The sequence below is a fragment of the Streptococcus mitis bv. 2 str. SK95 genome (assembly GCF_000222705.1).
Classification (GTDB): Bacteria; Bacillota; Bacilli; order Lactobacillales; family Streptococcaceae; genus Streptococcus; species Streptococcus mitis_AY.
In genome coordinates this window covers 57672-113096 of the sequence record NZ_AFUB01000023.1, presented here as the reverse complement: position 1 = coordinate 113096, position 55425 = coordinate 57672, and the positions used below count along the sequence as shown (strand labels likewise).

Below are 55425 nucleotides of genomic sequence, written 5' to 3'. Positions count from 1 at the left end.
CTTTCCTTGGACGATCTGGTAACAATCAGCTCCCTTACCAGCAATAATCACGGCATCGAGTTCTTGACTTGTAACAGCCATTGCCACCTGGATGGCTTGTTCGCGATCGGCAATCTTTTCAACAGGATGATTGATGTAGTTGCTGATTTCATCTGCAATGGCCATTGGATCTTCATAGTTTGGATCATCAGCGGTGAGAAAGACTTGAATCTCAGGGTGTTGATCGAGAAGGAGTCCAAAGTCTTTGCGACGACTTTCACCCTTGTTTCCAGTCGAACCGAGAACCAGGGCAATTTTTCCAGTTTGATGAGTTTCAACCACATTGATGAGTTTTTTCAGACTGTCTCCATTGTGAGCATAGTCGATGAAGACCTTGGCTCCATTTTTCTGCGTGAGGACTTCCATACGTCCAGGAACTCGGGTCGCAGCGATTCCTTTTTTGATGTCCTCTAGACTAGCACCTAGACGAAGGCAGGCAAGTCCAGCAGCAACGGCATTTTCTTGGTTAAAGTGGCCGATGAGTTGGATATCATAATCACCAGCGAGTTTACCTGTAGCTGAAAAGCTAAAGGCTTTGGAATTTTCAATTTGGTTGCTAGAATGAGTGCCATAGAAGTCATGTTCTTGATGTTCAACTTGTTCTTTTAGCACAGAAAAGTGGTCCATGTCGCTATTAATGACAACTGCTCGGCTATTTTTCATCAAGAGACGTTTGTGGTAGAAGTAATCTTCAAAACTAGGATGTTCAATTGGTCCGATATGATCAGGGCTGATATTGAGGAAAACTCCCACATCAAAAGTCAGACCATAGACTCGTTTGACAAGATAGGCTTGACTAGAGACTTCCATGATGAGATGAGTTCTACCATTCTTAACAGCCTGAGCCATCATATCAAAGAGATCAATGCTCTCAGGAGTTGTGAGGGCAGATTTAAAGAAGGTCTTACCATCTAAGGTTGTATTCATGGTAGACAGCATAGCTGGGCGATGGTGTTGAGCTAAGATGTTATAGGCAAAATAGGCCGCTGTTGTCTTACCCTTGGTTCCAGTGAAGGCGAGAATTTTGAGTTTTTCTTGTGGATTGCCATAAAATCCCATAGCAATCAAACTCATGGCTTTTTTGATATCGTTCACAATGATGACGGGGATACCGACTTCGTAGTCCTTTTCTGCGACATACCAAGCTAAGCCTTGGCTTATAGCAGAAATGAGGTATTCTTTTTTAAAGGCAGCGCCTTTTGCAAAAAAAAGAGTGCCTTCTTTTACTTTTCTGCTGTCGTAACTGATGCTATCAAAAACAACTTCGCTGTAGTTGTAGTGGTAATAACCTTGGTCAATAATCTCGCGAAAAAGGCCATCTTTCTTTAAAATATTTAATACGGTTTCAATCTTAATCATACTTTCTATTATAAACTTCAAGCCCGAATTTTACAAGTAACAAGGAAAAGTTTATAATGGAAGATGAGGAAAATTTCCTAGTTATCAAAATTGAATGAGGAAGCTATGTCTAACGAAAACAATCACCAGCAGGCCCAGATGTTGCGAGGGACTGCTTGGCTAACAGCTAGTAACTTTATTAGTCGCCTCCTTGGTGCTATCTACATTATTCCCTGGTATATCTGGATGGGGACTTATGCTGCCAAGGCAAATGGACTCTTTACCATGGGCTACAATATTTACGCCTGGTTCTTGCTGATTTCGACAGCGGGTATACCTGTTGCGGTCGCCAAACAAGTAGCTAAGTACAATACTATGCGAGAAGAAGAGCATAGCTTTGCCTTGATTCGGAGTTTTTTAGGTTTTATGACAGGATTGGGTCTAGTCTTTGCCTTGGTCTTGTATCTCTTTTCTCCCTGGTTAGCAGACTTATCAGGTGTGGGGAAAGACCTGATTCCCATCATGCAGAGCTTGGCTTGGGCGGTCTTGATTTTCCCGTCTATGAGTGTCATCCGGGGCTTCTTCCAAGGGATGAACAACCTGAAACCCTATGCCATGAGTCAAATCGCCGAGCAGGTGATCCGTGTTATCTGGATGTTGCTGGCTACTTTTATTATCATGAAGATGGGTTCTGGTGATTACTTATCAGCGGTTACTCAGTCTACCTTTGCTGCCTTTGTGGGGATGGTGGCAAGTTTTGCAGTCTTGATTTATTTTCTTTCCAAGGAGGGGCTGCTCCAAAAGGTATTTGAAACACGTGATAAGATCAATAGCAAGCGACTCTTGGTTGATACCATCAAGGAAGCCATTCCCTTTATCCTGACAGGATCAGCCATCCAGCTCTTCCAGATTTTAGACCAGATGACCTTCATCAATAGCATGACCTGGTTTACCAACTACAGCAATGAAGACTTGGTTGTCATGTTTTCTTATTTCTCTGCCAATCCTAATAAAATCACCATGATTTTGATTTCTGTCGGTGTCTCGATTGGAAGTGTCGGTTTGCCACTTTTGACGGAAAATTATGTCAAAGGTGATTTGAGAGCCGCTGCTCGCCTGGTTCAAGATAGTATGACCATGCTCTTTATGTTTCTCTTACCAGCAACAGTTGGGGTCGTCATGGTAGGGGAGCCTCTCTATACAGTCTTTTACGGGAAGCCAGATAGTCTGGCCATGGGCTTGTTTGTCTTTGCGGTTTTGCAGTCTACTATTTTAGGCTTGTATATGGTCTTGTCTCCTATGCTTCAGGCCATGTTCCGCAATCGCAAGGCAGTTCTTTACTTTGTCTATGGATCAATTGCTAAGCTAGTCTTGCAGTTACCAGCTATTGCCATTTTCCATAGTTACGGTCCCTTGATTTCAACGACCATCGGTCTCATCATTCCAAATGTTCTGATGTACCGAGATATTTGTCAGGTGACGGGTGCACGTCGTAAGATTATCTTAAAACGGACAATTTTAATTATGATTTTGACAATGGTCATGTTTATCTTAGTTGGTTTTCTACAGTGGATTTTAGGATTTTTCTTCCAACCAACGGGACGCTTCTGGAGTTTCCTTTATGTAGCCCTCATCGGAGGTCTCGGGGGAGGACTCTATGGTTTAATGAGTCTTGGCACTCACCTATTGGATAAGGTTATTGGGAAACCTCAAGCAGACCGTCTACGAGCAAGATTTAAACGATCTTAACAAACTAGATTTATAACTAAAAGGAATGCTGGCCCTTTGTTAAGTGTTTGGGTTAGCTGACACTTAAATTTTCATAAATTAAAATCCCTAGAATCAATTGTTCTAGGGATTTATTGGGATGTGAGCATCATCAACTCTATAATCATAGCGATATACATTACTAAAGTTAGGAGAAAACCGGCTCTCCAGAAGAATTTGATAAATTTAGGGTAATAAAAACTTCGTTTTTTGATGAGAAAAAAGACCACAAGGAGAATTGCTAGGAGTGAAAGTGCTACGCCGAGTCGCGGTAGAAAGTTGTGGGTAAAGGCTTTAGCAGTGATAAGATAATACTCAAATACCAAAAGTGGAAAAGCTAAATCCGCAAAGTTCAGTCCTAGTTTTTTCAGTTTAAAAAGTTTTGTTACAATGATGGAGACCACGAGGGTTAATACCAACAATAAAGTAGCTGCTATTTTCATTAAAGTCATACCCATATTGTATCATAAAAAAACGCTAAAGGAAATGGGAAACAAGGGAATTTATAGGAAAGTCAAGCTTTTGAGATTGTGGGTGTTTTTTGTTATAATGAAAGTTATGAAATCTTACAGTACCTTGAATGATTATTATCGAAAACTTTTTGGAGAAAAGACTTTTAAAGTTCCTATCGATGCGGGATTTGACTGTCCAAATCGCGATGGAACTGTGGCTCATGGGGGCTGTACCTTTTGTACAGTTTCTGGTTCTGGAGATGCCATCGTGGCACCGGATGCCCCTATCCGTGATCAATTTTATAAGGAAATTGACTTTATGCATCGCAAATGGCCAGATGTTAAAAAGTATCTAGTTTATTTCCAAAACTTTACCAACACCCATGAAAAAGTAGAGGTAATTCGGGAGCGATATGAGCAGGCTATCAACGAGCCAGGTGTAGTAGGGATCAATATCGGAACACGGCCAGACTGTTTACCCGATGAAACCATCGAATATTTGGCTGAGTTATCGGATCGCATGCATGTGACGGTAGAATTGGGCTTGCAGACCACCTTTGAAGCAACCTCTGACCTGATTAACCGTGCTCATTCTTATGAATTGTATGTGGAAACGGTCAAGCGTTTGAGGAAATATCCCAAGATTGAGATTGTTTCCCATTTGATCAATGGTTTGCCCGGTGAGACTCATGAGATGATGATTGAAAATGTCCGTCGCTGTGTTAGGGATAATGATATTCAAGGAATTAAACTGCACTTGCTTCACCTCATGACCAATACACGGATGCAGCGAGATTACCACGAAGGACGCTTGCAACTGATGAGTCAGGATGAGTATGTCCAGGTCGTTTGTGACCAACTGGAAATCATTCCAAAGCATATCGTCATCCATCGAATCACGGGAGATGCGCCTAGAGATATGTTGATTGGTCCCATGTGGAGCCTCAATAAATGGGAAGTGCTAAATGCTATTGAAACTGAGATGCGCCGTCGTGGAAGTGTGCAAGGATGCAAGGCTGTAAAACAGGAGTTTTAAAATGAAAAGACCACTTGAGATGGCACATGATTTTTTAGCTGAAGTTGTGACAAAAGAGGATATTGCAGTGGATGCGACCATGGGCAATGGCCATGATACCCTTTTTTTAGCCAAGTTAGCCAAGCAAGTCTATGCCTTTGATATCCAAGAGCAAGCATTGGAGAAAACCCAAGATCGTTTAAATGAGGCAGGTTTAGAAAATGTCCAGTTGATTTTGCAAGGGCATGAGACACTCGACCAGTTTGTGACAAAAGCTAAGGCAGGAATTTTTAATCTGGGTTATTTGCCTTCTGCTGACAAATCCGTCATCACTCAACCTCAGACTACTATTGAAGCTTTAGAGAAGCTGTGTCAGTTGCTTATCAAAGGAGGACGGATTGCCATTATGATTTACTATGGTCATGAGGGAGGCGACACCGAGAGGGATGCCGTGTTGGATTTTGTTAGCCAGTTGAACCAACAAGAGTATACAGCTGCCATTTATCGGACTCTCAACCAAGTCAACAATCCACCGTTTTTAGTTATGATTGAGAAATTAGAAAGGTATAGACATGGATAAGCAATACCTACGTGAGAAATTAGAGGCTATGCGCCAAAATTTTGTTGAGTCAACGCATCACGAGAGAGCAGTCGGGGTGCTTGACGAAGCACATATGAGCAAGAAAATGCTCAAAATCAAGAAAAAGTTAGTGGCTCTTGAAATGGAACGGTGCCAGAAAAAAATAGAGCACAAAGACTGTTCCAAGATTGATCAGAAAATCCAAGAGCAGAAGGAGATGTTTGAATTTTGCTGTAAAAAAGACTAAGGAGGGGCTAGATGACACTACTAATTTACCTGATTCTATTTTTATTAGTCTTAATCGTTTCAACTACGACCAATAAACTTCTGCCTTTTTTGCCCCTCCCCCTAGTACAAATCCTTTTTGGACTTGGCATTGGTCTCTTTTTGCCCAATACTGACTTTCATCTCAATACAGAGCTGTTTCTGGCCATGGTTATTGGCCCCTTACTTTTCCGAGAGGCAGAAGAAGCCGATATTACATCTGTTTTAAAACACTGGCGCATCATTGTCTACTTAATCTTTCCAGTAATTTTCATCTCGACCTTGAGTTTGGGAGCCTTGGCTCATTTCCTTTGGCTGAGCCTTCCTTTAGCTGCCTGTTTGGCTGTTGGGGCAGCGCTTGGTCCGACTGATTTGGTAGCCTTTGCTTCTCTTTCTGAGCGTTTTAGTTTTCCAAAGCGGGTATCCAATATTCTCAAAGGAGAAGGACTTTTAAATGATGCTTCTGGCTTGGTAGCCTTTCGAGTGGCTCTGGCTGCCTGGACAACAGGTGCTTTTTCTCTCAGCCAGGCTGGGACTTCCCTAGCACTTTCAATCCTTGGTGGTTTTGTAGTCGGTTTTGTGACGGCTATGATCAATCGTTTCTTGCATACATTTTTACTGAGTGTGCGAGCGACTGATATAGCGAGTGAACTCTTGCTTGAACTGAGTTTGCCTCTCATGACCTTCTTTATCGCTGAAGAAATCCATGTTTCAGGGATTATCGCAGTCGTAGTTGCAGGCATTTTGAAGGCCAGTCGTTTCAAGAAAATTACACTCCTCGAAGCTCAGGTAGATACTGTTACAGATACTGTTTGGCATACCGTGACCTTTATGCTCAATGGATCTGTCTTTGTCATCTTGGGGATGGAATTGGAAATGATAGCAGAACCTATCCTGACTAATCCCCTTTATAGCCCCTTACTACTATTAGTATCGGTTGTTTTGCTGACATTCTTACTTTTTGCCATTCGTTTTGTCATGATTTATGGCTTCTATGTTTGGAGAACACGCCGCCTCAAGAAAAGTCTCCGTAAATACACGAAGGATATGCTCCTTTTAACCTTCTCTGGTGTTAAAGGAACAGTCTCTATTGCAACCATTCTTCTTATACCTAGTAATCTAGAGCAGGAGTATCCCCTCTTACTTTTCCTTGTAGCGGGTGTCACTCTATTAAGCTTTCTAACAGGTCTCTTAGTTCTTCCCCACCTTTCCGAGGAGCAAGAAGAAACCAAGGATTACCTCATGCACATTGCAATTTTAAATGAGGTCACAGGAGAGTTAGAAAAAGAATTGGAAGGGCATAAGAACAAACTCCCCCTTTATGCGGCTATTGATAATTATCACGGTCGAATTGAAAACCTAATCCTTAGTCAAGAAAATAAAAGCGCCCAAGAGGACTGGGAGGCTTTAAAACTCCTCATCTTGAGCATCGAAAGCGATGGTTTAGAGCAGGCTTACGAGGAAGGGAAAATCGGTGAGCGTGGTTATCAAGTTTACCAACGCTATTTGAAAAATATGGAGCAAAGCATCAATCGAAAGGTGGCTTCCCGCCTAACATATTACTTCCTTGTATCGCTCCGTATCTTGCGTTTTGTCCTGCATGAATTACTGACCTTTGGCCAGACCTTTCGGAGTTGGAATGACAAGGAGCAACGTCGACTTCGAGCTATTGACTATGATCAAATATCTGAACTCTATCTGGAGAATACGGAGTTGATTATCGAAAGTTTGGAAAACCTAAAAGGAATCTACAAGAGTAGTCTGATTAGCTTTATGCAAGAGTCTCGTCTACGCGAGACGGCCATTATCGGAAGTGGTGCCTTTGTCGAACGTGTTATCACTCGTATCAAACCAAACAATATCGATGAAATGCTAAGAGGTTACTACCTAGAACGTAAGTTAATCTTTGAATACGAAGAGAAGAAATTGATTACAACCAAGTATGCCAAGAAATTACGACAAAATGTCAATAATCTTGAGAATTATTCTCTAAAAGAAGCCGCAAATACCCTGCCCTATGATATGATGGAATTAGTCAGAAGAAATTAGTTTAGAAAATCAACTTGTATTAGGAGGATCGCAACATGAAAAAGTGGTGGAAAGAGCTGATGGAACGGCCCTTGTTGAAAGCTTTTTTACATTTTTATCAAGCTTCCGATAGTGAACTGACCAGTGTTGCGGTTGCCTACTATTGGTTGATTTCAATCTTTCCCTTGCTGATGATAGTGGTCAATATCTTGCCCTATTTTCAAATTCCGATTTCAAATTTTTTGCTCACCATCAAGGAATTTGTACCAGATACAGTCTATGATGTGGTCGCAAAGATTGTCCGAGAAGTCCTGACTCAACCATCGACTGGTTTGCTGAGTTTTGCCGTATTGTCTGCACTTTGGACCTTTTCGAAATCAATGGATTTCCTCCAAAAAGCCTTTAATAAGGCCTATGGAGTGGCTAAGAGCCGAGGAATTATCTCCCATCAACTCATGAGTTTACTCGTCAGCTTTGGCTTGCAAATTCTTTTTGCTCTAGCCTTATTTTTGAGTATGTTTGGGCGTATGTTGCTCAACTTGCTCAAAACTTACTGGCAATCAGACAGTCCTTTCTTTGATTATCTACAGGACTTTACAGGCCCTTTGATTTATGCCTTGCTCTTTGCCATCTTGGTCATGCTCTACTATTTCCTTCCAAATGTTAGAGTCCCTCGTATTCGCTACGTTTTTCCTGGTAGTATCTTCGTTTTGCTGACGCTTGTCTTTCTGTTGAATATCTTTTCTGTCTATTTCAATAACTATGTCAACCATTTGGTCGATGTCCGATTTTTCAGTTCCATTATCGTTGTAGTCATGATGTTTTGGTTTATTCTCATCGCAAAGATTTTGATTATCGGAGCTGTTATCAATGCCAGTGTGCAGAGTTTGAAGGATCCAAAGTTTCGTGATAATACATTCATTTTAAAGAATGGAGAATAAAAAAAGACGCTTTGTTTTCAAAGCGTCTTTTTGTTGCATTTGCAACAAAAATGTGCTATTCTATCATCATAGATGTGAGAGGAGGAAATATGTCGTTATTACGCGAAATCGGAGTTATAGCCCGTGCCCTAGATTCTATTGCTAATATTGAGTTTCGTGATATTGAACTAGCTCGTGGGCAATATCTTTATTTAGTACGAATCAAGGAGAATCCAGGGATTATTCAAGAAACTTTATCAGATTTGCTAAAGGTTGATCGCTCAACAGTTGCCCGTTCCGTTAAAAAACTGGAAGAAAAGGGATTGATAGAGCAAAGAGAAGCTGTGGATAATCGGAAAAATAAGGAGTGGTTTGTCACTGAAAAAGGAGAGGCACTTTATCCTTTTATCCTTGCTGAACATCACTATTCAGAGAATTCTGCCCTAAAAGGATTTTCCAGGGAAGAGGCCAGGAAACTGGAGAGCCTACTAATTCGGGTTAGAAAAAATATTACAAGTGATTGGGATATGGTCAAAAAAGGCCAGAAAAGAAATTATTTATAATAAGAGGTGAAAGATGAAAGTTATCGTTGAAAATGAATTTTGGAGCTTGTTTCCAGAAGCACAGATTAGCGTTTTAGTAGTAAAGGGATTAGATAATACAGTTGATGAGGATCCCTATTTCAAAACCTTGCTAGATAAGGGAGCTAAACGAGCTGAGGATTTCATTTCGGATGAGAATTTTACTCAGAATGATGTCATTCAAGAATGGCGTCAGGCTTTCAGCAAGTTCAAAACGAAAAAGGGAGCACGCTCTTCTATAGAAGCTCTGCTTAAAAGGGTCAGTCAGGGAAGAGAGTTTAATCCCATCAATCCCTTAGTAGACATCTATAATAGTGTCTCTCTATCTTATGCTGTTCCCTGTGGTGGCGAAGATGTGAACAAGATTGTAGGCAATCTTCATCTTGGTCAGGCCAAGGGAGGAGAACCTTTCTTTCCACTAGGAGCTGAAAACGATGCTCCTGCACTTCCAGAAGAGCTGATCTATTATGATGATGAGGGAGCGGTTTGTCGCTGTCTCAACTGGAGAGAGGCGCAGAGAACCATGCTGACAGAAGCGACAAAAGATGCTGTCTTAGTGATTGAAGCGATTAATGCAGAACAGGCAAGACGTGCTCGGGCTGCCATGGAAGAATTACAGGACTTGGTAAAAGACTACTTTGGTGTTCAAGGCAAACTGATTCATTTAACTTCTGAGTCCCCAGAAATTACACTTTAAACAGAAATAGCCCCGTCATCTCTTAGGAATAAAATTTCCTAAAGAAATGACGGAGCTATTTTTAATAGATAAACATGGCATCACCGAAACTGAAGAAACGGTAGCGTTCTTGAATAGCATGGTGGTAAGCATCTAAGACTAATTCACGGCCTGCAAAGGCAGAAACCAACATGACGAGGGTTGATTTGGGCAGGTGGAAGTTGGTTGAAAAAGCATCCACGACCTTCCATTCGTAACCAGGTTTGATAAAGATATTGGTCCAACCAGAATCTGCTTGGATTTGCCCATTAAACTTGGAACCGATGGTTTCCAGTGTGCGGATAGAAGTGGTTCCTACAGCGATGACGCGACCTCCATTTTCCTTAACAGAGCGAAGGGTGGCAGCTGCTTCCTCAGAAAGTTGGTAGAATTCGGAGTGCATTTCGTGTTCGTCCAGATTGTCAACAGAAACGGGTCGGAAAGTTCCGAGTCCGACGTGCAGAGTGAGATAGACTAGATGGACACCCTTGGCTTGGATTTCTGCTAGCAGTTCTTTGGTGAAGTGCAGTCCAGCAGTCGGTGCAGCAGCAGAGCCACTTTCCTTAGCGTAGACCGTTTGATAGCGTTCACGGTCATCTAGTTTTTCATGGATATAAGGCGGTAATGGCATTTCACCTAGACTTTCCAAAACTTCTAGGAAAATTCCTTGGTATTCAAAGCGGACAATGCGGCCACCGTGTGTCAATTCCTCCGTAACGATAGCGCTGAGACGACCATCACCAAAGCTGACACGAGTACCGACCTTGAGGCGTTTGGCAGGTTTGGCTAGGACTTCCCACTCATCACCAGCAGTATTTTTGAGAAGGAGAAGTTCCACATGGCCTCCTGTCTCCTCTTTTTGACCATAGAGGCGGGCAGGGAGAACACGGGTGTCGTTCATGACAAGAGCATCTCCAGGTTCCAGCATATCGATAATGGAGTGGAAGTGCTTATCCTGAAATTCTCCCGTTTCTCGGTTTACGATGAGGAGTTTGGAGGCATCTCGTTTTTCAAGGGGCGTTTGGGCAATCAATTCCTCTGGCAAGTGGAAATCAAAATCAGCTGTATTCATTTTTTTCATCATTCTTTCTAACTTCTAATCTTATCCATTATAACACGTTTCAAGTTTGGACGCTCTTTTTTTGGAAATTAAATCGTTTTCACTTGACAAAAATTGGTCTATACCATATAATAAATATAGAAATATGGAGGATATAAAATGAAAGTTATAAAAGTTGAAAATCAAGTCGAAGGTGGAAAAGTAGCTTTTGAGATTTTGAAGGAAAAATTGGCCAATGGTGCTCAGACTCTAGGACTTGCGACAGGAAGTAGCCCGCTTGAATTTTACAAGGAAATCGTTGAGAGTGACCTTGATTTTTCAAATCTAACCAGTGTAAACCTCGATGAGTATGTAGGGCTTGATGGGGACAATCCACAGTCTTACCGTTACTTTATGCAAGAACACTTATTCAACCAAAAACCATTTAAAGAAAGCTTCTTACCCCGTGGGATTAAGGACAATGCTGAAGCTGAAGTGGAACGCTACAACCAAATTTTGGCTGATCATCCAGTTGATCTCCAAATTTTAGGAATCGGTCGCAATGGACATATCGGCTTTAACGAACCAGGCACTCCATTTGACAGTCAAACGCATCTAGTAGAACTTGATCAATCTACTATCGAAGCCAATGCTCGCTTCTTTGACAAGATTGAAGACGTTCCAACTCAAGCCATTTCAATGGGGATTAAAAATATCTTAGATGCCAAGTCAATTATTCTCTTTGCTTATGGTGAGTCAAAAGCAGAAGCCATCGCTGGAACAGTATCAGGCCCAGTAACTGAAAGTCTACCAGCAAGTAGCCTCCAAAACCACCCTGATGTGACTATTATCGCAGATGCAGCAGCGCTCAGCTTACTTGAAAAATAAAAATTACAAGAACCACTTGCTCTTTGGAGTGAGTGGTTTTTTACTTCAAATGTTCACTATCCTGCTAAAGTGGTATAATATAGCTATACAGGGGAGACTCGAACTTTGATTTATATAATCGGTTTTATTTGTTTTTTACTTTTAATGTTACTGTTTTCTCGTCTCATTCAGCAATCAAAGAACCCTTCGGGCTTTCTAGGAAAACGAATGATGAAATTGTGGAATAGAGCCTATCTCCCCATGTTTGTATGGGCAATTCGTCATATGGATAGAATATGTTACCCTGTAATCTTAGATGTAGGAGTTGGTAATGGTCGTTCAACCATCCTACTGAAAGAAACCTTTCCGCAAAGTACCATAACTGGAATCGATATTTCAGATACTGCAATAGCTCAAGCCAAACATATAGAGATGACTGATCTAAATTTTGAACGAAGAGACGTTAGGGAGACAGGATTTTCTGATGAAAGTTTCGATTTGATTACAGCTTTTCAAACTCATTTTCATTGGCGGGACCTAGAGGCCTCTTTTATGGAACTTCGAAGGATACTCAAATCAGACGGGATGCTCTTACTGGCTTGTGAGTATAACAAGTTGTCTTACTTTTTACCAGATGTCCAAAGCGAAGAAGCATTTAGACGATTCTTGTTATCAGTAGGGCTTGAGCTCGTAACTAGTCAAAGAAAGGGATCATGGATCCTTTATAAAATTGTTAAACATTAATGGAGGTACAATCATGAAACAATTATTTTTATGTTCATACTTTGCTGGAGTCAAAAAGCTTTTTAGCGATTATGCAAAGGAAAAGAATCTAGAAAATAAGGTTTTATTTATTCCTACCGCTGGGAACAAAGAGGACTATGCTGCCTATATCGATGAGGCTCAGCAAACATTCAGGGATTTAGGATTTGAGATAGAGGTTCTAGATATTGCTTCTTGTGATCGAGAAACTGCTCAGGCAAAGATTTTCCAAAGCAAGATTCTTTATATCTCAGGCGGGAATACCTTTTATTTATTACAAGAATTAAAGAAAAAACAACTCCTATCTCTTATCAAAGAGCAAATAAGAGATGGGCTGGTCTATGTGGGAGAATCAGCAGGAGCTATCATTACAGCCAAGGATATTGACTACAATAAACTCATGGATGACAAGACGGTAGCGAAAGAGTTATCTGATACAGCGGGATTGGATGAAGTGGATTTTTACATCCTTCCACATTATGGTGAGGAACCTTTTACTGATAGTAGCAAAAAGACCTTTGAAATGTATAAAAAGCAGCTTGAATTGCTACCGCTTCATAACCACCAAGCAATTATCGTTAACGATGAACAAATAGATATCTTAACAATAGAATAAAGATAATAAAGGTGTGGTTGGAAGAACATTAATATTTTGCCACTAAAATGATTAGAGGTTGATAACTCACTTAGCGAGAATTTGCTATGGATGAATTAATTTTACGAATTCAAGGAGAGAAAAGTTATGAAAATAAAAACGCTAGATAAAATAGGTGGGGTTATTTTCTTGTTTCTAACGATTGCTATCATTGTCGTTTTTTTATCAGATACGAGCTTTTTTGAGTGGGCATTTACTAGACACCAGAATACTCTGAGTTGGTATATTCGCCCTCTCTTTATTATTCCAATCGTAATGGGAGCTTATAAAAAATCCTATAGCCTGATTTTCTTTTCTATATTTTGCTTATTCACTAGTATGTTCTGGTTCCCAAAGCCGGAAATAGTTGATGTAAAAGTAATTGAATTTTTGAATTTTGAGAAGACTTATTTAACGAGTGGATGGAGTATTGAAAAAATTATCATTCTGGCGATGATTCTAGCATTTTTTACGGCGATTATATCCTTAACATGGAGTAGACGTTGGTATGGATTATTAGCAACGGTAGTAATTGGAGCGTTTCTGAAGGTTGCCCATAGTCTTTTATTTAGTGGAGGAAGTGGCATATCAATTGTGAAACCAGCGATTTTGGGCTTGATTCTCTGCATCTTAGTGATTTATTTCATCTTCAAAAGAAGAAAGTAAAAATAATAAAAGTTTATGGTCGCTTTCTCTTGACAATTATTCACTTTGTGTGTAAAATGGAATAGATCTTGAACTTGAAGGGAGTGAAAAAAATAGTCTAAAACAGTAGTACGTAAGAATGAATCTCTTGACGATGCACTTCGTCGTTTCAAACGTGCGGTTACTAAAGCTGGTACTCTTCAAGAAACACGCAAACGTGAATTCTATGAAAAACCTTCTGTAAAACGTAAACGTAAATCAGAAGCAGCTCGTAAACGTAAAAAATTCTAATTTGAAATGAAAGGCTAGAGAAATCTAGTCTTTTTATTTTTAAATAAATACTGTAAATCCTGCAAAAAAAGGAAATTTACTTCTACAATTTGATATAATAGTAGGGAGAACTCGATTGAAGGAGGAAATTATGTCGGTTTTAGTAAGAGATGTCATTGAAAAGCTCAGACTAGATATTGTCTATGGTGAAGGCGAGTTACTTGAAAAGGAAATCAACACTGCGGACATTATGAGACCAGGTCTTGAAATGACGGGCTATTTTGATTACTATACTCCAGAACGGATTCAACTGTTAGGGATGAAGGAGTGGTCCTATTTGGTCGCCATGCCTGCCCATAACCGTTATCAAGTTTTGAAGAAAATGTTTCTACCTGAAACACCTGCTGTCATCGTTGCTCGTGGCTTGGTAGTGCCAGAAGAAATGTTGAAAGCTGCTAGAGAATGTAAGATTGCGATTTTAACCAGTCGAACATCAACCAGTCGTTTATCTGGAGAGTTATCTAGCTACCTTGATTCCCGTTTAGCTGAACGTACGAGTGTGCATGGTGTCTTGATGGACATCTATGGCATGGGTGTCTTGATCCAAGGGGATAGTGGTATCGGTAAGAGTGAGACAGGTCTTGAGCTTGTGAAACGCGGACACCGTTTGGTAGCAGATGACCGTGTGGATATCTTTGCTAAGGATGAAATGACTCTTTGGGGAGAGCCCGCTGAAATATTGAAGCATTTACTTGAGATTCGTGGAGTGGGTATTATTGACGTGATGAGTCTCTACGGAGCAAGCGCTGTAAAAGATTCTTCACAAGTTCAGTTGGCTGTTTACTTGGAAAATTATGATACCCATAAGACCTTTGATCGTCTAGGAAACAATGCCGAAGAACTAGAAGTTTCTGGTGTAACGATTCCGCGTATCCGTATCCCAGTAAAAACAGGACGCAATATCTCTGTTGTTATTGAGGCGGCAGCTATGAACTATCGCGCTAAGGAAATGGGCTTTGATGCGACGCGTTTATTTGAAGAACGCTTGACTAATCTCATCTCCAAAAATGAGGTGAAAGATGATTAATCCAGTTGCATTTGAAATCGGTCCTTTTTCCATTCGTTGGTATGCTTTGTGTATTGTGGCTGGATTGGTCTTGGCTGTCTATCTTGCCATGAAAGAAGCTCCTAAAAAGAAAATCCTGTCAGATGATATTTTGGATTTTATCCTGATTGCTTTTCCAGTTGCGATTTTAGGTGCTAGACTATACTACGTACTCTTTCGCTTAGATTATTATCTTCAAAATCCAGGTGAAATCATCGCCATCTGGAATGGAGGTTTGGCCATTTATGGAGGTTTGATAGCGGGAGCTATTGTCCTTTATATCTTTGCGGATAGAAAACTCATCAATACTTGGGATTTCTTAGATATTGCAGCACCGAGCGTCATGGTTGCCCAAAGTTTAGGGCGCTGGGGGAATTTCTTTAACCAAGAAGCCTACGGTGCAGCTGTAGATAGTCTGGATTATTTGCCAGGCTTCATTCGTGATCAGATGTACATTGACGGTAGCTACCGTCAGCCGACCTTCCTATTCGAGTCGGTTTGGAATCTGGTTGGATTTGCTTTGATTCTGATTTTTAGAAGAAAATTAAAGGGAATCAGACGTGGTCATATCACTGCTTTCTACTTGATTTGGTATGGTTTTGGTCGTATGATCATAGAAGGAATGCGAACAGATAGTCTTATGTTCTTTGGACTGCGAGTGTCCCAATGGTTATCAGTTGTCCTCATTGGACTAGGTGTTTACATCATACTTTACCAAAATCGAAAGAAAGCCCCTTTCTATCATACTGAGGAGGAAAACTAAATGTTAGAAGTTGCCTATATTCTTGTTGCGATTGCTTTGATCGTTTGTTTAGTCTATCTGACGATCACCATTCAAAAAGCAGGTCGAATGATTGAGGAGACGGAGAAAACCATCAAAACCTTGTCTTCAGATGTAGATGTTACTTTACATCAGACCAATGAATTGTTGGCAAAAGTTAATGTCTTGGTAGACGATATCAATGTTAAGGTTGCGACGATCGACCCACTCTTTACAGCTGTAGCGGACTTGTCAGAGTCAGTATCTGATCTCAACCAACATGCCCGTGTTTTAGGTAAAAAAGCTTCATCAGCTGGTTCAAAGACCATTAAAACAGGTGCAAGCTTGTCCGCTCTTCGTTTCGCAAGTAAAATTTTCAAAAAATAAAAAAGGAGAAATCTTATGGGAAAACTATCCTCAATCCTTTTAGGAACGGTTTCTGGTGCTGCTCTTGCTTTGTTTTTGACGAGTGACAAGGGCAAGCAAGTTTGTAGTCAAGCTCAGGATTTTCTAGATGATTTGAGAGAAGATCCAGAATATGCTAGAGAGCAGGTTTGTGAGAAACTAACTGAAGTGAAGGAACAGGCAACGGATTTTGTGCTGAAAACAAAGGAACAAGTAGAATCTGGTGAAATCACTTTTGATAGTGTCCTTGACCAAGCCAAAACATGTGCTCGACAAGCGACAGAAGCGTCAAAGGAAACCTTTAACAATCTCAAGGAGCAGTGGCAAGAACAGTCAGCAACTTCAGACGTTGCTGAAGACCAAGAAGAAATCATCATCGATATTACTGAAGTATAAAGTATCACCATCTCTGGTTTTTGGAGATGGTGATTTTTATCTGCAAGTCTGTCTTTGTGGTATAATAAATACTATGCAGAAAAAACCAACGTCCGCCTATGTGCATATTCCCTTTTGCACACAGATTTGTTATTATTGCGACTTTTCAAAAGTTTTTATCAAGAATCAACCAGTAGATAGTTATCTGGAGCATCTGCTAGAAGAGTTTCGTTCTTATGATATCCAAAAGTTACGAACCCTCTACATTGGAGGTGGGACGCCAACGGCTTTGTCAGCTCCGCAATTAGAAGTGCTTCTGGATGGCTTGACTAAAAACCTAGATTTGTCTGTCTTGGAAGAGTTGACCATTGAGGCTAATCCAGGAGACTTAGATGCGGATAAAATTGCGGTTTTGAAACAGTCGCCAGTCAATCGTGTTTCCTTAGGTGTGCAGACTTTTGATGACAAAATGCTGAAAAAGATTGGGCGTAGTCACTTGGAGAAGGATATTTATGAAAATATCGACCGCCTCAAATTGGCTGGTTTTGACAATATCTCCATCGACCTAATCTATGCTCTTCCAGGTCAAACTATGGCTCAGGTCAAGGACAATGTAGCTAAGGCTATCTCGCTTGATATTCCTCATATGAGTCTTTATAGCTTGATTTTGGAAAATCATACGGTCTTTATGAACCGCATGAGACGTGGGAAATTGCCCCTACCCAAGGAAGAGTTAGAAGCGGAGATGTTTGAGTACATCATCGCAGAGCTTGAGCGAGCTGGTTTTGAGCATTATGAGATTTCGAATTTCTGCAAGCCTGGATTTGAAAGTCGCCACAATCTCATGTACTGGGACAATGCTGAGTATTATGGTATCGGTGCAGGTGCTTCAGGTTATGTGAACGGGGTACGTTATAAAAATCATGGTCCGATTCGCCACTATTTCAACGCAGTAGAGGCAGGAAATGCTCGGATTACAGAAGAACACCTGAGTCTAAGGGAGCAGATGGAAGAAGAAATGTTCCTAGGTCTACGGAAAAAATCTGGGGTTTCCATGGCACGATTTGAGGAAAAATTCGGACGGTCCTTTGATGGACTTTATGGAGAAATTGTCAAGGACTTGGTTCAACAAGGTCTTATGCAGATCGACGGTGATCGTGTCCGAATGACAAAGAGAGGTCTCTTTTTGGGAGACACTGTAGCAGAACGATTTATTTTGGAGTAGAACAATGGGCTTAACTTATCAAATGAAAATGAAAATTCCTTTTGATATGGCGGATATGAACGGTCATATCAAACTTCCAGATGTGATTTTGCTATCCTTGCAAGTATCAGGTATGCAGTCAATTGAGCTGGGAGTTAGCGACAAGGATATGTTAGAACGTTACAATTTAGTCTGGATTATTACAGACTATGCGATTGACGTGGTTCGCTTGCCTCGCTTTGCTGAAGAGATTACGATTGAAACAGAAGCGTTGACTTACAATCGTCTTTTTTGCTACCGCCGTTTCACTATTTATGATGAAGCAGGTCAAGAAATCATTCGCATGGTAGCAACCTTTGTTCTTATGGACAGAGACAGTCGTAAAGTTCATGCTGTCGAACCGGAGATTGTTGCTCCTTATCAGTCTGAGTTTGATAAAAAACTCATCCGTGGGCCAAAGTATGCAAATCTAGAAGATCCGATCAGTAAAGACTACCATGTTCGTTTTTACGACTTGGATATGAATGGTCATGTCAATAACAGCAAATATCTGGATTGGATTTTTGAAGTCATGGGACCAGATTTTTTGACCAAGTATATTCCAAAGAAAATCAATCTCAAATATGTCAAAGAAGTGCGACCAGGTGGCATGATTGCTTCAGCTTATGAACTCAAGGGACTAGAAAGTAAGCATGAGATTATCAGTGATGGCGAGATTAATGCCCAAGCTATGATTACGTGGCAAGAAATTGAAGCGAATTAGAAAGGACGATATGGCTTATAAAGGTTATTTAATTGATTTAGACGGGACTATTTACAAGGGGAAAGATCGAATTCCGGCAGGTGAGGCTTTTGTGCATGAATTGCAAAAGCGAGAGATTCCCTATCTCTTTGTGACTAATAACACAACTCGTACTCCTGAGAGTGTTCAAGAGATGCTGGCTGAGAATTTTAATATCGACACGCCTCTATCAACTGTTTATACAGCAACTCTGGCAACCATCGACTATATGAATGACTTGGGACTGGAAAAGACGGTCTATGTCATCGGAGAAGCTGGGCTCAAGAATGCCATTCAGGCAGCAGGTTATGTCGAAGACAAGCAAAATCCAGCCTATGTGGTCGTTGGACTGGACTGGCAAGTCGATTATGAAAAATTTGCGACGGCGACTCTAGCCATTCAAAAGGGGGCTCACTTTATCGGAACCAATCCAGACCTCAATATCCCGACGGAACGTGGTCTTTTGCCTGGTGCTGGTTCACTTGTAACTCTGCTTGAAGTGGCAACACGAGTGAAACCAGTTTATATTGGAAAACCAAATGCTATCATTATGGACAAGGCAGTTGAGCACTTAGGTTTGAAAAGAGAAGAATTGCTCATGGTTGGGGATAACTACCTGACAGATATCCGAGCAGGGATTGACAATGGCATTCCAACGCTTTTAGTGACAACAGGTTTCACCAAAGCAGAAGAAGTGGCTGATCTGCCTATCGCACCAACTCATGTCCTTTCTAGCCTTGCGGAGTGGAATTTTGATGAAAACTAAACTGACCTTTTGGGGAAGTATGCTCTTTCTCCTCTCCCTTTCTATCCTACTGACTATTTATCTGGCTTGGATTTTCTATCCTTTGGAGATTGAGTGGCTGAATTTAACGGATCGTGTCTTTCTAAAGCGAGAAACCATTCTGTATAACTTTCATATCTTGATGAATTACCTGACCAATCCTTTTAGTCAGGTCTTAGAGATGCCGGATTTTCGTTCTTCAGCGGCAGGCCTGCACCACTTTGCGGTGGTGAAGAACCTCTTTCACTTGGTTCAGCTAGTCACATTGGTGACACTGCCAAGTTTCTATTTCTTTGTTAAAAATATTGTAAAAAAAGGCTTTCTGCCCCTATATCGTAAAAGTATCCTGACCCTAGTGTTATTGCCTCTAGTCATTGGGCTTGTGGGAGTTTTGATTGGTTTTGAGCAATTCTTTACTCTTTTCCATCAGATTCTCTTTGTGGGAGATGATACCTGGCTTTTTGATCCCGCAAAGGATCCAGTTATTTTGATTTTACCAGAGACCTTCTTCCTCCATGCTTTCCTTCTCTTCTTTGGACTCTATGAAAGTTTCTTTGGTTTTCTTTATTTGAAAAGTCGTAGAATACTTTAATGTGTTGCATTGATAAAACAGAGATGAAGTTAAAAATTCTTACGAGGAGTGAATTAACTTCATTGGAATTGAGTAATTCGTTCGCATACAGTCTATTTTTCTAGAAAAAAAATAGGCTTTTTTCTAGAAATTGCTAGTCAAGCGCTTTATTTTTTTGTATAATAAGAATAGCAAAGTATAGATAAAGAAGAGAAAAGCATGATTACACTATTTTTATCACCGAGCTGTACATCATGTCGTAAGGCAAAGGCCTGGTTAGAGACGCATAAGGTGCCCTTTCAAGAGCATAATATTATGACCAGTCCTTTAACAAGAAAAGAATTGCAACACATTCTTTCCTTGACCGAAAATGGTACTGATGACATCATTTCAACTCGTTCAAAAATTTTCCAAAAATTGGATATTGATGTAGAGAGTATTTCGGTATCGGAGTTGCTTCAGTTGATTGAGCAATATCCTAGTCTTTTGCGTCGCCCAATTATTATAGATACCAAACGCATGCAGATCGGTTTTAATGAAGATGAGATTCGTGCTTTTCTCCCTCGTAGTTACCGTAAACAAGAATTGAAAGAAGCAACATTGAGAGCTGGTATTGGATAGATGAACAAACAGTATAGTTACCCACTAGATTTGTCGTGGAGCACTGAAGAACTTGCTTCAGTGCTTTCTTTTTTTAATGATGTTGAAGCTGCCTATGAAGACAAGGTAGAGGCTAAGAAACTGCTAGATTCCTATAAGGAATTTAAGTCTGTGGTCCCGAGCAAAAGTGAAGAAAAACGCCTAGGTCGCGAATTTGAGACGGCTAGCGGTTATTCCTTCTATCATGCAGTTCAATTAGCAAAAGAAAAAAGAGAAGGGAAGATTTCTCTTGGAAACTAAATTTGAATTTGCCAAGCAGATTGTGCAGGAAGCTGCTGCCTATATTTTGGCTCACATGCAAGAAGATTTGCAGGTTAAGCGCAAGTCTTCGCCTACAGACTTGGTGACGCGTTTGGATAAGGAGGTTCAGGATCTCTTGGTTGATCGGATCAAGTCCTCCTATCCTGAGGACTTGATTTGCGCGGAAGAGGGCTGTTTACGTGCTGCAGTCGGTCAAGGCTCCGTTTGGGTGATTGATCCCATTGACGGTACCAATAACTTTGTCGCCCAGCAGGAAGATTTTGCTGTTATGTTGGCCTATTTTGAGGATGGTGTGGGCAAATTTGGCGTCATTTATGATGTTATGAAAGGTGATTGTTACCATGGTGGTGGTGCCTTTCCTCCCTATCGTAATAATGAGCCCTTACCGACTTTTAAAAAGAAGCCTCTTCAAGAATTTTTAGTTGCCGGTAACTCAGGTATGTTTGAAACCAATGAGTGGGGCTTGGCGGATTTGGGGCGAGCAGCGTTGGGAGTCCGTGTTTACGGCAGTGCGGCCATTAGTTTTGCCAAGGTTTTATCGGGTCGCCTTCTGACTTATATTACCTACTTGCAGCCATGGGATTACGCTGCAGCCAGTATCTTAGGGGAAAGTCTGGGTTATCGTCTTCTTACAGTATCAGGTGAGCCCGCTGATTTTAAAACGCGCCAGCCTGTCATGATGGTGCCAATCGAGATGCAAGAAGAGATTCAGTCTTATATCTACGAAAGGAAAAAGAACTAAATGCAATTTCCAGAAGGATTTGTTGAAAAATATGAAGCGATACTAGAAGATGAGGCAAGAGACTTTCTTGCCTCTTTTAAACAAGAAGCAGTTTCGGCTTTTCGGGTCAATCCCTTAAAAGAAAGTCAGTTATCTTTTGCAGATACGATTCCCAATACACCTTGGGGGCATTATGGTAAGGTTTCTGGAAAGTTACCAGAGCACGCGACCGGTCTCGTTTATTCGCAAGAGCCTGCAGCCCAAATGGTGGCCCAGGTGGCTCAACCAAGTCCTGGTATGAAGGTCTTGGACTTGGCGGCAGCACCAGGTGGAAAATCCACGCAACTAGCAGCTTATCTGGCTAATCAGGGAGTCCTTGTTTCCAACGAAATTTCAAGCAAGCGTGCTAAAATTTTAGTGGAAAATATGGAGCGATTTGGAGCGACAAATGTTGTTGTAACCAACGAATCTGCTGACCGCTTGGCCAAGGTCTTTAAAAGTTATTTTGATGTGATTGTCCTTGATGCCCCTTGCTCGGGTGAGGGGATGTTCCGTAAACAACCAGATGCCATGGACTATTGGAACCTCGACTATCCGAGCCAATGTGCTAGTCTCCAAAAAGAAATCTTAGGAGACGCAGTGACTATGCTTGCAGAAGGTGGTCGTTTGATCTATTCGACCTGTACCTGGTCACCTGAGGAAAATGAAGAAATCGTCCACTGGTTGCTGGATACTTATGATTTTGAACTGCTTCCAGTCAAGCATGTGAATGGTATGGTAGCAGGAATTGACCTTCCTGAAACGGCTCGGATGTATCCTCATCATTTCAAGGGAGAAGGCCAGTTTGTTGCCCACCTGCAGTTTAAGGGACAAAACCCAGCACCTAAATTCAAGGCTAGCAAGAACAATCTCAGTCGTGAGCAACTGGCTTTGTGGCAAGAATTTGCCCAAAAACATCTCAAAACGTCCTTAACTGGTATCTTGCAGACCTTTGGAGACCAACTCTATCTCTTGCCAGAGATGTTACCTGATCTAGGGAAACTCAAAATTGCCCGAAATGGACTTCATCTGGGTACTTTTAAGAAGAAACGCTTCGAACCAAGCTTTGCTCTGGGATTAGCCTTAAAACCAAGTCAAGTACTACAAAGTGTCGAAATCAATGATGAGGACTTTGTGAAATATGTGGCTGGCGAGACTGTGCAGCTAGCTGAAAGTCTACCAAATGGATGGTATCAAGTTGTGGTTCAAGGTAACGGACTAGGCTTTGCCAAGGTAACGGGAAATGTTTTGAAAAATTATTATCCAAAAGGGCTTAGATTCAAGTGAAAAAGCTAGTCAAAGAATCTATTCTATGTTATATTGGAAGTATGAGTTTTTTCTGATAGCCTTTCATTTTTACTTATATTATGTGATGAACTGACTGGTCCCCGAGGGGGCTTCCAGCCTATAAATCGTAAACCAAATCTTATCATCACTGATTGAAATGATAGGAACTGAAAGATATCAGAACATTCATCATTATGTTCAAGGAGAAAAATAGTGAAAAAAAGAAAAAAGCTCGTCCTATCTCTTGCGACTCTTTTGCTGGCAGGTTCTCTAGTAGGATGTGCAAGCTGGATTGATCGTGGAGAAACCATGACAGCCGTCGGTTCAACTGCCCTTCAGCCTCTGGTCGAAGCCGCAGCAGACGAATTTGGTTCAAAAAATATCGGAAAAACAGTTAACGTTCAAGGTGGAGGTTCGGGAACAGGACTTTCTCAGGTGCAGTCTGGAGCTGTAGATATTGGCAACTCTGACGTTTTTGCTGAGGAAAAAGATGGAATTGATGCTTCAGCGCTTGTGGATCATAAGGTTGCAGTAGCAGGTCTCGCTGTAATTGTGAACAAAGAAGTGGCTGTTGAAGATCTGACAATTGAGCAACTTCGTAAAATCTTTACTGGTGAAGTGACTAACTGGAAAGAAGTTGGGGGCAAAGACTTAGCTATTTCAATCATCAACCGAGCAGCAAGTTCGGGTTCGCGAGCAACCTTTGACAATGTCGTAATGAATGGTCAGGCAGCTATGCAGAGCCAAGAACAGGATTCTAATGGGATGGTCAAGTCGATTGTCTCCCAAACTCCAGGAGCCATTTCTTACCTAGCCTTTGCCTATGTAGATGAGTCCGTGAAAAGCATGAAACTGAATGGCTATGAACCTACGTCTGAAAATGTAACGACCAACAACTGGCCTTTGTGGTCTTATGAACATATGTACACACTTGGTCAGCCAAATGAGTTGGCAGCTGAATTTTTAAAATTCATCCTCTCAGACGAAGCCCAAACTGGAATTGTTAAGGGCATGGGCTATATCTCTATCAATGAAATGAAAGTCCAAAAGGATGCTTCAGGTACCGTTACAGCAGTAGAAGGAGGTCAATAATGAATCAAGAAGAATTATCTAAAAAATTACTCTCTCCTTCAAAGAACTCTCGCCTTGAGAAGTTTGGTAAAGGTTTGACCTTCACCTGCCTTTCTTTGATTGTTATCATTGTGGCCATGATTTTGATTTTTGTAGCCCAAAAAGGCTTATCGACCTTCTTTGTCAATGGGGTCAACATCTTTGATTTCCTTTTTGGACAAACTTGGAATCCTTCAGGGAAACAATTTGGTGCCCTTCCAATGATTCTGGGTTCCTTTATTGTGACGATTTTATCAGCCCTCATCGCAACACCCTTTGCTATTGGTGCGGCAGTCTTTATGACCGAAGTCTCACCAAAGGGTGCAAAAATCTTGCAACCAGCCATTGAACTCCTCGTCGGTATTCCTTCAGTCGTCTATGGATTTATCGGTTTGCAAGTTGTGGTGCCTTTTGTTCGTAGCGTCTTTGGTGGAACTGGTTTTGGGATCTTGTCAGGGATTTTCGTTCTTTTTGTCATGATCCTACCAACTGTAACCTTTATGACAACAGATAGCTTGCGTGCTGTTCCTCGTCATTACCGTGAAGCCAGTTTGGCTATGGGAGCCACTCGTTGGCAAACCATCTGGCGTGTGACCTTGAAAGCAGCACGTTCAGGTATTTTCACTGTAGTGGTCTTTGGGATGGCGCGTGCCTTTGGTGAAGCTCTTGCTATTCAGATGGTGGTCGGAAACTCAGCAGTTATCCCAACCTCGCTAACAACACCAGCTGCGACATTGACATCTGTATTGACTATGGGGATCGGAAATACCGTCATGGGAACGGTTGATAATAACGTTCTCTGGTCACTGGCCTTAGTCTTACTCTTGATGAGTTTGGCCTTTAACAGTGTGATTAAATTGATTACGAAAGAAAGAGGAAAGAAAAACTATGCACGCTAAGAAATTAGATAAACTTGCAACAGCTGTCCTCTATACCATCGCGGGTATCATCGTGACCATTTTGGCATCTTTGATTCTCTATATCTTGGTGAGAGGGTTACCTCATATCTCTTGGTCCTTCTTGACTGGGAAATCCTCCTCTTATCAAGCAGGTGGGGGTATCGGGATTCAGCTCTACAATTCCTTCTTCCTTTTGGTCATTACCTTAATCATTTCTGTTCCCCTGTCTATGGGAGCTGGCGTTTTCCTAGCTGAGTATGCCAAAAAAGGACCTGTGACTAATTTTATTCGTACCTGTATTGAGATTTTGTCTTCTCTACCATCAGTCGTTGTGGGTCTCTTTGGTTACTTGATCTTTGTAGTCCAGTTTGAGTATGGATTTTCAATCATTTCAGGTGCCTTAGCCTTGACGGTCTTTAACCTCCCTCAGATGACTCGAAATGTTGAGGACAGTTTAAAACACGTTCACCATACGCAACGTGAGGCTGGTCTGGCCCTTGGAATTTCACGTTGGGAGACTGTGGTCCATGTCGTCATTCCAGAAGCTCTTCCAGGTATCGTAACGGGTGTTGTCTTAGCATCTGGCCGTATCTTTGGTGAGGCCGCCGCTCTTATCTATACGGCAGGACAATCCGCTCCAGCCCTTGACTGGTCTAACTGGAATATCCTTAGTGTTACCAGCCCTATCTCAATCTTCCGTCAAGCAGAAACCTTGGCTGTCCACATTTGGAAGGTCAACAGTGAAGGAACCATTCCTGATTCTACCATCGTATCAGCTGGTTCTGCCGCGGTGCTCCTCATCTTTATCTTAATCTTTAACTTTGGGGCTCGCAAACTCGGAAGCTATTTACACAAGAAATTAACCGCTGCCTAAAGGAGAAGCCATGTCAAAATATAACTGGGATGAAAAGCATATCATCACCTTCCCTGAAGAAAAAGTGGCCCTCTCAACCAAGGATTTACATGTTTACTATGGTAAAAATGAATCCATCAAGGGCATCGATATGCAATTTGAAAAAAATAAAATAACGGCCTTGATTGGTCCATCAGGATCTGGGAAATCTACCTATCTCCGTAGTCTCAATCGGATGAATGATACCATTGACATTGCCAAGGTCACAGGTCAAATTCTTTACCAAGGAATTGACGTCAATCGTCCTGAAATTAATGTCTATGAGATGCGTAAGCATATCGGAATGGTCTTTCAACGTCCAAATCCATTTGCCAAGTCTATTTACCGCAACATCACTTTTGCTCATGAACGTGCAGGTGTTAAGGACAAGAAAGTACTTGATGAAATTGTAGAAACCTCTCTCCGACAGGCTGCCCTTTGGGATCAGGTCAAAGACGACCTCCACAAATCAGCCTTGATGCTTTCTGGTGGACAACAACAACGTCTCTGTATCGCTCGCGCCATCTCTGTCAAGCCAGATATCCTCTTGATGGATGAACCGGCGTCAGCCTTGGATCCGATTGCAACAGCCCAACTGGAAGAAACCATGTTGGAATTGAAGAAGGACTTTACCATCATCATCGTTACCCACAGTATGCAACAGGCTGCGCGTGCAAGTGACTACACAGGATTTTTCTACTTGGGTGATTTGATTGAGTATGATAAGACATCCAATATTTTCCAAAATGCCAAGCTACAGTCTACCAATGACTATGTAACGGGACACTTTGGTTAGAAAGGAAGCAGTATGACAGAACCGATTTTGCAGGTTAAAGACCTGTCCGTTTATTACAATAAAAAGAAGGCTTTGAATAGTGTTTCCCTTTCTTTCCAACCTAAGGAAATAACGGCCTTGATTGGTCCTTCTGGATCAGGAAAGTCCACCCTACTCAAAGCCATCAACCGCATGGGCGATCTAAATCCTGAGGTGACAACAACTGGATCAGTGGTCTATAATGGCCACAATATCTACAGCCCCCGTACCGATACGGTTGAATTGCGTAAGGAAATCGGCATGGTTTTCCAACAGCCCAATCCCTTCCCTATGTCTATTTACGAAAATGTTATTTACGGACTACGTATCAATGGAGTCAAGGATAAACAAGTCCTTGATGAAGCAGTAGAAAAGGCCTTGCAACGTGCTTCTATCTGGGATGAAGTCAAGGATCGTTTGTATGATTCGGCCATTGGTCTCTCAGGGGGTCAACAGCAACGTGTCTGTGTTGCCCGTGTTTTGGCAACCAGCCCTAAAATCATCCTCTTGGACGAACCAACTTCAGCTTTGGATCCTATCTCGGCTGGTAAGATTGAAGAAACCTTGTATGGTCTAAAAGACAAATACACCATGCTCTTGGTAACGCGTTCCATGCAGCAGGCTTCTCGTATCTCTGATAAGACTGGCTTTTTCCTAGATGGAGATTTGATTGAGTTTAATGATACGAAGAAGATGTTCCTTTCCCCTCAAAACAAGGAAACAGAAGATTATATTACAGGAAAATTTGGATAAGGAGTTGAAAGATGTTACGATCACAATTTGAAGAAGATTTGGAGAAATTGCACAACCAGTTCTACGCCATGGGACAAGAAGTGCTCTCACAAATCAATCGTACAGTGCGTGCCTTTGTCACGCATGACCGTGATTTGGCAAAAGAAGTTATCGAGGAAGATGCAGAGATAAATGAATACGAAGTAAAACTAGAAAAGAAATCATTTGAAATGATTGCCCTCCAGCAACCTGTTTCGCAAGACCTTCGTACCGTCTTGACCGTTCTCAAGGCCGTATCAGACTTGGAACGTATGGGAGATCATGCGGTGTCAATTGCGAAAGCAACTATTCGCATGAAGGGAGAGCAACGTATCCCTTCCGTTGAAGAAGAAATCAAAAAGATGGGACGCGACGTGAAAAACTTCGTTGAAGCAGCTCTAGATCTCTATCTGAACGGTTCTGTGGATCAAGCCTACGAAGTAGCAGCTCTGGATGAAAAAATCAACCATTACTTTGATAGCATCCGTGATTTGGCTACAGAAGAAATTAAGAAACATCCTGAAGCTATTGTTACAGGACGTGATTACTTCCAGGTTATTTCCTTTTTGGAGCGTATCGGAGACTATGCAAAAAATATCTGTGAATGGGTTGTTTACTTTGAAACAGGTAAAATCGTCGAACTCTAAGAAATGGATTAAATATGCACTAAAAAGGCTAATCAACTCAGATTAGTCTTTATTTTTGAATAAAAAGGAATTTTTTTTGAAATGAAAATTCTGAAAATGTTGACAAGTATTTTCAAATGAGTTATAATTATACAGAAAAAACAGAAAGGTCGTTTATTTATGAAGTTTAAGAAGTGGATATTAGTTGTGTGTAGCATGCTTGCCAGCATGGTTTTAGTAGCTTGTCAATCCAGTACGGATAGTTCTCAGTCTGCTGTGGATGCTATTAAACAAAAAGGAAAGCTAGTTGTTGCGACCAGCCCGGACTATGCACCGTTTGAATTCCAAGCCTTGGTAGATGGTAAAAACCAAGTGGTTGGGGCAGATATTGATATGGCTCAAGCGATTGCAGATGAGCTTGGGGTTAAACTTGAAATCTCTAGCATGAGTTTTGACAATGTCTTGACCAGCCTTCAAACTGGAAAGGCTGACTTGGCTATTGCAGGAATTAGTGCCACTGATGAGAGAAAGGAAGTCTTTGACTTTTCAATTCCTTACTATGAAAATAAGATGAGTTTCTTGGTTAGAAAAACCGATTTAGACAAGTACAAAGATCTTTCAAGCCTCGCAAGTGCCAATATCGCAGCACAAAAGGGAACTGTGCCAGAAACCATGGTCAAGGAACAATTACCAAATGCCCAATTGACATCCTTGACCAATATGGGTGAAGCAGTCAATGAATTGCAGGCTGGAAAAGTGGATGCTGTTCATATGGATGAACCAGTTGCTCTTAGCTACGCAGGCAAAAACTCAGATCTTGTCGTTGCATCTGTTAACTTGACGATGAAAGATGGCGAAGCCAATGCCGTTGCCATCAAGAAGAATCAATCAGACTTGAAAGCAGTAGTAGATAAGGTTATCCAAAAACTGAAAGATGACGGAACCTATCAAACTTATCTTGAAAAGGCAGCGAAACTAACAGAAGTTGAACAATAAGAAAAAGCAGAGTTGGACTTTAATCCAATTCTGCTTTTATGTATTCTATTAGCTCTTCTAGATTTTCAAGAGTGACTTTGGCGAACTGATAAGGACAGGCTTCCAAATAAGCCTCTTCAAAGAAGTCTAATTTGAGTGAGCTATGCTTTAAACTGGCTATTTTAGGATAGGTTCTCAAATCAAGGAGAAGGCCATCATGTAGAGGATAGTAGGGCAAGGGACAGGTGTTTTTTTCAAGTACTTCCTTTATCCGAGTCTGATAGTTCTCTTGAAGGGTCAGTCGAGCCAGTCGATTTTTTTCAAATAACTGACTATTGATGTAAAGAGAGAGAGCCTTTTGCATGATGAGATTGCTGTCATAGTCTAGGATATTTTTGTAGGAAACAAAGGCCTCTTTTAGGGCATTTGGGAGAATGAGAGCCGTGATGCGGAGGGCTGGAAAGAGGCTAGTTGAGAAGGACTTGATATAAATGACGCGATCCTCTGTATCCAGATAGTGGAAGGTCTGGCTTTTTCTCGGGTCTAAATCTCCTAGATAGTCATCCTCGACGATATATACTCCATACTGGTTTGCTAGATCCAGAATAGCCCTTTTTTCCTGATCAGAATAGGAATGGCCAAGAGGATAGTGGAAGCGAGGTATGGTATAGAAAAACTTGATTTTTTCAGATTTGAACTGTTCTTCCAGTTCTTCAAGGTTAATGCCATCAATACGGCGTTCAATGCTCTGATAGGCCAATCCCTGAGCGATCAAGAGGCGATTCATTCGGTGGTAAGTCGGCTGTTCAACTAGAATCTCCTCTCCCTTACTTGGGAAGTTGATCTGAGAAAGGATAAAGAGAGCTTGCTGGGTGCCAGATGTTAGAACCAGTTGATCTGGTTTGCAGTAGAGAGCCTGGTCAAAGAGGAGTTGATGGACAGATTGTCTGAGTTCCTCAAGGCCTTCTTGGTTGTCATAGTAGTTGAAGAGGTAGTTTTCTCGGCCTATCAGGGTTTCATTGACGCAGAGTCTGAAGTCGTCATAAGCACTGGCATGTTCGTCAGGGACTTCGATTTCCAAGTCCTGATGTTGCCCCTGTTCCAGAACATAGTAACCACTCTGGGGCTTGGCATAGAGGTATTGTTCATGGCGCAATTCCAGTAGGGCTCGTTGGATAGTATCTTTGCTACAGTGGAAGTCTTGGCTCAGTTGGCGGATGGAGGGAAGTTTGCTACCTGTTGGGAATTTTCCTGATTCGATACCGTTTTTTAGATAGGAAACAACTGCTTGGTACTTGCTTCGCTTCGTCATTCCAGACCTCCTTTGATTTTGTTACATTGTACCTTTTTTTTGCCTCCTTTGCAATGGGAAAAGCAATTCTCCCTTTCACATCTAAGAGCAAATGTGGTATACTTAGAAAGTATAATGATTCATTGAATAGAAGATAAGAAAGAGAATGGATAGAAAAGTGCAGGAACCGGTAAAATTATTTCAATACAATACTCTAGGTGCCCTAATGGCAGGTCTCTATGGTGGAACCATGACAGTAGGAGAATTGCTGGAACATGGTGACCTTGGTTTGGGAACCCTTGATTCGATTGATGGGGAGTTGATTGTCCTTGATGGCAAGGCTTATCAAGCCAAAGGATCTGGTCAAACGCCTGAAATCGTTGAGGTGGCAGCGGATGCCCTTATTCCCTATGCAGCAGTGGTCCCTCATCAGGCTGAAGTGATTTTTCGTCAGCGCTTTGAGATGACAGATAAGGAATTGGAAAAACGAATTGAGTCCTACTATGATGGGGAAAATCTCTTTCGCTCCATCAAGATTCATGGTGAATTTTCACAAATGCATGTGCGGATGATTCCCAAATCCACACCTGATACCAAGTTTGCTGATGTCGCGACACACCAGCCTGAGTATAGCCGTGAAAATGTATCGGGGACCATTGTTGGATTTTGGACACCAGAGATTTTCCATGGGGTCAGTGTTGCAGGCTACCATCTGCATTTTATCTCAGACGATTTGACCTTTGGCGGGCATGTGATGGACTTTGTTATCAAAGAAGGAATGATCGAGGTTGGACCAGTCGACCAGTTGGACCAACGTTTTCCAGTCCAGGATCGCCAGTATTTATTTGCCAAATTTAATGTTGACGAGATGAAGAAAGACATTGACAAGTCAGAATAGGAGAAAAAGATGACAGTACATATTATCCTTACCATGATCGCTTTGGTTTTAGTCCTAGTAGGTGGGACTTGGTATGCCAAAAAACGGTTTCAGATCTCTCTTGCAGTGATGGGCTTGGGGGCAATCGCATTTTTTGTTTCTTCTCAAGTGTTAGAGAAGATGGTTCATTTTATAGTCCTTCAACCACAAAAAGACGGAACGATTTCGCTCATGAATGAGCAACCTTTCCTATATGTTCTTTACGCGATTACCATGGCTGCCCTTTTTGAGGAAACTGCCCGTCTTGTCTTTTTTAAATGGTTGGAGAAAAAGAGAAGTCTAGAAGAGAAAGACGCTTTGGCTTACGGCTTGGGACATGGAGGTTTAGAGTTGCTCTATCTTGGGATGGGAAGCTTAATCAGTTTGTTGATCCTCTTTTCACTCATCCAGTCTTCAAATACTGATGTAGCCAATCTCCTTCCAAAGGCTACCCTCGAAACGGTTCAGTCTCTTTCTGTATGGCAGGTTTATTTACTAGGAGTTGAGCGAGTGCTTGCTCTGGTTCTGCAAATTGGTCTTTCCATCTGGGTCTATCAAAGTGTCCGTCAAAAGAAATGGATCTACCTCTTTGCTGCCTATGGTTTGCATGCCTTGTTTGATTTGGCTCCAGCTTTATCTCAAGTGGGATGGATTGCAAATCCACTTCTAGTGGAGGTCATTCTTCTTTTAGAAGTACTAGCCTTTATCTGGCTAACAAAATCTACATTTTGGAAAAAATCATCATAAAAAGAGGGAAACCTCTTTTTTTACGCAATGCTTTGACACCAAGAATTTTCCTGTCGTCAAAAGCCCTTAAAAATGGTATAATGAAATAACTTTACAAAAGGATGAGAGATATGACATTCGTAACTAAAATACAAGAACAATTAGAAGGAATCGATATTCGTTTCAAGGAACCCTTGAAGACCTATACCTATACTAAGGTTGGAGGTCGAGCGGATTACCTAGTTTTGCCACGCAATCGCTATGAGATGGCGCGTGTCGTTCAATTTGCCAATCAAGAGAATATTCCTTGGATGGTGCTAGGAAATGCCAGCAATATCATCGTTCGTGAAGGTGGAGTCCGTGGTTTTGTCATCTTGTGTGATAAGCTCAATAACGTTTCAGTTGATGGTTATACCATTGAGGCAGAAGCTGGTGCTAATTTGATTGAAACGACACGTATTGCACTTCGTCATAGTTTGACTGGTTTTGAGTTTGCTTGCGGCATTCCAGGGAGCATCGGAGGTGCTGTCTTTATGAATGCGGGTGCCTACGGAGGAGAGATTGCTCACATTTTGCAGTCTTGTAAGATTCTGACCAAGGAAGGGGAAATTGAAACCTTGTCAGCCAAGGACTTGGCTTTTGGTTACCGCCATTCAGCTATTCAGGATTCTGGGGCCATTGTCTTGTCAGCTAAATTTGCCCTAGCTCCAGGAAATCATCAGGTTATCAAGCAGGAAATGGATCGCTTGACTCACCTTCGTGAACTCAAACAACCGCTAGAATACCCATCTTGTGGTTCAGTCTTTAAGCGTCCAGTCGGGCATTTTGCAGGTCAGTTGATTTCAGAAGCTGGTTTGAAAGGCTATCGTATCGGTGGTGTTGAAGTGTCTGAAAAGCACGCTGGTTTCATGATCAATGTTGCTGACGGAACGGCTAAAGACTACGAGGACTTGATCCAGTCTGTTATTGAAAAGGTAAAGGAACATTCAGGCGTCACCCTTGAGAGGGAAGTCCGAATCTTGGGTGATAAGGAGTAAGGTTTCACCAGAATAGCTGCTGCTATGTCAATGGAAAGGGGGTGAAAGCCTATCGGTAGCGAAGATATATGCAGGTGGTTTTACTCCCTGCAAGAGGTAGTGGCGGCCTGACAGAGCCCTGATCTGTTAATTTATGAAAAAGAAGGAATTTATGCCAATTGAAAAAACCAATTATCGAATTCAAAAACGTCTCTAAAGTTTTTGAAGACAGCAACACCAAGGTTCTCAAAGACATTAACTTTGAGTTGGAAGAAGGAAAGTTCTACACCCTTCTAGGTGCATCTGGTTCTGGGAAATCAACCATCCTAAACATCATTGCAGGTTTGCTGGATGCGACGACAGGAGATATTTTGTTGGATGGGGTACGGATCAACGACATCCCAACCAACAAGCGAGACGTCCATACCGTCTTCCAATCCTATGCCTTGTTTCCACATATGAATGTGTTTGAAAATGTTGCCTTTCCACTCCGCTTGCGCAAGATTGACAAGAAAGAAATCGAGCAGCGAGTTGCGGAAGTGCTCAAGATGGTTCAGTTGGAAGGTTATGAAAAACGTTCCATCCGTAAACTTTCTGGAGGACAACGTCAGCGTGTGGCCATTGCCCGTGCTATCATCAACCAACCCCGTGTGGTTTTGTTGGATGAGCCTTTGTCAGCTCTGGACTTGAAATTGCGAACAGACATGCAGTACGAACTGCGTGAACTGCAACAACGATTGGGGATTACCTTTGTTTTTGTTACTAACGATCAGGAAGAAGCCTTGGCTATGAGTGACTGGATTTTCGTTATGAATGATGGCGAGATTGTCCAATCAGGAACGCCGGTGGACATCTACGATGAGCCGATCAACCATTTTGTTGCCACCTTTATCGGTGAGTCCAACATCTTGCCAGGAACCATGATTGAGGACTACTTGGTCGAGTTTAATGGCAAACACTTCGAAGCAGTCGACGGGGGGATGAAACCAAATGAGCCTGTTGAGGTCGTCATTCGTCCAGAGGACTTGCGCATTACCCTTCCTGAAGAAGGCAAGCTCCAAGTTAAGGTTGATACCCAACTCTTCCGTGGAGTTCATTATGAGATTATTGCCTATGACGAGCTCGGAAATGAATGGATGATTCACTCGACCCGTAAGGCCATCGTTGGTGAGGAAATCGGTCTGGACTTTGAACCAGAAGACATCCACATCATGCGTCTCAACGAAACCGAAGAAGAATTCGATGCTCGTATCGAAGAATACGTAGAAATCGAAGAGCAAGAAGCAGGTCTGATTAACGCGATCGAGGAGGAAAGAGATGAAGAAAACAACCTCTAAACTCTTTGTAGTGCCCTATATGCTTTGGATTGTCCTCTTTGTCCTCGCACCCTTAGTCTTGATTTTTGGACAATCCTTTTTCAACATCGAAGGGCAGTTTAGTTTAGAAAACTACAAATCCTACTTTGCATCACAAAACTTGACCTATCTCAAAATGAGCTTTAACTCTGTGCTCTATGCGGGGATTGTGACTATGGTGACGCTACTCATCAGCTATCCAACAGCCCTCTTTTTGACTCGTCTCAAGCACCGTCAACTCTGGCTCATGCTGATTATCTTGCCGACATGGATCAACCTGCTCCTCAAGGCCTATGCCTTTATCGGGATTTTTGGTCAAGATGGCTCTATTAACCAATTCTTGGAATTTATCGGAATCGGTTCACAGCAGTTGCTCTTTACTGATTTCTCCTTTATCTTTGTCGCAAGCTACATCGAGCTTCCCTTTATGATTTTGCCGATTTTCAATGTCTTGGATGATATGGACAACAATCTCATCAATGCCAGCTACGACCTCGGTGCGACCAAGTGGGAAACTTTCCTCCATGTTATCTTCCCTCTTTCTATGAACGGGGTAAGAAGTGGGGTTCAGTCGGTCTTTATCCCCAGCTTGAGTCTCTTCATGCTGACACGTTTGATTGGTGGGAACCGCGTTATTACCTTGGGGACGGCCATTGAGCAGAACTTTCTGACCAATGACAACTACGGGATGGGTTCAACCATCGGTGTGATTCTCATCCTGACCATGTTCATCACCATGTGGGTGACCAAGGAAAGGAGAGAACGATGAAAAAATTTGCTAATCTCTACCTAGCCTTTGTCTTTATCATCCTTTATTTGCCGATTTTTTACTTGATTGGCTATGCCTTTAATGCTGGCGATGATATGAACAGCTTTACTGGTTTTAGCTTGAGCCATTTTAAAACCATGTTTGGTGATGGTCGTCTCATGTTGATCCTCACCCAGACCTTCTTCTTGGCCTTTTTATCAGCCTTGATAGCGTCTATTATCGGAACTTTCGGTGCCATCTACATCTACCAGTCTCGTAAAAAGTACCAAGAAGCCTTTTTATCACTCAATAATATCCTCATGGTTGCGCCTGACGTTATGATTGGTGCCAGCTTCTTGATTCTCTTTACCCAGCTTAAGTTTTCACTTGGATTTTTGACGGTTCTATCTAGTCACGTGGCCTTCTCCATCCCAATCGTGGTCTTGATGGTCTTGCCTCGACTCAAGGAGATGAATGGTGACATGATTCACGCGGCTTATGACTTAGGAGCCAGCCAGTTTCAGATGTTCAAGGAAATTATGTTGCCATATCTAACACCGTCTATCATCGCAGGTTATTTCATGGCCTTTACCTATTCGCTGGATGACTTTGCTGTGACCTTCTTTGTAACAGGAAATGGCTTTTCAACCCTATCAGTTGAGATCTACTCTCGTGCTCGGAAGGGGATTTCGCTAGAAATCAATGCCCTGTCTGCACTCGTCTTTCTCTTTAGTATTATCCTAGTTGTAGGTTATTACTTTATCTCACGTGAGAAGGAGGAGCAAGCATGAAAAAACTCTATTCATTTTTAGCAGGAATTGCAGCGATTATCCTTGTCTTATGGGGAATTGCCCACCATCTAGATAGTAAAATCAACAGTCGAGATAGTCAAAAATTGGTTATCTACAACTGGGGAGACTATATCGATCCAGAACTCTTGGAGCAATTCACAGAAGAAACGGGAATCCAAGTCCAGTACGAGACTTTTGATTCCAATGAAGCCATGTATACCAAGATCAAGCAGGGTGGAACAACCTATGATATTGCCATCCCAAGTGAGTACATGATTAACAAGATGAAGGACGAAGATCTCTTGGTTCCACTCGATTATTCAAAAATTGAAGGGATTGAAAATATTGGTCCAGAGTTCCTCAACCAGTCTTTTGACCCAAATAACCAGTACTCTATTCCATACTTCTGGGGGACTTTAGGAATTGTCTACAACGAAACCATGGTAGATGAGGCGCCTGAGCATTGGGATGACCTCTGGAAACCAGAATACAAGGATTCCATCATGCTCTTTGATGGGGCGCGTGAGGTGCTGGGACTCGGGCTTAATTCGCTCGGTTATAGCCTCAACTCAAAGGATCCACAGCAGTTGGAAGAGACAGTAGATAAGCTCTACAAACTGACTCCAAATATCAAGGCCATTGTGGCGGACGAGATGAAGGGTTACATGATTCAGAACAATGCTGCTATCGGCGTGACCTTCTCTGGGGAAGCCAGCCAGATGTTGGAGAAAAATCCTAACCTCAAGTATGTCGTTCCGACTGAGGCCAGCAATCTCTGGTTTGACAACATGGTCATTCCAAAAACCGTGAAAAACCAAGATGCAGCCTATGCCTTCATTAACTTCATGTTGAAGCCTGAAAATGCTTTGAAGAATGCAGAGTATGTTGGCTACTCAACCCCAAACCTACCAGCCAAGGAAATGCTCCCAGAGGAGACCAAGGAAGACAAATCATTCTATCCAGACGCTGATACCATGAAACACCTAGAAGTTTATGAGAAGTTTGACCATAAATGGACAGGCAAATACAGCGACCTCTTTCTCCAGTTTAAAATGTACCGGAAGTAGGAGATTATCTACTATCGGAAATAATTTCAATCAGACAAAAAATAAAACCTAGCCATAGAAAATTAACCATTTTATGGCTAGGTTATTTATTAAAATAGATCATGAATTAGTAGAAAAATATACTTAATTATGCTATAATTTCGATAGAGTTAAAGGCATTTTAGCTTATGATTGAGGTAGTAGTTATGATTAAAAAAGCTATTTTTAGAGGAATTATTCCTTTTGTTATTATGACCAGTTTAGCATTTTTTATAAGACTTCAAGGGATTGATATTTTTCAGGTTAAAAGTACATTTTTGGTTGGTATTATTGCTACCTCGATAGCATCAGCCTCGGTAATTTATGAAATTGAAAAATGGTCGCTATTTAAACAATCTATTATACATTTTATCATTATGCTTTTTACTGTTCTTCCCTGTCTTCTATTTAGTGGATGGTATAAGTTGGTCTCAATTTTGGATTATCTCATTGTTTTAGGTCAATTCTTATTGGTTGGAAGTTTCTTGTGGGCTATCGCCTATATAATATTTGGGAAACTTCTAAAGAAATGAGTTGGGCATTAACCTTGACGAACTCCTCCAAAAACGATATAATAAGGGAGTTGAGAATTGATTTTCAATTATCTTAGTCCAGAGAAATGGCGGTGCTGCGAGCCATCTAAGCTAGGAAATCATGCTACTCAATCAGACAATTGCATAAGAATAAGAGAATGACAAGTTCATTGAATGAAGGTGGTACCGCGGTTTTTCGCCCTTCGTGATGTGAACTTGTCTTTTGATTTTTGGAGGTGTTTATGAAGACATTTCTCGTGAAACAAAAGTTTCGTCTTGGGGGCGAACGCTTCGATATCAAGGATGATAGAGGAGTAGTGAATTATCAGGTGGAGGGATCTTTCTTCCAAATTCCTAAGACCTTTACAGTCTATGACGCCTATGGTGAGCAAGTCAGTGAAATCAGCAAAGAATTTTTCACCTTGCTTCCTCGCTTTACTATTCAGCTACGGGACGGGTCAAATTTCGTCATTCGTAAGAAGTTGACTTTCTTCAGAGATAAGTATGAATTTGACAACCTCGGTCTTCGTATCGAGGGCAATATCTGGGATTTGAATTTCAAATTGCTAGATGATCGTGATCAGCTTGTCGCCGAGATTCGGAAAGAGATTTTCCATTTAACATCGACTTACACCGTAACCGTCTATGAAGATTCTTATGCAGACCTGGTCATTTCCCTCTGTGTCGCGATTGACTATGTGGAGATGCTGGAAAGCCAATCAAATTAAACAAGTAAATAAGGAGATATTATGAAACAACTATCTAGTGCTCAAGTTCGCCAAATGTGGCTTGATTTCTGGGCGACCAAAGGTCACTCAGTAGAACCATCAGTGAGTTTGGTTCCAGTAAACGACCCAACTCTTTTGTGGATCAACTCTGGGGTAGCAACTCTTAAGAAATATTTTGACGGGACTATTATCCCTGAAAATCCACGTATTACCAATGCGCAAAAAGCCATCCGTACTAACGATATCGAAAATGTCGGAAAAACTGCTCGTCACCATACTATGTTTGAAATGTTGGGGAACTTCTCTATCGGGGATTACTTCCGTGATGAAGCTATCACTTGGGCTTATGAACTCTTGACAAGCCCTGAGTGGTTTGACTTCCCAGCTGAAAAACTCTACATGACCTACTATCCAGATGATAAAGATTCTTACAACCGCTGGATTGAAGTAGGAGTGGACCCAAGCCACTTGATTCCAATCGAAGATAACTTCTGGGAAATCGGTGCGGGACCTTCTGGACCAGATACAGAGATTTTCTTTGACCGTGGAGAAGCCTTTGACCCAGAAAACATCGGTATTCGCCTGCTTACAGAAGATATCGAAAACGACCGTTACATCGAAATTTGGAACATTGTTTTGTCACAATTTAACGCAGACCCTGCTGTTCCTCGTAGCGAGTACAAGGAATTGCCACACAAGAACATTGATACGGGCGCTGGTTTGGAGCGTTTGGTGGCAGTTATCCAAGGGGCTAAGACAAACTTTGAAACAGACCTCTTTATGCCGATTATTCGTGAAGTTGAGAAATTGTCTGGTAAGGTTTACGACCAAGATGGCGATAACATGAGCTTTAAGGTCATCGCAGATCACATCCGTTCTCTTTCATTTGCGATTGGTGATGGTGCCCTTCCAGGAAATGAAGGTCGTGGTTATGTCCTTCGTCGTCTTCTCCGTCGTGCTTCCATGCATGGTCAAAAATTGGGTATCAATGAGCCTTTCCTATACAAACTCGTTCCAACTGTTGGAAAAATCATGGAAAGCTACTACCCAGAAGTGCTTGAAAAACGTGACTTTATCGAAAAAATCGTTAAGAGCGAAGAAGAGTCATTTGCCCGTACCCTTCACTCAGGTCAACACTTTGCTCAGGGTATCGTAGCAGACTTGAAAGAAAAAGGTCAATCAGTGATTGCAGGTTCAGATGTCTTCAAGCTCTATGACACTTACGGATTCCCAGTGGAATTGACAGAAGAAATCGCTGAAGAAGCTGGCATGACGGTAGACCGTGAAGGTTTTGAAGCAGCCATGAAAGAGCAGCAAGAACGTGCGCGTGCGTCAGCTGTCAGGGGTGGTTCAATGGGTATGCAGAATGAAACCCTTCAAAACATCACAGTGGAAAGCCGCTTTAACTATGAAAAAGAAAAACTAGGTAGTAGACTTGTAGCTATCGTAGCTGACAATGTTGAGGTAAATGCTGTATCAGAAGGCACTGCCTCTCTCATATTTTCAGAAACGCCATTCTACGCGGAAATGGGTGGACAGGTGGCTGACCACGGTCAGGTCTTAGACGCTGCTGGAAATGTCGTGGCTACTGTGACAGATGTTCAAAAAGCTCCAAATGGACAACCACTTCATACAGTTGAAGTTCTTGAACCTCTTTATTTGGACAAAAACTATAAACTCAAGATTGATAAAAATCGTCGACACCGTATCATGAAGAACCACACAGCGACTCACTTGCTTCATGCAGCGCTTCACAATATCCTTGGAAGCCACGCAACGCAAGCAGGTTCACTTAACGAAGTCGAATTCCTTCGCTTTGACTTCACTCACTTCCAAGCAGTAACTGCTGAAGAACTTCGTGCGATTGAACAGCAAGTCAATGAGAAAATCTGGGAAGCAATTGCTGTAGAAACTGTTGAGACAGATATTGACACTGCTAAAGAAATGGGAGCTATGGCCCTCTTTGGTGAGAAATACGGTAAGGAAGTCCGTGTTGTGACCATCGGTGACTACTCTATCGAGCTTTGTGGTGGTACCCACGTTGGCAACACTTCTGAGATTGGTCTCTTCAAGATTGTCAAAGAAGAAGGAATCGGATCAGGAACTCGCCGTATCTTGGCAGTAACTGGTAAGGAAGCCTTTGAAGCCTACCGTGAACAAGAAGACGCTCTTAAAGCTGTCGCAACAACCTTGAAAGCACCTCAACTCAAGGAAGTACCTCACAAGGTTGAAGGCCTTCAAGAGCAACTCCGTCAACTCCAAAAAGAAAATGCAGAATTGAAAGAAAAAGCCGCAGCTGCAGCCGCAGGCGATATCTTCAAGGATGTTAAGGAAGTTAGCGGACATCGTTACATTGCTAGTCAGGTTTCTGTATCAGATGCAGGTGCCCTTCGTACCTTTGCGGATAACTGGAAACAAAAAGACTACTCTGACGTGCTTGTCTTAGTCGCAGCTATTGGCGACAAAGTAAATGTCCTTGTAGCTAGCAAGTCAAAAGATGTACATGCAGGAAACCTTGTCAAAGAATTGGCTCCAATCGTCGATGGACGTGGTGGTGGTAAACCAGACATGGCCATGGCAGGAGGAAGCAACCAAGCGAAAATCCAAGAACTCTTGGAGGCAGTAGCAGGTAAATTATAAAACAATAAAGATCTATCCATTTGGGTAGATCTTTTTGTGAATATAAAAAAGCCAAATCTAGTGGACCTGGCTTAGTTTCTTAGATCGTATTGGCTGCCCAGACACTTACCGAAGTAGCTGAGATAGGGAATTGTCCATAACCTTCCTCATCAATTGTAACTTGACCTTGGTGATTTTCAAGTAAATCTACAAAAGTTTGGTCAGCCCATTCTTGCCCGATAAACATAGCCTTGCTGTTTTCTTGATCATTTGAAATCAAGACTGCGATTGGGGATTGATGTTCAGCGCCTGAACGGACCCATCCGATACAATTGGCATCGTCAAAGTAGTCTGTTTGCTCTCCATAAGCCCTGTCTTTTCGGATGGCTAGGAGACGGTCAAGAACTTCTTTGAAATCTTCTTGGGCGTATTTCCCTGAAATTCCATAGTAGTCTCCGTAAAAGACACATGGGAGGCCATCTTGGCGTAATAGAATAAGGGCATAGGCTGCTGGCTTGAACCATTCTTCAACAGTCGATTCAAGGGCTTGTCCTCGTTGGGTATCATGGTTGTCGACAAAGGTTACAGCCTTATCAGGCTTGAGTTCAACCAAGCTATCAGTAAAGATAGTACGAAGGTCGTAGTTTGTTCCAGCCTGACTAGCCTCAAAGAAGTTCTGGTGGAGGCGAACATCGACAAGGTCAAAACGTTCTTGTGTTTTCTCAAGATAGTCTAGGTTGGCTTCCTTATCTGGATTCCAAAATTCCCCAAAAACATAGAAATCTTCTCCGTATTTTTCCTTCATATCACGGATGAAATTGCCCATAAAGAAGGAGTCAATATGTTTAACAGCATCCAAGCGGAATCCTGCCACACCAGTCGTTTCCATAAACCAGTCAGCCCAGTCATAGATGTTTTGGATGACTTCAGGATGCTTAAAGTCTAGGTCGGCATACATGAGGTAGTCGTAGTTTCCGTTTTCGTTATCGACCAATTCCTCATTTGCCCAACCTTTATTGTCCCCCTGGATCAGGTAAATGCCAGACTTACGGCGTTTGGCATCGTAGTCTGTACCTGTGAAGTGGTACCAGTGCCAGTGGAAGTCATTGTAGGTATCTTGGCGACCATCGAAAGTAAAGTGAGTCCAGCCATTGATAGTAAAGGGCTCGCTTAGTTGAACGGTACGATCCTCAGGATCCACTTCAATAACCTGAAAGGCTTCCATATGATCTGCTGCAGCCTTGTGATTGAGAACGATGTCAGCCATTGGTTGGATTCCATGCTCCCTGAGTGTCTGAATCGTTTGGAGATAATCTTCCTTAAAACCATACTTGGTACGGACAGTCCCTTTTTGGTGAAATTCGCCTAGGTCAAAAAGATCGTAAACACCATAGCCTACATCCTTTTCATTGGTCGCCTTAAAGGCAGGGGGCATCCAGACATGACTGATACCAAGATTTGCTAGGTGTTGAGCATCTTCAGCCAGACGCGTCCAGTGTTGTCCATCGTGGGGCAGATACCACTCAAAGTATTGCATAAGTGTCTGATTTTGCATTGTTTTTCCTCTTGCTTATCAATGTTGTGTTTTATTCTACCATAAAGTTTAGAACTAGGCAAACGTTTGCGCAATTTTTCTATACTCCTTTCTAGAATTGTCTATTTTTAGAGATTGCTCCCCCTCTCTCTATTGCTGGGAAAAGGGTTCTTAGGACAAAGAATGGTATGATTAAACCTTTTTAACAAAAATGACACTTAGTAAACTAAAGTAAAAATGGACAAACGGTTTCTTTTTTGAGAATTGTCATAAAATTTGCTATAATAGTAGCTATGAATAGGATTAGGGTCAGCAGACGTGTTGAAAAAAAGCTAGCTAAGGGTCTAGTTCTTTTGGAAGCAAGTGATTTAAGAGATATTGATTTGATGGATCAGGAAGTAGAAGTTCTTAGTCAAGATGGGAAGTTTTTAGGGAGTGCCTATCTTTCTCAGCAGAACAAGGGCATTGGATGGTTCATCAGCAAGGAAAAGGTTTGTTTCAATCAAGTCTTTTTTGAAATTCTGTTTCGTAAGGCCAAGGAAGTTAGAAAGCCTTATTATCAAGATGACTTGACTACTGCCTTTCGCCTTTTTAACCAAGAGGGGGATGGTTTTGGTGGTCTGACTATTGATCTATACGGAGATTATGTGGTTTTTTCTTGGTACAACTCCTATGTTTACCAGATTCGTGAGCTGATAGTAAAGGCTTTTAAGGAAGTTTTTCCTGAGGTCTTTGGGGCTTATGAAAAGATTCGTTTTAAAGGTCTAGACTATGAGTCTGCCTATGTTTATGGTGAGGAAGCGCCAGATTATTTTACTGTTCTTGAGAATGGCGTGCTCTATCAAGTCTTTATGAATGATGGCTTGATGACAGGGATTTTCCTAGACCAGCATGAGGTTCGTGGGAGTCTGGTTGACGGTCTAGCCATGGGCAAATCCTTGCTCAATATGTTTTCCTATACGGCGGCCTTTTCAGTTGCTGCAGCTATGGGAGGCGCGAGTGAGACGACTTCTGTTGACTTGGCCAAACGGTCGAGAGAGTTATCAGAAGCTCATTTTCAGGCAAATGGACTCAGCACGGACAATCACCGTTTTATCGTTATGGACGTCTTTGAGTACTTCAAGTATGCCAAGCGAAAAGGCTTGATCTATGATGTGATTGTCCTTGATCCGCCGAGCTTTGCTCGAAATAAAAAACAAACTTTCTCTGTAGCTAAGGACTATCACAAGTTGATTTCCCAAAGTCTAGAGATTTTAAATCCGGGAGGCATTATCATTGCTAGTACCAATGCTGCCAATGTTTCCCGCCAGAAATTTACAGAACAAATTGATAAAGGTTTTGCAGGAAGAAGGTATCAAGTCTTGAATAAATACGGACTTCCAGCAGACTTTTCCTATAATAAAAAAGATGAAAGCAGTAATTACCTCAAGGTGATTAGTATGAAGGTTAGTAAATGAAATTAGTCGTTTCAGTGATGCCAAGAAGTTTAGAAGAAGCGCAAGAACTGGATGCCACTAGGTATGAAGATGCCGATATCATTGAGTGGCGTGCGGACTTTCTTACAAAGGACGCTATTTTACAGGTAGCACCCGCTATCTTTGAGAAATTCGCAGGACGCGAACTTGTCTTTACCCTTCGGACTCGCGCTGAGGGAGGAGAAATTGAACTTTCCTCAGAAGAGTATGTTCAAATCATCAAGGAAGTTACTCAGCTCTATCAGCCGGATTATGTAGATTTCGAGTATTTCAGCTACAAGGATGTATTTGAGGAAATGTTGGATTTTCCAAATCTCGTTTTGAGTTACCATAATTTCCAGGAGACACCTGAAAACATGATGGAAATCCTGTCTGAGTTGACCAGTCTCTCTCCGAAAGTGGTCAAGGTATCAGTTATGGCCCATACGGAGCAGGATGTTTTAGACCTGATGAACTACACACGAGGATTTAAAACACTCAATCCTGAGCAAGAGTACGTGACCATTTCCATGGGGAAAATGGGCAAGGTATCACGCATTACTTCAGATGTGACGGGTTCGAGTTGGTCATTTGCTAGTCTGGATGAAGCGAGTGCCCCAGGTCAGATTTCTCTATCAAACATGAAGAAAATCAGGGAGATTTTAGATGAAGCTTGATGGCTATACACGTTTAGCTGCAGTTGTTGCAAATCCCATCAAACACTCTATTTCACCCTTCATCCACAATAGGGCCTTTGAGGCGACAGCTACCAATGGTGTCTATGTGGCTTGGGAAATTGAAGCGGTTGACTTGGCAGAAACAGTAGCCAATATTCGGCGTTACCAGATGTTTGGGATCAATCTTTCCATGCCTTATAAGGAACAAGTGATTCCTTATTTGGATAAGTTGAGTGATGAGGCTCGTTTGATTGGGGCGGTCAACACAGTTGTCAATCAAGACGGAACGTTAATTGGATATAATACAGATGGCAAGGGATTCTTTAAGAGCTTGCCTTCTTTTACAATTTCAGGTAAAAAAATGACCATTCTGGGAGCAGGTGGTGCGGCTAAATCAATCTTGGCACAAGCCATTTTGGATGGCGTCAGTCAGATTTCAGTCTTTGTTCGTTCAGTTTCCATGGAAAAAACAAAACCATACCTGACCAAGTTACAGGAGCAAACAGGTTTTAAAGTGCACTTGTGTGCTTTAGAAGATGTTTCTGAACTGCAATCAAGGATTGCCGATTCGCACTTACTAGTCAATGCGACTAGTGTGGGTATGGATGGCCAGTCGTCCCCAGTTCCAGAAAGCATCAATTTACCAGAAACTCTCTTGGTTGCTGATATCATTTACCAACCCTTTGAGACTCCATTTTTGAAATGGGCCAGAAGTCAGGGCAACCCAGCTGTCAATGGTCTGGGAATGTTACTCTATCAAGCTGCTGAAGCTTTTCAACTGTGGACAGGCAAGGAAATGCCGACTGAAGAGATTTGGCAGTCCTTAACAGAAAAGTATCAATAATGAAAAGGAGACCCTACTATGAAAATCAGAATCGATATTCCACATCATACTTATGATATTCAGATTGAAAAAGGTTGTCTATCGCAAGCAGGTCAATGGTTGCGAGAGCTCTGGCAACCGCAAAAAGTGGTTATCGTAACAGACAACCATGTGGCCTCACTCTACGCGGAGAAGGTCAAGCTCAGCCTAGAAGATGCTGGTTTTCAGGTAGCCGTTTTTGACTTTTTAGAAGGTGAAGAACGGAAAAATCTGACCACTGTTCAGAAAGTCTATGAATTTCTAGTCAAGCAAGGTCTGACTCGTAGCGATGGGATTGTGGCTCTTGGTGGTGGTGTCGTTGGAGATCTGGCTGGCTTTGTGGCCTCTACCTATATGCGTGGCATCCACTTTGTTCAGATTCCGACTAGTTTGACAGCTCAGGTTGATTCTTCTATCGGTGGTAAGACGGGGGTTAACACTCCATTTGCTAAAAATATGGTGGGGACTTTTGCCCAACCAGATGGGGTTCTGATTGACCCGCTGGTCCTTGAAACACTCGGAAAAAGAGAGTTGATTGAAGGGATGGGTGAGGTTATCAAGTACGGCTTGATTGAGAATCCAAAACTGTGGGCTCTCTTGACGGAGCTAGATGGTTCTGTAGAGAGCATTCTGGAACATGCAGAGACTTTGATTGAACATTCTTGTCAAGTTAAGCGCAAGATGGTGGTTGAGGATGAGTTGGACAATGGTGTTCGCCTTTACCTCAATTTTGGGCACACTATTGGCCATGCCATTGAAGCAACTGCTGGTTATGGGAAAGTCATGCATGGAGAAGCTGTGGCTATGGGAATGGTACAGATTTCCAAGGTTGCTGAGGGAAAAGGACTCATGCCAGAAGGAATAACCCAGTCCATCAAAGAGATGTGTCAGAAATTTGGTTTGCCTGTTAACTATGAAAACTGGGATGTTGATAAGCTTTATCAAGCTCTTACTCATGACAAGAAAGCGCGTGGCAACACCTTGAAATTGGTCTTGGTACCAGAGCTTGGTTCTGCGAGCATTCACCCTGTTTCCTTAGAAGAGATGAAAGACTACTTGGTAAAATAAGGAGAGCCTATGAGATATTTAACTGCAGGAGAATCACATGGACCCCGTCTGACGGCAATTATCGAGGGAATTCCGGCTGGACTTCCTTTGACAGCAGAGGATATCAACGGGGATCTTAAACGCCGTCAGGGTGGCTACGGTCGTGGTGGTCGTATGAAAATTGAGAGTGACCAGGTTGTCTTTACTTCGGGCGTTCGTCACGGGAAGACGACTGGGGCTCCTATTACCATGGATGTCGTCAATAAAGACCACCAAAAATGGCTGGATATCATGTCTGCTGAGGACATTGAAGACCGCCTAAAAAACAAACGGAGAATCACTCATCCTCGACCAGGTCATGCAGACTTGGTAGGTGGCATCAAGTACCGTTTTGATGATTTGCGTAATTCCTTGGAGCGTTCATCCGCCCGTGAAACCACCATGCGAGTTGCAGTTGGAGCAGTAGCCAAGCGTCTTTTGGCTGAGCTTGATATAGAAATTGCTAACCATGTTGTTGTTTTTGGTGGCAAGGAAATCGATGTTCCTGAAAACTTAACAGTCGCTGAGATTAAGGAAAGAGTTGCCCAGTCAGAAGTTTCCATTGTTAACCAAGAACGGGAACAAGAAATCAAGGATTATATTGACCAAATCAAACGTGACGGTGATACCATCGGTGGAGTTGTGGAGACAGTCGTCGGAGGCGTACCAGTCGGCCTCGGTTCCTATGTCCAATGGGACAGAAAATTAGATGCGCGATTGGCTCAGGCAGTTGTATCTATCAATGCCTTTAAAGGAGTGGAATTTGGTCTTGGGTTTGAAGCTGGTTACCGTAAAGGCAGCCAAGTTATGGACGAAATTCTCTGGTCTAAAGAAGACGGCTATACTCGTCGTACCAATAATCTAGGTGGTTTTGAAGGAGGCATGACCAATGGTCAGCCAATCGTTGTCCGTGGTGTCATGAAACCCATTCCCACTCTTTATAAGCCTCTTATGAGTGTGGATATCGAAACGCACGAACCTTACAAGGCAACCGTGGAGAGAAGTGACCCGACCGCTCTGCCAGCAGCAGGTGTTGTCATGGAGGCTGTTGTGGCAACAGTTCTGGCGCAGGAAATTCTTGAAAAATTCTCATCGGACAATCTAGAGGAATTAAAAGAAGCGGTAGCTAAACACCGAGACTATACAAAGAACTATTAAGGAGTTCCTATGGCAAAAACAGTCTATATAGCAGGTCTTGGATTGATTGGAGCCTCTATGGCCCTAGGTATCAAGCGTGATCATCCTGATTATGAAATTCTAGGTTATAATCGCAGTCAGGCTTCGAGAGACATTGCCTTGGAGCGGGGGATGATTGACCGTGCGACGGATGATTTTGCCAGTTTTGCTCCTCTGGCAGATGTCATCATTCTGACCTTGCCAATCAGGCAGACCATTACTTTTATTCAGGAGTTGGCAGGTTTGAACTTGAAAGAAGGCGTCATTATCTCGGATGCGGGCTCAACCAAGTCAGCCATTGTGGATGCAGCGGAGGAATATTTGACTGGCAAGTCTGTTCGATTTGTCGGGGCCCATCCCATGGCTGGTAGCCACAAGACAGGAGCTGCTTCTGCGGATGTTAATCTTTTTGAAAATGCCTACTATATCTTTACTCCATCTAGTTTGACTAGTCCAGATACGCTTGAGGAAATGAAGGACCTACTTTCTGGTCTCCATGCTCGTTTCATTGAAATTGACGCCAAGGAGCACGATCGTGTAACTTCACAGATTAGCCATTTTCCCCATATCTTGGCAGCCGGTCTCATGGAGCAGACAGCAGTTTATGCTCAAGATCATGAAATGACAAGGCGCTTTGCGGCGGGTGGTTTTCGAGATATGACCCGGATTGCAGAGAGTGAACCAGGTATGTGGACTTCCATTCTCTTGTCCAATCGCGAGACCATCCTAGAGCGGATTGAGGATTTCAAGGACCGTTTAGATGAGATTGGTCAGGCTATTAGCAAGGGGGAAGAAGAGCAGATTTGGAACTTTTTCAACCAAGCGCGTGAGCAACGTCAGGCTATGGAAATCCATAAACGTGGTGGTGTGGATAGTTCTTATGACCTCTATGTCGATGTTCCCGATGAAGAAGATGTTATTTTGCGGATTCTGGAATTACTTCGTGGGACTTCTTTGGTTAATATCCACATCAACGAAGAAAACCGTGAAGATGTTCACGGGATTCTACAAATTTCATTTAAAAATGCTCAAGATTTAGAACGAGCTGAGCGCTTAATTACAGAAAATACGGACTACACAGTCGTCATCAAATAAGGAGAAAATCATGTCAAATATTTACGATAGTGCAAATGAACTTAGTCGCGGGTTACGCGAATTACCAGAATACAAGACTGTTAAAGCAGCTAAAGATGCCATCCAAGCTGATACGGAAGCCAGCAAGATTTTTGCAGATTACCTTGCCTTCCAGCAAGAAATCCAAGTCATGGCGCAAACTGGACAAATGCCAGATGCTTCTTTCCAAGAAAAGATGCAGTCCTTTAGTAAGCAAATCCAAGAGAACGCTCTTTTGTCAGATTTCTTTGCCAAACAGCAACAATTGTCTATTTACCTTTCAGACATTGAAAAAATTGTCTTTGAACCCGTTTCAGAATTATTGAAATAGTATTTTATCTGTATAAAAGCCAGAAATTTCAGGAATTTCTGGCTTTTTTGTGATAAAATAAGAAAAAGTATTGCAAGTATGAGGTCCGGTATGAAACTAAAAACAAACATTCGCCACTTACATGGCAGTATCCGAGTACCAGGTGATAAGTCCATCAGCCATCGTTCGATTATCTTTGGAAGTTTGGCTGAGGGTGAGACCAAGGTTTATGATATTCTGCGTGGAGAGGATGTGCTCTCGACTATTCATGTTTTTCGTGACCTTGGCGTTGAAATTGAGGATACAGACGGTGTGATTACTATTCAAGGTGTTGGGATGGATGGCCTTAAAGCTCCGCAACATGCTTTGGATATGGGGAATTCTGGAACCTCGATTCGTCTGATTTCAGGTGTACTTGCTGGTGCAGACTTCGAAGTAGAGATGTTTGGAGATGATAGTCTTTCTAAACGCCCTATGGACCGTGTGACCCTTCCGCTGAAAAAAATGGGCGTTAGCATTTCAGGGCAAACCGAGCGAGACCTGCCTCCTCTTCACTTAAAAGGTACGAAAAATTTAGCTCCCATTCACTATGAGTTGCCTATTGCCTCTGCCCAAGTCAAGTCAGCCCTGATATTTGCAGCCTTACAGGCTCAGGGGGAGTCCGTTATTATCGAGAAAGAATGTACTCGTAACCACACCGAAGATATGCTTCAGCAATTTGGTGGCCATTTAAGTGTGGATGGTAAAACAATCACAGTTAACGGTCCGCAAAAGCTAATAGGACAAAAGGTGGTTGTTCCAGGAGATATTTCCAGTGCAGCCTTTTGGTTGGTTGCAGGTTTGATTGTTCCAGATTCTCGTGTTGTACTGAAGAATGTGGGCATCAACGAAACCCGGACTGGTATCATTGATGTCATTCGCGCCATGGGTGGAAAACTAGAAATAACTGAAATCGATCCAGTCGCTAAATCCGCAACTCTGACGGTTGAAACTTCAAATCTGAAAGGGACAGAAATTGGTGGAGACTTGATTCCACGCTTGATTGATGAATTACCTATTATTGCCCTTCTAGCGACCCAAGCGCAAGGTGTAACGGTCATTAAGGATGCTGAGGAACTCAAGGTCAAGGAAACTGACCGCATTCAGGTGGTGGCAGATGCTTTAAATAGCATGGGGGCGGATATCACTCCTACAGCAGACGGGATGATTATCAAAGGGAAATCAACCCTTCATGGTGCGAGAGTCAATACGTTTGGTGACCATCGTATCGGAATGATGACAGCCATCGCAGCCCTCTTGGTTGCAGATGGAGAAGTGGAACTTGACCGTGCTGAAGCCATCAATACCAGCTATCCTAGCTTCTTTAATGATTTGGAGAGCTTGATTCATGGCTAAGGTATTACTCGGATTTATGGGAGCTGGGAAATCCACAATCGCTAGACGTTTGGATCCAGACTACCTAGATATGGATGCTTTAATCGAGGAAGGCTTAGGAATGTCCATTGCGGATTTTTTCGCTGAAAATGGAGAAGAAGCCTTTCGTCAGGTGGAGTCAGAAGTTCTAGCTGATTTACTAAAAACGGACCGAGTTGTGTCAACTGGCGGAGGAGTTGTTATTTCTCAGCGAAATCGTGACTTGCTCAAGACCAATCCTGATAACATCTACCTAAAAGCAGATTTTGAAACTCTCTACCAACGTATCGCAGCTGATAAGGGCAATCAGCGCCCGCTCTTTCTTAACAAAAGCAAGAAAGAATTAGCCAGTATTTTCCAAGAAAGACAGACTTGGTATGAGGAAGTAGCCAGTCGGGTTCTGGATGTGACCAAGCTAAGCCCAGAGGAAATTATAGAGGAACTGAGATGAAAATTGCCTATCTAGGTCCCAAGGGATCTTTTTCGCATCATGTTGTGCAGACAGCCTTTCCCAAAGAGGAATTGCAGGCTTTTGCCAATATCACAGATGTTATCAAGGCTTATGAGCAAGGCTTGGTGGATTATTCTGTGGTGCCAGTTGAAAATTCTATCGAAGGTAGTGTTCATGAAAGCTTGGATTATCTTTTTCACCAGGCTCGCATCCAAGCAGTTGCAGAAATAGTACAACCCATTCATCAGCAACTGATGACAGTTCCTGGTCAGTCAAAAATTGAGAAAATCTTTTCCCACCCTCAAGCTCTGGCTCAAGGAAAGAAATTCATAGATGAGCATTACCCAGAAGCCCAGCTTGAAGTGACGGCAAGCACAGCCTATGCAGCCCGCTTCATTGCTGAACACCCAGACCAGCCTTTTGCAGCTATTGCCCCTAGAAACTCAGCTGCCGAGTATGGTTTGGAGTTGATAGCAGAAGATATCCAAGAAATGGAAGCCAATTTCACTCGTTTTTGGGTTTTAGGGTCCGAGATTCCCACTATCCCTCTACAATCACAAAATGAAAAAATGAGTCTAGCCTTAACCTTACCGGACAATCTTCCCGGTGCCCTCTACAAGGCTCTTTCAACCTTTGCTTGGAGAGGGATTGACTTAACCAAGATTGAAAGTCGCCCCCTTAAAACAGCCTTGGGAGAATATTTTTTGATTATTGATGTGGATTATAGTGCCAAAGAGCTGGTTCATTTTGCCAGACAAGAACTCGAAACAATTGGGATCCAGTACAAGATATTGGGAACCTACCCTATTTTCACCATTAGAGATTTAGGAAAGGAGAGCCTATGAGCAAAGAAAGCCCTTTAAGTCATCATGAGCAGTTACGCTATGACTACCTTTTTAAGAATATTCATTACCTAAATGACAGAGAAAAGAGAGAATTTGACTATTTAAAAAGAAAAATGGACGGTGGATTTCCCTCTAATGAAGTTGAAAGGGAAAAAATCTAGGGAAGGACATTGGGATTCCACAGTATTCCAATCAAAGTCGCTCGAATAGACATCAGAAAATTCCCTCTCTTCCAAAAGTGAAAAAGAAGAAACCAAGAAGATTTTTTAAACGAGTTCTAATTTGGCTTTTACTGTTGGTAACCTGTGTGGCTGCGGGCATGATTATTATGTTCCTTCGAGGTTTCCAGTCGGCAACTACTAGCAATAAGCCAGCTGATGCAAAAGCGGCACAAGTAGAGGTCTTTAATGGTCAAGATACCAAAGACGGGGTGAATATCCTAATCATGGGGACAGATGGCCGTATTGGTCAAAATAGTGCAGAAACTCGCACAGACACGATTATGGTATTGAATGTTAGTGGTTCGGATAAGAAAATCAAGCTAGTCAGCTTCATGCGTGACAACCTAGTCTATATTGATGGCTACAGCCAGATTGTGAATGGCAAGAAACAAACAGATAATAAACTAAATGTTGCCTATGAACTCGGGGAACAAGAAGGGCGAAAAGGGGCAGAAATGGTCCGCAAGGTTCTAAAAGACAACTTTGATTTGGACATTAAGTACTATGCTCTGGTAGATTTCCAAGCGTTTGCAACTGCTATTGATACGCTATTTCCTGATGGGGTGACTATAGACGCTAAGTTTTCAACGTTAAATGGTCAGCCTCTGACAGAAGCCACAGTTGGAGATGACCTACATGCAACAGAAACGGAATCACCAACTCAAACTATTAAAGTTGGGAAACAGCAGATGAATGGCTCGACCTTGCTCAATTACGCTCGCTTCCGTGATGATGATGAAGGAGACTATGGTCGTACCAAACGTCAGCAGCAGGTCATGTCAGCTGTTCTTGAGCAAATCAAAGATCCAACCAAACTCTTTACAGGATCAGAGGCACTTGGAAAGGTCTTTGGAATGACCTCAACCAATCTACCTTATACCTTCCTGCTGACTAATGGTTTGTCAGTTATCGAAGGCGCACAGAACGGTATTGAAAGATTGACAGTGCCAGAACTTGGCGATTGGGTAGATGCTTATGATGTCTACGGAGGACAAGGTCTACTTGTCGACCAAAACAAATACCGGGCTAAACTCGCCCAAATGGGAATGAGATAAGAGGTAAATAAATGAAAATCAAAGCTTCATTCACCAGTAAAAATGGTGGATTGGCTTTGATTTTTTACGGTATCTGATGGATTTTTAAGACTTTTTTATGGTATAATAAAACGATATAACTCGTTATTGGACAGAAGAGGAGAGACATGAGTGATTTGAAAGCGATTCAGGCTCGTAGTCTGGAAATGGCTGAATATTTCGTCGCGTTTTGTAAAGAACATAATTTGTTGTGCTATCTCTGTGGTGGTGGGGCTATTGGTGCCCTTCGTAATAAGGGCTTCATTCCTTGGGATGATGACTTAGATTTTTTCATGCCTCGCAAGGACTATGAAAAGTTGGCAGAACTATGGCCTCGTTATGCAAATGAGCGCTATTTCTTATCAAAAAGTAACAAGGAGTTTGTCGATCGAAACCTCTTTATTACCATTCGTGATAAGGAAACGACCTGTATCAAGCCTTATCAGAAGGATTTGGATTTGCCACATGGTTTGGCTTTGGACGTTTTGCCTTTGGATTATTATCCTAAAAATCCAGCTGAGCGTAAGAAACAGGTTCGCTGGGCCTTGATTTATTCACTCTTTTGCGCCCAAACTATCCCAGAAAAGCATGGTGCCATCATGAAATGGGGAAGTCGTATCTTACTCGGTTTGACTCCCAAATCTCTACGTTATCGCATTTGGAAAAAGGCTGAAAAAGAAATGACCAAGTATGGTCTTGCTGAGAGCGATGGAATTACGGAATTATGCTCAGGTCCTGGCTACATGAAAAATAGATATCCAATCGCATCTTTTGAAGACAATCTCTTCTTGCCATTTGAAGGAACTGAGCTGCCCATCCCAGTCGGCTATGATGCCTATCTCAGCACTGCTTTTGGAGATTATATGACACCGCCACCAGCAGACAAGCAGGTACCACATCATGATGCGATTATAGCAGACATGGACAAGAGCTACACGGAGTACAAGGGAGAATATGGGGCATGATGGAAGAAAAAATTAGCGTTATCGTTCCAGTCTACAATGTAGAAGCCTACCTGGAGCGATGTGTGGAGTCGATTCTTCAACAGACTTATACCCATTTTGAGTTAATCCTAATCAACGATGGTTCTACCGATTCCAGCGGACAAATCTGTGATCACTTAGCATCTCAGTATGAGAATATCAAGGTTTATCATATAGAAAATGCTGGTGTTTCAAATGCTAGAAATATGGGAATTCAGCTAGCGACGGGTTCTTGGGTTACCTTTATTGATAGCGATGATTTCGTTACTAAAGATTATCTGGAAATCTTGATTGGTGCAGTTGATGATAAGGAGTCCGTAGGATTTACAATCGCTCCTCTGCACCATATTAAAAACGGCATTTTGACAGACTTACCTCCTCATTCTGGAAAAAAAGAAATCTGGTCAACAGAAGAAACCATGAAGGAATTACTGATGACTACCAAAACGTCATTTTTTCCAGTTGCAAAACTGTTTAAGAGAGGCCTGCTTGCGGATGAAAAGTTCAACACAGATTATCATCTGGCGGAAGATGCTTTATTTTTGACAGAGTTTCTGCTAAAAACAAGATGTAATAGTGTGTTTATTGACAAACCAATTTATTATTATGATCATCGTGAGGGAAGTGCGACAACATCTGTTAATCAGCATGTATTTGACACAATAGAAGTTTATAAGAGAATAATCACTCAAGTTTCACAAGTCTTTCCTAATTTAAAATATGAATTAAAAAATAGAGAATGTTGGTCGTACATCACAGTTTACGATAAAATTATCTTTACTTCATCTGAAGAGTATCAAAAGGAGAAAGCCGAACTACGAACTTGGATTGTTCAGCATCGGCACGAAATATGGAAGGATGCTTATTTCACTACTTTTCGTAAGGTAGCGATCCTTTCACTTGTCATTTCTCCATGGCTATATAAGAAAATTGTTGGATTAAGAAACTAAATATCATAAAAAGGAGTTGAAAATGAATTCTTCAAAAATGGATGAATACTTTGAAAAATCAAAACTATGGATTTCATATCTGTTTGTTTTCATTTCGATTTTAAGTATGAGTTCACTAGTTTATAAGGTAGCAAATCCAATCTATAAGGGATTGTCAGCGATTGTAGTGCTTTATATTTGCTATACTTTACTGTTTAAGTGGAAAGAAATCACAGTAGATCGTAAATTTCTATCCTTATTTGGACTCTTAGCTGGAAGCCATCTGCTATCTGCTATTTTCAATCGCTCGGGACATTTGATTGGAAATGTGATTGAAATCCTTTTCATGGTAACCTATGTTTTATTATTTACCATGTTACAATCGGGGCAACTTAAAAAATTATTTGACTGGATTGCCTATACGGTTCAAATTGTATCTTTTTCTTCAGCAATTTTTGCGTTTGGTTTATTGATAAGTAGAGTCCTTATCCTATTTAAAATTGGCGAGCAATCTTATTATTATGGTGTCATGAA

At 42.0% G+C, this 55425-nt stretch carries 60 protein-coding genes and 2 pseudogenes (2 of these 62 running past the window's edge); 57 read left to right on the top strand and 5 right to left on the bottom strand.

Annotated elements, in window-relative coordinates; genetic code table 11:
* Positions 1-1398, bottom strand: the 5' portion of a protein-coding gene (locus HMPREF9965_RS05975) for a UDP-N-acetylmuramoyl-L-alanyl-D-glutamate--L-lysine ligase (protein ID WP_000590330.1). It extends 48 nt beyond the left edge of the window; 1398 of the gene's 1446 nt are visible here — the first part of the coding sequence; the start codon lies at positions 1396-1398; the stop codon falls past the left edge of the window.
* A 105-nt stretch (positions 1399-1503) separates the two neighbouring features.
* Here HMPREF9965_RS05975 and HMPREF9965_RS05970 point away from each other — a divergent pair, with 105 nt between their 5' ends.
* Positions 1504-3126, top strand: a complete 1623-nt coding sequence (locus HMPREF9965_RS05970; protein WP_000064191.1) for a putative polysaccharide biosynthesis protein — start codon at positions 1504-1506, stop codon at positions 3124-3126.
* 110 nt (positions 3127-3236) lie between these two features.
* Here the strand turns inward: HMPREF9965_RS05970 and HMPREF9965_RS05965 are convergent, their stop codons facing one another.
* Positions 3237-3602, bottom strand: coding sequence for a DUF3397 domain-containing protein (locus HMPREF9965_RS05965; RefSeq protein ID WP_000525903.1), 366 nt, complete (start codon positions 3600-3602; stop codon positions 3237-3239).
* 91 nt (positions 3603-3693) lie between these two features.
* On the opposite strand from HMPREF9965_RS05965, the gene HMPREF9965_RS05960 reads away from it, so the two are divergent.
* From HMPREF9965_RS05960 to HMPREF9965_RS05930, 7 genes are all read left to right on the top strand, one after another.
* A complete protein-coding gene (locus HMPREF9965_RS05960; protein WP_004243360.1) occupies positions 3694-4632 on the top strand; it encodes a TIGR01212 family radical SAM protein in 939 nt (312 codons plus the stop codon).
* A 1-nt stretch (position 4633) separates the two neighbouring features.
* Complete coding sequence (locus HMPREF9965_RS05955; protein WP_000828407.1) at positions 4634-5191, top strand: tRNA (mnm(5)s(2)U34)-methyltransferase; 558 nt, start codon at positions 4634-4636, stop codon at positions 5189-5191.
* Complete coding sequence (locus HMPREF9965_RS05950) at positions 5184-5438, top strand: hypothetical protein (RefSeq protein WP_000361095.1); 255 nt, start codon at positions 5184-5186, stop codon at positions 5436-5438. Before HMPREF9965_RS05955 ends, HMPREF9965_RS05950 begins: the two co-directional genes overlap by 8 nt.
* An 11-nt stretch (positions 5439-5449) precedes the next feature.
* The gene (locus HMPREF9965_RS05945) at positions 5450-7504 is read left to right on the top strand and encodes a cation:proton antiporter (protein WP_000173518.1); all 2055 of its coding nucleotides are present in this window, start codon (positions 5450-5452) and stop codon (positions 7502-7504) included.
* Positions 7505-7539: 35 nt separating this feature from the next.
* Positions 7540-8424, top strand: coding sequence for a YihY/virulence factor BrkB family protein (locus HMPREF9965_RS05940; RefSeq protein WP_000759525.1), 885 nt, complete (start codon positions 7540-7542; stop codon positions 8422-8424).
* Between the two features lie 89 nt (positions 8425-8513).
* A complete protein-coding gene (locus tag HMPREF9965_RS05935; protein WP_000055212.1) occupies positions 8514-8966 on the top strand; it encodes a MarR family winged helix-turn-helix transcriptional regulator in 453 nt (150 codons plus the stop codon).
* A 13-nt stretch (positions 8967-8979) separates the two neighbouring features.
* Complete coding sequence (locus HMPREF9965_RS05930) at positions 8980-9681, top strand: B3/4 domain-containing protein (protein WP_000864840.1); 702 nt, start codon at positions 8980-8982, stop codon at positions 9679-9681.
* A 61-nt stretch (positions 9682-9742) separates the two neighbouring features.
* Here HMPREF9965_RS05930 and queA read toward each other — a convergent pair whose 3' ends face one another.
* Complete coding sequence (gene queA, locus HMPREF9965_RS05925; protein WP_025170825.1) at positions 9743-10771, bottom strand: tRNA preQ1(34) S-adenosylmethionine ribosyltransferase-isomerase QueA; 1029 nt, start codon at positions 10769-10771, stop codon at positions 9743-9745.
* Positions 10772-10918: 147 nt separating this feature from the next.
* Between queA and HMPREF9965_RS05920 the strand changes: the two genes are divergently transcribed.
* From HMPREF9965_RS05920 to HMPREF9965_RS05810, 24 genes and pseudogenes are all read left to right on the top strand, one after another.
* The gene (locus tag HMPREF9965_RS05920) at positions 10919-11626 is read left to right on the top strand and encodes a glucosamine-6-phosphate deaminase (protein WP_000864605.1); all 708 of its coding nucleotides are present in this window, start codon (positions 10919-10921) and stop codon (positions 11624-11626) included.
* 105 nt (positions 11627-11731) lie between these two features.
* Positions 11732-12349 carry a class I SAM-dependent methyltransferase gene (locus HMPREF9965_RS05915; protein ID WP_004243386.1) on the top strand — a complete coding sequence of 206 codons (618 nt, stop codon included), beginning with the start codon at positions 11732-11734 and terminating at the stop codon, positions 12347-12349.
* Positions 12350-12362: 13 nt separating this feature from the next.
* Complete coding sequence (locus HMPREF9965_RS05910; protein WP_000811171.1) at positions 12363-12983, top strand: Type 1 glutamine amidotransferase-like domain-containing protein; 621 nt, start codon at positions 12363-12365, stop codon at positions 12981-12983.
* Positions 12984-13109: 126 nt separating this feature from the next.
* Positions 13110-13667, top strand: a complete 558-nt coding sequence (locus HMPREF9965_RS05905) for a hypothetical protein (RefSeq protein ID WP_000695597.1) — start codon at positions 13110-13112, stop codon at positions 13665-13667.
* 96 nt (positions 13668-13763) lie between these two features.
* Positions 13764-13937, top strand: a pseudogene (gene rpsU / locus HMPREF9965_RS0102320) (30S ribosomal protein S21); the annotation flags it as partial.
* A gap of 130 nt (positions 13938-14067) precedes the next feature.
* Complete coding sequence (gene hprK / locus HMPREF9965_RS05900) at positions 14068-15003, top strand: HPr(Ser) kinase/phosphatase (protein WP_000115188.1); 936 nt, start codon at positions 14068-14070, stop codon at positions 15001-15003.
* Entirely contained in the window at positions 14996-15784 is a 789-nt protein-coding gene (gene lgt, locus HMPREF9965_RS05895) for a prolipoprotein diacylglyceryl transferase (RefSeq protein ID WP_000609723.1), read from the top strand. The genes hprK and lgt overlap by 8 nt, the downstream gene beginning before the upstream one ends.
* The gene (locus HMPREF9965_RS05890) at positions 15785-16168 is read left to right on the top strand and encodes a DUF948 domain-containing protein (RefSeq protein WP_000895035.1); all 384 of its coding nucleotides are present in this window, start codon (positions 15785-15787) and stop codon (positions 16166-16168) included. It begins immediately after the preceding gene.
* Positions 16169-16183: 15 nt separating this feature from the next.
* Positions 16184-16582 (top strand): YtxH domain-containing protein, encoded by a 399-nt coding sequence (locus HMPREF9965_RS05885; protein WP_000517392.1) that lies wholly within the window; start codon positions 16184-16186, stop codon positions 16580-16582.
* A gap of 73 nt (positions 16583-16655) precedes the next feature.
* Positions 16656-17786 carry a radical SAM family heme chaperone HemW gene (hemW, locus tag HMPREF9965_RS05880; protein WP_001170086.1) on the top strand — a complete coding sequence of 377 codons (1131 nt, stop codon included), beginning with the start codon at positions 16656-16658 and terminating at the stop codon, positions 17784-17786.
* 4 nt (positions 17787-17790) lie between these two features.
* The gene (locus HMPREF9965_RS05875) at positions 17791-18528 is read left to right on the top strand and encodes an acyl-[acyl-carrier-protein] thioesterase (protein WP_000524787.1); all 738 of its coding nucleotides are present in this window, start codon (positions 17791-17793) and stop codon (positions 18526-18528) included.
* Between the two features lie 10 nt (positions 18529-18538).
* Entirely contained in the window at positions 18539-19312 is a 774-nt protein-coding gene (locus HMPREF9965_RS05870; protein WP_000323526.1) for a TIGR01457 family HAD-type hydrolase, read from the top strand.
* Positions 19302-19922, top strand: a complete 621-nt coding sequence (locus tag HMPREF9965_RS05865; protein ID WP_000850615.1) for a TIGR01906 family membrane protein — start codon at positions 19302-19304, stop codon at positions 19920-19922. The genes HMPREF9965_RS05870 and HMPREF9965_RS05865 overlap by 11 nt, the downstream gene beginning before the upstream one ends.
* Positions 19923-20120: 198 nt before the next feature.
* Positions 20121-20522: a Spx/MgsR family RNA polymerase-binding regulatory protein gene (locus HMPREF9965_RS05860; RefSeq protein WP_000631261.1), complete on the top strand. Its 402-nt coding sequence runs from the start codon at positions 20121-20123 to the stop codon at positions 20520-20522.
* Entirely contained in the window at positions 20523-20801 is a 279-nt protein-coding gene (locus HMPREF9965_RS05855; protein ID WP_001041959.1) for a UPF0223 family protein, read from the top strand.
* Positions 20791-21564, top strand: coding sequence for an inositol monophosphatase family protein (locus HMPREF9965_RS05850; protein ID WP_000448239.1), 774 nt, complete (start codon positions 20791-20793; stop codon positions 21562-21564). Before HMPREF9965_RS05855 ends, HMPREF9965_RS05850 begins: the two co-directional genes overlap by 11 nt.
* Positions 21565-22869, top strand: a complete 1305-nt coding sequence (locus HMPREF9965_RS05845) for an RsmF rRNA methyltransferase first C-terminal domain-containing protein (RefSeq protein WP_001160242.1) — start codon at positions 21565-21567, stop codon at positions 22867-22869.
* Between the two features lie 213 nt (positions 22870-23082).
* Positions 23083-23961 carry a phosphate ABC transporter substrate-binding protein PstS gene (locus HMPREF9965_RS05840; RefSeq protein WP_000746355.1) on the top strand — a complete coding sequence of 293 codons (879 nt, stop codon included), beginning with the start codon at positions 23083-23085 and terminating at the stop codon, positions 23959-23961.
* Positions 23961-24878, top strand: a complete 918-nt coding sequence (pstC, locus tag HMPREF9965_RS05835; RefSeq protein ID WP_001070952.1) for a phosphate ABC transporter permease subunit PstC — start codon at positions 23961-23963, stop codon at positions 24876-24878. The genes HMPREF9965_RS05840 and pstC overlap by 1 nt, the downstream gene beginning before the upstream one ends.
* Entirely contained in the window at positions 24868-25752 is an 885-nt protein-coding gene (gene pstA, locus HMPREF9965_RS05830) for a phosphate ABC transporter permease PstA (RefSeq protein WP_000543056.1), read from the top strand. Before pstC ends, pstA begins: the two co-directional genes overlap by 11 nt.
* A 10-nt stretch (positions 25753-25762) precedes the next feature.
* A complete protein-coding gene (pstB, locus tag HMPREF9965_RS05825) occupies positions 25763-26566 on the top strand; it encodes a phosphate ABC transporter ATP-binding protein PstB (protein WP_000049847.1) in 804 nt (267 codons plus the stop codon).
* 12 nt (positions 26567-26578) lie between these two features.
* A complete protein-coding gene (pstB, locus tag HMPREF9965_RS05820; RefSeq protein ID WP_000138668.1) occupies positions 26579-27337 on the top strand; it encodes a phosphate ABC transporter ATP-binding protein PstB in 759 nt (252 codons plus the stop codon).
* Positions 27338-27348: 11 nt separating this feature from the next.
* Complete coding sequence (gene phoU / locus HMPREF9965_RS05815) at positions 27349-28002, top strand: phosphate signaling complex protein PhoU (RefSeq protein WP_000946473.1); 654 nt, start codon at positions 27349-27351, stop codon at positions 28000-28002.
* Positions 28003-28161: 159 nt separating this feature from the next.
* Entirely contained in the window at positions 28162-28977 is an 816-nt protein-coding gene (locus HMPREF9965_RS05810; protein ID WP_025170824.1) for an ABC transporter substrate-binding protein, read from the top strand.
* 19 nt (positions 28978-28996) lie between these two features.
* On the opposite strand, the gene HMPREF9965_RS05805 is transcribed toward HMPREF9965_RS05810, so the two are convergent.
* Complete coding sequence (locus HMPREF9965_RS05805) at positions 28997-30268, bottom strand: PLP-dependent aminotransferase family protein (protein WP_000166986.1); 1272 nt, start codon at positions 30266-30268, stop codon at positions 28997-28999.
* Between the two features lie 145 nt (positions 30269-30413).
* Between HMPREF9965_RS05805 and budA the strand changes: the two genes are divergently transcribed.
* The 10 genes from budA (at position 30414) to alaS (ending at position 40785) form a co-directional block, all read left to right on the top strand.
* The gene (gene budA, locus HMPREF9965_RS05800; protein WP_000375406.1) at positions 30414-31145 is read left to right on the top strand and encodes an acetolactate decarboxylase; all 732 of its coding nucleotides are present in this window, start codon (positions 30414-30416) and stop codon (positions 31143-31145) included.
* Between the two features lie 9 nt (positions 31146-31154).
* Positions 31155-31910, top strand: coding sequence for a YhfC family glutamic-type intramembrane protease (locus tag HMPREF9965_RS05795; RefSeq protein ID WP_000215881.1), 756 nt, complete (start codon positions 31155-31157; stop codon positions 31908-31910).
* A gap of 110 nt (positions 31911-32020) precedes the next feature.
* On the top strand, positions 32021-32926 hold the full coding sequence (gene murB, locus HMPREF9965_RS05790) for a UDP-N-acetylmuramate dehydrogenase (RefSeq protein ID WP_000144888.1): 906 nt from the start codon (positions 32021-32023) through the stop codon (positions 32924-32926).
* Positions 32927-33084: 158 nt separating this feature from the next.
* The gene (locus HMPREF9965_RS05785) at positions 33085-34242 is read left to right on the top strand and encodes an ABC transporter ATP-binding protein (protein ID WP_000742902.1); all 1158 of its coding nucleotides are present in this window, start codon (positions 33085-33087) and stop codon (positions 34240-34242) included.
* Complete coding sequence (locus HMPREF9965_RS05780) at positions 34223-35029, top strand: ABC transporter permease (RefSeq protein WP_000754124.1); 807 nt, start codon at positions 34223-34225, stop codon at positions 35027-35029. The genes HMPREF9965_RS05785 and HMPREF9965_RS05780 overlap by 20 nt, the downstream gene beginning before the upstream one ends.
* Positions 35026-35799, top strand: coding sequence for an ABC transporter permease (locus HMPREF9965_RS05775; protein ID WP_000712714.1), 774 nt, complete (start codon positions 35026-35028; stop codon positions 35797-35799). Before HMPREF9965_RS05780 ends, HMPREF9965_RS05775 begins: the two co-directional genes overlap by 4 nt.
* Positions 35796-36866 carry an ABC transporter substrate-binding protein gene (locus HMPREF9965_RS05770; RefSeq protein ID WP_000737934.1) on the top strand — a complete coding sequence of 357 codons (1071 nt, stop codon included), beginning with the start codon at positions 35796-35798 and terminating at the stop codon, positions 36864-36866. Before HMPREF9965_RS05775 ends, HMPREF9965_RS05770 begins: the two co-directional genes overlap by 4 nt.
* Positions 36867-37051: 185 nt before the next feature.
* The gene (locus tag HMPREF9965_RS05765; protein WP_000591173.1) at positions 37052-37417 is read left to right on the top strand and encodes a DUF3021 family protein; all 366 of its coding nucleotides are present in this window, start codon (positions 37052-37054) and stop codon (positions 37415-37417) included.
* A gap of 242 nt (positions 37418-37659) precedes the next feature.
* Positions 37660-38145 carry an LURP-one-related/scramblase family protein gene (locus HMPREF9965_RS05760; RefSeq protein WP_000847090.1) on the top strand — a complete coding sequence of 162 codons (486 nt, stop codon included), beginning with the start codon at positions 37660-37662 and terminating at the stop codon, positions 38143-38145.
* Positions 38146-38166: 21 nt separating this feature from the next.
* Entirely contained in the window at positions 38167-40785 is a 2619-nt protein-coding gene (gene alaS, locus HMPREF9965_RS05755; protein ID WP_000811737.1) for an alanine--tRNA ligase, read from the top strand.
* Positions 40786-40864: 79 nt separating this feature from the next.
* On the opposite strand, the gene HMPREF9965_RS05750 is transcribed toward alaS, so the two are convergent.
* Positions 40865-42319: an alpha-amylase gene (locus tag HMPREF9965_RS05750; protein WP_001181051.1), complete on the bottom strand. Its 1455-nt coding sequence runs from the start codon at positions 42317-42319 to the stop codon at positions 40865-40867.
* A 272-nt stretch (positions 42320-42591) separates the two neighbouring features.
* Between HMPREF9965_RS05750 and HMPREF9965_RS05745 the strand changes: the two genes are divergently transcribed.
* The 15 genes and pseudogenes from HMPREF9965_RS05745 to HMPREF9965_RS05680 all read left to right on the top strand — a co-directional run.
* Positions 42592-43755, top strand: a complete 1164-nt coding sequence (locus HMPREF9965_RS05745) for a class I SAM-dependent rRNA methyltransferase (protein WP_001079979.1) — start codon at positions 42592-42594, stop codon at positions 43753-43755.
* On the top strand, positions 43752-44429 hold the full coding sequence (gene aroD / locus HMPREF9965_RS05740; protein ID WP_000780376.1) for a type I 3-dehydroquinate dehydratase: 678 nt from the start codon (positions 43752-43754) through the stop codon (positions 44427-44429). Before HMPREF9965_RS05745 ends, aroD begins: the two co-directional genes overlap by 4 nt.
* Complete coding sequence (locus HMPREF9965_RS05735) at positions 44419-45273, top strand: shikimate dehydrogenase (RefSeq protein ID WP_000762497.1); 855 nt, start codon at positions 44419-44421, stop codon at positions 45271-45273. Before aroD ends, HMPREF9965_RS05735 begins: the two co-directional genes overlap by 11 nt.
* Before the next feature lie 18 nt (positions 45274-45291).
* Complete coding sequence (gene aroB, locus HMPREF9965_RS05730; protein ID WP_000702182.1) at positions 45292-46359, top strand: 3-dehydroquinate synthase; 1068 nt, start codon at positions 45292-45294, stop codon at positions 46357-46359.
* A gap of 9 nt (positions 46360-46368) precedes the next feature.
* Entirely contained in the window at positions 46369-47535 is a 1167-nt protein-coding gene (aroC, locus tag HMPREF9965_RS05725; protein WP_001269885.1) for a chorismate synthase, read from the top strand.
* 9 nt (positions 47536-47544) lie between these two features.
* Positions 47545-48648 (top strand): prephenate dehydrogenase, encoded by a 1104-nt coding sequence (locus HMPREF9965_RS05720; RefSeq protein ID WP_001140851.1) that lies wholly within the window; start codon positions 47545-47547, stop codon positions 48646-48648.
* A 10-nt stretch (positions 48649-48658) separates the two neighbouring features.
* Complete coding sequence (locus tag HMPREF9965_RS05715) at positions 48659-48997, top strand: YlbF/YmcA family competence regulator (protein WP_000065985.1); 339 nt, start codon at positions 48659-48661, stop codon at positions 48995-48997.
* 90 nt (positions 48998-49087) lie between these two features.
* Positions 49088-50371 carry a 3-phosphoshikimate 1-carboxyvinyltransferase gene (gene aroA / locus HMPREF9965_RS05710; protein ID WP_004243322.1) on the top strand — a complete coding sequence of 428 codons (1284 nt, stop codon included), beginning with the start codon at positions 49088-49090 and terminating at the stop codon, positions 50369-50371.
* Entirely contained in the window at positions 50364-50840 is a 477-nt protein-coding gene (locus HMPREF9965_RS05705) for a shikimate kinase (protein ID WP_001151397.1), read from the top strand. The genes aroA and HMPREF9965_RS05705 overlap by 8 nt, the downstream gene beginning before the upstream one ends.
* Positions 50837-51685: a prephenate dehydratase gene (gene pheA, locus HMPREF9965_RS05700; protein ID WP_000686429.1), complete on the top strand. Its 849-nt coding sequence runs from the start codon at positions 50837-50839 to the stop codon at positions 51683-51685. The genes HMPREF9965_RS05705 and pheA overlap by 4 nt, the downstream gene beginning before the upstream one ends.
* Positions 51682-51846, top strand: a complete 165-nt coding sequence (locus HMPREF9965_RS13470) for a hypothetical protein (RefSeq protein WP_004243370.1) — start codon at positions 51682-51684, stop codon at positions 51844-51846. The genes pheA and HMPREF9965_RS13470 overlap by 4 nt, the downstream gene beginning before the upstream one ends.
* Before the next feature lie 134 nt (positions 51847-51980).
* Positions 51981-52961 (top strand): annotated as a pseudogene (locus tag HMPREF9965_RS05695) (LCP family protein); the annotation flags it as partial.
* Positions 52962-53107: 146 nt separating this feature from the next.
* Positions 53108-53944 carry a LicD family protein gene (locus tag HMPREF9965_RS05690; RefSeq protein WP_001281453.1) on the top strand — a complete coding sequence of 279 codons (837 nt, stop codon included), beginning with the start codon at positions 53108-53110 and terminating at the stop codon, positions 53942-53944.
* A complete protein-coding gene (locus HMPREF9965_RS05685) occupies positions 53941-54912 on the top strand; it encodes a glycosyltransferase family 2 protein (RefSeq protein WP_000969652.1) in 972 nt (323 codons plus the stop codon). The genes HMPREF9965_RS05690 and HMPREF9965_RS05685 overlap by 4 nt, the downstream gene beginning before the upstream one ends.
* Before the next feature lie 22 nt (positions 54913-54934).
* On the top strand, positions 54935-55425 hold the 5' portion of the coding sequence (locus HMPREF9965_RS05680; protein WP_001088915.1) for a LicD family protein. It continues 1669 nt past the right edge of the window; 491 of the gene's 2160 nt are visible here — the first part of the coding sequence; the start codon lies at positions 54935-54937; its stop codon lies beyond the right edge, outside the window.

What these genes read in the sequence shown, in the direction of transcription:
- hprK (WP_000115188.1), top strand. Translation starts at nt 14,068, where the DNA reads ATGTCGGTTTTAGTAAGAGATGTCATTGAAAAGCTCAGACTAGATATT.
- HMPREF9965_RS05940 (WP_000759525.1), top strand. Translation starts at nt 7,540, where the DNA reads ATGAAAAAGTGGTGGAAAGAGCTGATGGAACGGCCCTTGTTGAAAGCT.
- HMPREF9965_RS05690 (WP_001281453.1), top strand. Translation starts at nt 53,108, where the DNA reads ATGAGTGATTTGAAAGCGATTCAGGCTCGTAGTCTGGAAATGGCTGAA.
- HMPREF9965_RS05950 (WP_000361095.1), top strand. Translation starts at nt 5,184, where the DNA reads ATGGATAAGCAATACCTACGTGAGAAATTAGAGGCTATGCGCCAAAAT.
- HMPREF9965_RS05955 (WP_000828407.1), top strand. Translation starts at nt 4,634, where the DNA reads ATGAAAAGACCACTTGAGATGGCACATGATTTTTTAGCTGAAGTTGTG.
- HMPREF9965_RS05885 (WP_000517392.1), top strand. Translation starts at nt 16,184, where the DNA reads ATGGGAAAACTATCCTCAATCCTTTTAGGAACGGTTTCTGGTGCTGCT.
- HMPREF9965_RS05930 (WP_000864840.1), top strand. Translation starts at nt 8,980, where the DNA reads ATGAAAGTTATCGTTGAAAATGAATTTTGGAGCTTGTTTCCAGAAGCA.
- HMPREF9965_RS05810 (WP_025170824.1), top strand. Translation starts at nt 28,162, where the DNA reads ATGAAGTTTAAGAAGTGGATATTAGTTGTGTGTAGCATGCTTGCCAGC.
- HMPREF9965_RS05765 (WP_000591173.1), top strand. Translation starts at nt 37,052, where the DNA reads ATGATTAAAAAAGCTATTTTTAGAGGAATTATTCCTTTTGTTATTATG.
- murB (WP_000144888.1), top strand. Translation starts at nt 32,021, where the DNA reads ATGACATTCGTAACTAAAATACAAGAACAATTAGAAGGAATCGATATT.
- HMPREF9965_RS05805 (WP_000166986.1), bottom strand. Translation starts at nt 30,268, where the DNA reads ATGACGAAGCGAAGCAAGTACCAAGCAGTTGTTTCCTATCTAAAAAAC.
- HMPREF9965_RS05935 (WP_000055212.1), top strand. Translation starts at nt 8,514, where the DNA reads ATGTCGTTATTACGCGAAATCGGAGTTATAGCCCGTGCCCTAGATTCT.
- HMPREF9965_RS05720 (WP_001140851.1), top strand. Translation starts at nt 47,545, where the DNA reads ATGGCAAAAACAGTCTATATAGCAGGTCTTGGATTGATTGGAGCCTCT.
- HMPREF9965_RS05865 (WP_000850615.1), top strand. Translation starts at nt 19,302, where the DNA reads ATGAAAACTAAACTGACCTTTTGGGGAAGTATGCTCTTTCTCCTCTCC.
- HMPREF9965_RS05685 (WP_000969652.1), top strand. Translation starts at nt 53,941, where the DNA reads ATGATGGAAGAAAAAATTAGCGTTATCGTTCCAGTCTACAATGTAGAA.
- HMPREF9965_RS05860 (WP_000631261.1), top strand. Translation starts at nt 20,121, where the DNA reads ATGATTACACTATTTTTATCACCGAGCTGTACATCATGTCGTAAGGCA.
- aroB (WP_000702182.1), top strand. Translation starts at nt 45,292, where the DNA reads ATGAAAATCAGAATCGATATTCCACATCATACTTATGATATTCAGATT.
- HMPREF9965_RS05945 (WP_000173518.1), top strand. Translation starts at nt 5,450, where the DNA reads ATGACACTACTAATTTACCTGATTCTATTTTTATTAGTCTTAATCGTT.
- pstB (WP_000138668.1), top strand. Translation starts at nt 26,579, where the DNA reads ATGACAGAACCGATTTTGCAGGTTAAAGACCTGTCCGTTTATTACAAT.
- HMPREF9965_RS05715 (WP_000065985.1), top strand. Translation starts at nt 48,659, where the DNA reads ATGTCAAATATTTACGATAGTGCAAATGAACTTAGTCGCGGGTTACGC.
- HMPREF9965_RS05920 (WP_000864605.1), top strand. Translation starts at nt 10,919, where the DNA reads ATGAAAGTTATAAAAGTTGAAAATCAAGTCGAAGGTGGAAAAGTAGCT.
- HMPREF9965_RS05745 (WP_001079979.1), top strand. Translation starts at nt 42,592, where the DNA reads ATGAATAGGATTAGGGTCAGCAGACGTGTTGAAAAAAAGCTAGCTAAG.
- HMPREF9965_RS05750 (WP_001181051.1), bottom strand. Translation starts at nt 42,319, where the DNA reads ATGCAAAATCAGACACTTATGCAATACTTTGAGTGGTATCTGCCCCAC.
- queA (WP_025170825.1), bottom strand. Translation starts at nt 10,771, where the DNA reads ATGAATACAGCTGATTTTGATTTCCACTTGCCAGAGGAATTGATTGCC.
- HMPREF9965_RS05760 (WP_000847090.1), top strand. Translation starts at nt 37,660, where the DNA reads ATGAAGACATTTCTCGTGAAACAAAAGTTTCGTCTTGGGGGCGAACGC.
- aroA (WP_004243322.1), top strand. Translation starts at nt 49,088, where the DNA reads ATGAAACTAAAAACAAACATTCGCCACTTACATGGCAGTATCCGAGTA.
- HMPREF9965_RS05875 (WP_000524787.1), top strand. Translation starts at nt 17,791, where the DNA reads ATGGGCTTAACTTATCAAATGAAAATGAAAATTCCTTTTGATATGGCG.
- aroD (WP_000780376.1), top strand. Translation starts at nt 43,752, where the DNA reads ATGAAATTAGTCGTTTCAGTGATGCCAAGAAGTTTAGAAGAAGCGCAA.
- HMPREF9965_RS05970 (WP_000064191.1), top strand. Translation starts at nt 1,504, where the DNA reads ATGTCTAACGAAAACAATCACCAGCAGGCCCAGATGTTGCGAGGGACT.
- pheA (WP_000686429.1), top strand. Translation starts at nt 50,837, where the DNA reads ATGAAAATTGCCTATCTAGGTCCCAAGGGATCTTTTTCGCATCATGTT.
- HMPREF9965_RS05795 (WP_000215881.1), top strand. Translation starts at nt 31,155, where the DNA reads ATGACAGTACATATTATCCTTACCATGATCGCTTTGGTTTTAGTCCTA.
- HMPREF9965_RS05870 (WP_000323526.1), top strand. Translation starts at nt 18,539, where the DNA reads ATGGCTTATAAAGGTTATTTAATTGATTTAGACGGGACTATTTACAAG.
- phoU (WP_000946473.1), top strand. Translation starts at nt 27,349, where the DNA reads ATGTTACGATCACAATTTGAAGAAGATTTGGAGAAATTGCACAACCAG.
- pstC (WP_001070952.1), top strand. Translation starts at nt 23,961, where the DNA reads ATGAATCAAGAAGAATTATCTAAAAAATTACTCTCTCCTTCAAAGAAC.
- HMPREF9965_RS05780 (WP_000754124.1), top strand. Translation starts at nt 34,223, where the DNA reads ATGAAGAAAACAACCTCTAAACTCTTTGTAGTGCCCTATATGCTTTGG.
- HMPREF9965_RS05705 (WP_001151397.1), top strand. Translation starts at nt 50,364, where the DNA reads ATGGCTAAGGTATTACTCGGATTTATGGGAGCTGGGAAATCCACAATC.
- HMPREF9965_RS05845 (WP_001160242.1), top strand. Translation starts at nt 21,565, where the DNA reads ATGCAATTTCCAGAAGGATTTGTTGAAAAATATGAAGCGATACTAGAA.
- lgt (WP_000609723.1), top strand. Translation starts at nt 14,996, where the DNA reads ATGATTAATCCAGTTGCATTTGAAATCGGTCCTTTTTCCATTCGTTGG.
- aroC (WP_001269885.1), top strand. Translation starts at nt 46,369, where the DNA reads ATGAGATATTTAACTGCAGGAGAATCACATGGACCCCGTCTGACGGCA.
- budA (WP_000375406.1), top strand. Translation starts at nt 30,414, where the DNA reads ATGGATAGAAAAGTGCAGGAACCGGTAAAATTATTTCAATACAATACT.
- HMPREF9965_RS05735 (WP_000762497.1), top strand. Translation starts at nt 44,419, where the DNA reads ATGAAGCTTGATGGCTATACACGTTTAGCTGCAGTTGTTGCAAATCCC.
- HMPREF9965_RS05905 (WP_000695597.1), top strand. Translation starts at nt 13,110, where the DNA reads ATGAAAATAAAAACGCTAGATAAAATAGGTGGGGTTATTTTCTTGTTT.
- HMPREF9965_RS05890 (WP_000895035.1), top strand. Translation starts at nt 15,785, where the DNA reads ATGTTAGAAGTTGCCTATATTCTTGTTGCGATTGCTTTGATCGTTTGT.
- pstB (WP_000049847.1), top strand. Translation starts at nt 25,763, where the DNA reads ATGTCAAAATATAACTGGGATGAAAAGCATATCATCACCTTCCCTGAA.
- HMPREF9965_RS05960 (WP_004243360.1), top strand. Translation starts at nt 3,694, where the DNA reads ATGAAAGTTATGAAATCTTACAGTACCTTGAATGATTATTATCGAAAA.
- pstA (WP_000543056.1), top strand. Translation starts at nt 24,868, where the DNA reads ATGCACGCTAAGAAATTAGATAAACTTGCAACAGCTGTCCTCTATACC.
- HMPREF9965_RS05965 (WP_000525903.1), bottom strand. Translation starts at nt 3,602, where the DNA reads ATGGGTATGACTTTAATGAAAATAGCAGCTACTTTATTGTTGGTATTA.
- HMPREF9965_RS05775 (WP_000712714.1), top strand. Translation starts at nt 35,026, where the DNA reads ATGAAAAAATTTGCTAATCTCTACCTAGCCTTTGTCTTTATCATCCTT.
- hemW (WP_001170086.1), top strand. Translation starts at nt 16,656, where the DNA reads ATGCAGAAAAAACCAACGTCCGCCTATGTGCATATTCCCTTTTGCACA.
- alaS (WP_000811737.1), top strand. Translation starts at nt 38,167, where the DNA reads ATGAAACAACTATCTAGTGCTCAAGTTCGCCAAATGTGGCTTGATTTC.
- HMPREF9965_RS05910 (WP_000811171.1), top strand. Translation starts at nt 12,363, where the DNA reads ATGAAACAATTATTTTTATGTTCATACTTTGCTGGAGTCAAAAAGCTT.
- HMPREF9965_RS05770 (WP_000737934.1), top strand. Translation starts at nt 35,796, where the DNA reads ATGAAAAAACTCTATTCATTTTTAGCAGGAATTGCAGCGATTATCCTT.
- HMPREF9965_RS13470 (WP_004243370.1), top strand. Translation starts at nt 51,682, where the DNA reads ATGAGCAAAGAAAGCCCTTTAAGTCATCATGAGCAGTTACGCTATGAC.
- HMPREF9965_RS05855 (WP_001041959.1), top strand. Translation starts at nt 20,523, where the DNA reads ATGAACAAACAGTATAGTTACCCACTAGATTTGTCGTGGAGCACTGAA.